Genomic DNA, 57,671 nt, shown 5'->3' with positions numbered 1-57,671 from the left:
CGCCCGGCGAGTCCGGCACGAGAACCGCGATGGACGCGTACACGGCCTTGGCGCCACCGTGCTTCCCGGGCAGTCGCCCCCGGCCGGTGTTGCCGTCGGACACCAGCCGAGCCACCGCGACCCGGGCGCCCTGGCTGGGCCCGCCCCGTTCCTTCTGACGCCCGCCGTTCCCGGTGTTCGCGCTGCCGTCCGGGTCGTCGCGAACCGCGGTGTCGTCGCGATCCGCGCCCGGCGGCTGCGCCTGCGCAGGCACCGGCGCGCCCTCGGTGGCCAGGGAACGCAGCGCCGCGATCACGTTGTCGAGGTCTCGGCGCAGCGGTTCGAGCACCTCGACGAGCGGTGCGGCGTTCGCGGAGAAGATCTGCGACCACAGCGCGGGATCGCTGCCGGCGAGGCGGGTCACGTCGGCCAGGCCCTGGCCGGCGACCGACAGCGCCTGCTCGGGTGCGTGGCTCAGCCGGGCCGCCACCAGGCTCGCCATGACCTGCGGCATGTGCGAGACCAGCGCGACCGCGTCGTCGTGCTCCTGCGCGGCCATGAGCAGGGAATGTGCTCCCAGGATGTATGCCAGCCACCGCACGGTCTCGACCCGGCCCGGGTCGCTTTCGGGGAACGGGCAGATGATCCAGGGCCGGCCGATGAAGAGGTCGCCCCTGGCCCCGATCGACCCGGAGCGCTCCCGGCCCGCCATCGGATGGCCCCCGACGTAGCGGGTCAGGTCGACGGATCGGGCGCGTAGCTCGGCCATCACCCGGGATTTGACGCTGGCGACGTCGGTCACCGTGGCCGTCGGATGTCTTCGCAGCTCGGCACTGATGACCTCGGAGGTCACATCCGGCGGGGTGGCGACGATGACGAGGCCGACGGCGCCCGCTGCCGGGGTGGCGGCGGGCTCACCGGCGCCGAGGTCGGCGGCGAGTGCCAGCGCGGTCGGCGAGGCGTCGTCCAGCAGCACCCGGATTCCGGCCGTGCGCAGGCCGAGGCCGATACTGGTCCCGAGCAGCCCGGTCCCGACCACGCGGACGGTTCCCAGCCCCGCGGTGATGGGGGTCGATGCCTGCCCTCGGGCCAGCGGCTTCTCGGCATTGGTCAGCGTCATGGCAGCTCCTTGCATCCGCGACGTGCTCCGTCGCGCGTTCCTGATGGGTCCGTGGCGCGAGTCCGCCGCGGCCCCGGATGGGTGGCCGCGGCGGACGGTTGGTTGTCGGTTGGCCGGCCGCCGTGGGACTGAACGGCACGCAGGCCTGGATGGCGCAGCAGGTCCGGATGGCGCAGCGGGTCCGGACGGCGCAGCAGATCCGGATGGCGCAGCAGGTCCGGAACCCTCGGCGGGGCCGGAAATCCTCAGCCGGACCTCGGCGGCGCGGCGGGCCCGGCGGCATGGGCGGCCACGAGGACAAGGGGGCCGCGGCCGTGTCGGGGAGCGGGCTCGCCGCGGAAGCCGCCGAGGCGGTCCACCACGGTCAGGCCGGCGGCGCCGATCAGACCCTCCAGCTCGGGCAGCGTGAGCACCGACTGGTCGAAGAAGTTCTCGTGCAGGGACACCCGGCCGTCCCGGTCCTGCACGAGCAGCGTTTCCTCGTGCCGCCAGACGGCTCGATGTGGTGAGACGGACTGCCGGGCCAGTTGGGTGATGAGGATGTCGTCGCGGTGGTGATGCTGGATCATCGCCGGCTGGAAGGTGTCGACGAAGTTGAGCAGGTGCGCCACGTCGAGGACGAGGCGCCCGCCCGGGCGCAGCCAGCGTGCCGCCGCGGTGAGAAGGTGGCCCAGATTCTCACGCGGCAGGAGGTTCAGCGTGGCGAAGACGCAGTAGACGAGATCGAAGCTTTCCTCGGTGTCGAAGCGGGCCAGGTCTTCACAGATATAGCTGATGCCGGGACCACCGGCGTTTTTGGCGTGATGGATGAAGGTCGTGCTGCGATCGACGCCGACCCCGGTATGGCCGAGAGCGGCCAAGGCCCGTAGGTTGGTACCGGTGCCGCAGCCCAGATCCAAGATACGGCCGCGCGCGGGAAGCAGCCCACCGAGAAATGTGGTCTCAGCGTCCAGATCCCGAAAGCTTCGCCGCATGACTTCGTAATAGCGGCCGGGGAACTCGAAGGTTGACACTCCCTGTCACCTTTCCGCGTGGTCCTGGGTGATGGATGGCAGTGATGAAGGGGCAGGGGCGGACGGCGGCGGTGGGCGGCCGGGCCGGGCCGCCACCCGTTCCTGGCCGCTATTCGTCGAGCAGGTCGGGTTGTTCGGCGGTGATCTCGTCCCAGAGCAGCTGGAAACTGAACCAGCCGAGCTGGGTGTCACCGAAGCCGGCGCGCGCGGCTGTGGCCTGCTCGTGGTCCATCGGTCGGGTCCGGCCGGCGGCGCGGGCCAGCAGCTGGACCCGCGCGCAGGCGTCATAGGTGAGGAACCAGTGGACGGCCTCGTCCACCGAGCCCCCGACGGTGATCAGTCCGTGGTGGCGAAGCAGGATCGCCCGGCGCGGACCGAGCTCGTCCGCGATCCGCTGGCCCTGCTCGACCGCGACGGACGGGCCGTCGTAGCCGTCGAAGTACACCTGGTCCTGATAGAAGGCCGCGGCCTCCTGGTTGATCGGTTCGAGCAGCTCACCGATGGCCCCGAGCGCGCGGGTGTGGGTGGTGTGGGCGTGCGCGGCCGCGACCGCGTCCGGCCGCAGCCGGTGGATGCGGGAGTGGATGGCGAACGCGCTCGGGTTGACCGGGTGGTCGCCGCGCACGACCCGGCCGGTCAGGTCGACGCAGATCAGGTCGCGCACCCGGACCTGGCTGAACGAGACCCCGAACGGATTGACCCAGAACAGGTCGTGATCACCCGGATCGCGTACCGAGATGTGGCCGGAGACTCCCTCTCCGAAGCCGTACCGACCGAACAGCCGCAGCGCGGCCGCCAGCCGCTGCCGGTGGTGTCGGCGGGCGTCGTCGACGGAGGCGAAGCTCGGTTCGGAGGGCATCGGCAGCCCGGTGGCGGTGTCGGCGAGGTAGCCGGGACGGGAGGCAACAGCGGCGGCGGGGTCGGCGGCGGTGCCGGCGTCGGGGCCGCGGTCGATCTCGGCGGTGGTCATGTGGATCCTCCGTGGATGTGTGGTCTGTCGTGGGCGGCCGCGGTCAGCGCAGGGCGAGGACACGCGGCGAGGCACGGTCGGCGAGCTCGGCGTGGGTGATCATGGCCTGGGTGATGTCGGCGCCGCGGTCGACCAGCGACGGGATGCCGAAGGTGAAGAACAGCGACCCGGCCGCGAGGTCGCCCAGCGCGTGCAGGCGGGTGCTGGGCCGGCCCTCGACGGTGAGCCGGCTGGTCGCGCGTTCGACGGCCAGCCCGCCGTGCGGGTGGGCCGCGGCGGCACCGGCCGCGACGAGCGAGGCGACCAGCGCGCGTGCCTGCACCGGGATGCGGTGGGCCGGCGGGCTGACCGCGTTGACCAGCGTGTCGCAGGAAAGGTCCTCGTGGGCGGTCGCAAGGGTGAAACCGCCGCCGGCGCGCTGCCGCACGCCGTGCAGCCCGGACCGGACCCGCAGCTGCCCGGCGTCCGCGAGGGCGAGCAGGGTGACGGCGGTGCTCGGCGGCATCGGGCAGCACAGGCTCATCAGCGCCCGGTAGTGATGAGTGAGAATGTGCGTCCGGTCGGCAGCTGACAGCAGCGGCCAGACGTCCGGGCCGGTCTCGGGTACCGCGCGCTGCAGGACGCGCAGGCCGAGGTCGGGGTCGTCGACCTCGGTGAGCTGGCGCCGCAGCCGGTCCACCGGACCCTGGCGGCCCAGGTCGAAGATCTCCTCGGCCAGCCTCGGCTCGTCGTGCCCGCCGTCGGCGAGCTCGCGCCGCATGAGATCGACGAGACGGGCCAGCGGGACGGGATCGCCACGCCGTGCCCAGGCCCGCAGCCGCTCCGGGGTGAAGTGCCGTAGCTCGACGTCCACCGGCCGCTGCCGGACCGCGGGCAGGACCCCGTGCCGGGACACCAGGCTGATCGGCCCCTGGTGGCCCTGCGCGGTCAGCCCGAGGACGGTGTCCACCGCGGTGAGGCCGCTGCCCAGGACGGCGACGTGCGCCTCCGGGTGGATGGCGGGGAGGCTGCGCGCGAGTGGGTACGGGTCGGCCACGAATCCCGGGCGGCCCCGCAGGGCGTAGGAGTCGTGCGGGCGCCCGACCCCGACGCACAGCACGGTGTAGTCCGCCGCGTGATGGCGGCCTTTCGCCGTCCGGAGCACCACCCGCTCGTCGGCCAGCACCGCGGCCGTGACGACGGTCCGCTCCAGGGCTACCTGCCAGCCGCGTTCCCGTAGCCGTGCGATGGCGGCCGCGGCGCTGTCGGCGAGGTAGTCCCCGTAGACGGCCCGGGCCACGAACGGTGTGCCGGTCCACGGGTCGGGCGCCACCAGGTGGCCGGACTGCCGCAGCCAGCGCGCGAAGTGATCCGGGTCGCCGTGCCGGATCGACATCTCCCGCGGGACCGCGTTGACACGGGCGGCGGGCACGTCGGTGGCATACGGGCGGCCGCGCCACGGCCGGGCCACCGGGTCGAACACGGTGACGCGGCCCACGGGGCTGTCCGCCTGGGACAGCGCGTCGAGCAGGCACACGGCGGCGGCGCCGGCACCCACGATCCCGATGTCCATGGTGCGCAGCAGCCGGGCACGGCGCCTGGTGGCGACCGTCCCGCCGGCGCTGCGCGACATGACGGCATCCATCACGCCTCCCGTCCGCGTGGCTGGTCCGAGCTGCGTGGCTGGTCTGATCCGGGTGGTCGGTCCGACGCCGTCAGGCGGGCGGCCACCAGACGGTCACGCAGCTCCGCGCGCCGCGGCTTGCCGATGCCGGTCTTCGGGATGGCCTCGCGCTCGACCGGGAGCACGTCCGCCTCGAGCCCGCCGAAGCGGCGGTGGATCAGCTCGCGGATCGCCCTGGTCGCGGTGTCGGCCTGGACGCCGTCGCGCAGCCGAACCGCCACGGTGAGCCGGTCGCGCCCGGCGGTGTGCGGAGCCGGCACGGAGCAGGCCACGACGTAGGACGGCTCGGCGAGACCGAGCTCCTCGACGGCGGACTCGATCTCATGCCCGTGGTAGGTGACGTCGCCGACCTCCACGAGGTCGTCGAGCCGTCCGGTCACGGTCAGCAGGCCGTCGACGATGTAGGCGAGGTCGCCGGTCCGGAACCAGCCGTCGTCGGTGAACGACTGCCGGTTCTGCGCCGGGTTGTTGAAGTACCCGGCGGTGATCGGTTCGCCGTCGACCTGCAGGCGCCCGATCCGTCCCTGCTCGACGATCTGCTGGCCCTCGTCGACGACGCGCAGCCGCACCCCGGGATGTGGCCTGCCGACGCTGACGAACCGCTCGTCGTGCTCGTCGGCGAGCGGGTCGAAGATCCGGTCGACGACTCCGGAGGAGGTCTCGGACATGCCCCAGCCGGGGTACATGGCGCTCGAGGGCAGGCCGTGCCGCGCCAGCAGGGACAGGAACCGGGCCGCGGTGCGCGGCTTCACCGGCTCACCGCCGTTCATGATGTAGCGCAGCGAGCTCAGATCCCACCGGCGGTCGCGCAGCTGTGCGGCGTGGTCGACCACCAGGCCGAAGGCGAAGTTGGGCGCCCAGGTGACGGTGCTGCGGTGGGTGTGCATGCCGTCCAGCCACCGGATGGGATCGGCGAGGATCCACCGCATCGGCGCGTGCACCTGGGTGCAGCGAAGGTAGACGTCCCGCACATGGAACATCACCAGGCCGCCGACGTGGTCCAGGGGCATCCAGTTGAACGACCGCTCGCCGGGGGTCAGGCCGTTCACGGCGGCGGTCGCCGCGCACCTGCTGAGAATGTTGCGGTGGGTGAGCATGACCGCCTTGGGCCGGCCGGTGCTGCCCGAGGTCAGCAGCAGCACGGCGAGGTCCTCGGGGGCGCTGTCGTGCCAGCGGCGGTCGGGCCGTGGCGCGGGGAGGTCCTCGACGTCGCCGAGCCAGCGGCCCGCCGGCGGTCTGCCCGTGCGCCCGCCGGTCCGGCCCGTGACGACCCAGGGATCGTCGAGCAGGTCGCAGACGGCGAGCAGGACCTGCTCGGTCTCGGGCCGGTCCCGCTCGCCGCCCACCGAACGGACCGGGACCGGCACGTAGCCGCCCAGGACACAGGCCCAGAACGCGGCGAGGAGGTCCGGCTCGTTGCTGATCTGCAGGACCACGGTGGCGCCTGGCACGAGCCCGGCACCCGAGCCCTCGCCGCGGGCCGCCTGCTCGGCCGCCTGCCGCAGGCCGCCGAGCAGCCGGCCGGCCTGATCGAGCAGCGCCGGGTAGTCCTGGCGCAGGCGGGTGCCGTCGGCGCGCAGGTACTCGATCCGGCCTGGCCCGGGGGTGCGTGCGGCCCTGGCGAGCGCCGCGCCGATGTTCCACAGGGTCGGTTCCACGGCCCGCCCGCCGTCGAGGACGGCCGGAAGAACAGTGACTGGAGGAGAGGGGGAAACAGTGTCGACGCCGGGTTGCATACTCATCGGGCGGTCTGCGACTTTCCTTGGTTTAGGGGCGGATGGGTAGCCGGTCGGTAACCGGCCACCCATCCGCGACCACGTCTGGAGCTGGGTGGACCTCTCGGTCGGTAACGGCGGAAGCACTCCAGCCTGACCGTGAGGTCATCGCGGTTCGCGCGATATCTCACGCGGTATATGTGGGGTTCTCGGCCGGGCTGCGGCCAGGCCGCCGGCCGGCTTATCGGAAGGCGGCCGCCGGTGTGCCCTTCTCCTGGCGAGTCGCCTTCCCGAGGCTGTGGTAGGTGCCGTGGACGAAGATGAGCGGTTCGGTGTTCGCGGTCGCGTCAACCGCGACTACCTCCCCGATGACCAGAACGTGATCGCCGACATCGAGGTGGCTGGTGTACACGCATTCGAGCCAGCTGGCGGAACCGACAACCGCCGCCCCGGTCCGCGGCCCCGTACCGGTGACCAGCGTCGTGACGTCGCCCTCCCGGGCGGCGCGCCCGCGGGCGAACTGCCGTGCCAGCTCCTCCTGCCCTTCGCCGAGAATCGACACCGCCCACACGTGGGAGGCCAGCAGATCGGCGAGGAACCGGGAGTCTCTGGCGAAGGACAGCGAGACCAGCGGCGGGTCCAGGGAAAGCGACTGCAGCGAGTTCGCCGTCATGGCGTCGTGACGGCGGCCGTCCGGGCCGTTGCGACAGGTGGTGATGACGCAGACACCGGTCGCGAACGAGCGCATCACCTGGCGCAGGTCGTTTCCGTTCATCAGTGCTCGCCGGACCAGCGGCCGCGCCGCCATCCGTCCAGGTCGTAGTCGTCCATGCACTGCTGGACGAAGGCGCCGTACTCGTCGAGCAGGCCCTTCCCCCGTGACCAGTCGAGGGTGTCCAGGCGCACCTGGTCCGGACCGCCGGCGTAGTTGCGCTCGTACAGCTCGTGCCGGCCGCCGAACTCGGAGCCGATCGCGTCCCAGGCGAGCTTGAAGAGCTTGACCCGCTCCTCGGCTGTGCCGGCGGACCCGCGGTAGTAGCGGTCGATGAGCGGCCGCAGCTCCTCGTTGCGCATGTCGTCGGCGCTGGCCGGCGTCATCAGCAGCGCCGCGGCCAGGTGCTCCTCGAAGAAGGCGTGGGTGCGGTCCCAGCTCAGCGGTGCCAACGCGCGGTAACCGGCCGAGTAGTCCATCCGGGGCAGGACCGTCCCGCCCGGGCCGGGCTCGGGATCCGTCGCCATGGCGGTGGTGACGGCCCAGGTGAGATGGCGCCAGGCGAGCAGTTCGCCGAGCCCGGCCCGCACTCCCCGGAACTCGTGCGTTCCGTTCAGGCGGGTGCCCCGGTCCAGCAGGCCGGCCATGAACTCCAGCTTGACGGCCATCCTGATGGCGCCCTGGAAGAAGCCGCGGCTGAGCAGTCCCGACCGGGGGAAATACTGGTGGATCTTCTCCGTGTCCCGGTAGATGAGGATGTTCTCCCAGGGGATGAACGCACGGTCGAAGACGAGCACCGAGTCGTTCTCGTCGAAGCGTGCCGACAGCGGGTTGTCGTAGGGGCTGTTCGCCTTCCGCTCGTAGGACGGGCGGCAGATGACCTTCATCCCCGGGGTGTTCAGCGGCGCGATGAAGGCGAGGGCCATGTCGTCGGCCTTGCCCGCCTCCAGGTTCGCCAGATGGATCTGGCCGACGAACGAGGCGTGGGTCAGGGCCGCGGCGGTGCCCATCAGCTTCGCGCCGCTGACCACGATGCCGCCGTCGCGTTCCTCGACGACCCGCAGGTAGACGTCGCGGATGTCGTGCGCCGGCCGGTTGCGGTCGACGGGCGGGTTCACGATGACATGGCTGATGGACAGGCCCCGGCGGGCGTATCGCTCGTACCAGCCGCGCGCGCTGGAGCTGAAGGGCTCATAGAAGTCCTGGGTGACGGCCAGGCCGGCCATGAACGACGCCTTGTAGTCCGGCGTGCGGTTCATGAATCCGTAGCTGAGCCGGGCCCAGTGCTCGATGGCGTCGCGCGCGGCCAGCAGTTCCTCGGCCGAGTGGCTCGGGGTGAAGAACCGGTGGACCCGCGCGCCGGTGTACCGGTCGACCGTCGTCATCAGGTCCTGGCTGCTCGGGTCATGCAGGGCGTCGTACAGATGCGCGGTGGACCGGGCGGCCTCCCGGAAAGCGGGATGCGCGGTGACGTCGGCGACCTTCTCGCCGTAGAGGTAGACCTCCCGGCCGTCGCGCAGGCTTTCCAGGTAGGCATCCCCGGTGAGCAGGTCGTTCGGCGGGTTGGTGGGCAGTGCGGTTCCGGCATGGCCGGCGGTGGCGGCGTTACCGGCGGTACCGGCGGTTTCGGTCGGCGTGACGGCGGGCCCGTCGATTTTTACCTCGGTGGTCATCGAGGTTGACCTCTTTCCTGTTCCTCGGCGAATCCACAGCAGATCTCACGCGGCCAACTGGGCGGTTGGTGTGATCAATGTAGTGGCGTGCCGAGGCCTCGTCCGCCGATAATGCGCACCGGATTTTGTCGATTCACGAACTGGGCCGATGGTAGCGGTAAACGAATGTTGATCTGTTATGTGAGTCACTTCTTGCGATGGTTGTCCGAACTACCGTTCCGGCTCCGATCACCGGCCACCGGCTGGTTCTTCCTGGTGGCCTCGGCCGCTTGCTCGGGCGCTGTTCATCGGAATCGTGCCATGTCCGCCGCGCGACACCGCGGCCTGGGGCTCGCGGGGTTGACTCGCCCGACGCCGCGCCACAAGAATTCTGCTGAGCTTACGTACCCGGCGACAGGTGCCCAGGACCTGCCGTAGCGCCTGGCGTGCGTTTTCGGGGCGGCCGTTTCGATCGATGGCCGTTCGTGTCCCATGGCAGCATTGCCGCCATCTCCGGGCCGCCGGGCTCGCGCGCGGTCAACCGGAAAGCAGCTTCTGGCCGGCTTTCTTCGGACGGGCTTCTCTGTTCCTCTCCAGGTGCAGAACATTTGGGTTTCGACCGAGATCGGCGAACGTGATGAATCTTCGGGAATCACAGTGGACCTGCTGAGAACCTGGGAGGGGTGGGGCGACGACGCGTTTGAGAACTGGCGTCATCACGTCCGTGCCGTCTGCGGGCCGGTGGCCGTGACGAACCGGACGTCGGGCCGGTACGTGGGCCGGATAGCGAGTGGCAGTTTCGGTGCGTTGGGTGCCGTGACGATGTCCGCCGACCCGCTTGAGATCACCTACGCGCCCCCGCCGGCGACGACCCGGGACCGTGGCTTCTACTTCTGTCAGGTGGGTTCCGGGCTCGTCGAGGTGCATCAGTATGGGCGGGTCGCCGTCGTGGGTGCCGGCGACCTGGTGGCGTTCGACGGGGCGAACCCGTACAGCCTGATCATGCCGGAGCGGTTCAGCCTGACCGCGATCGTGGTCAGCCGGGACCGGCTCGGTCTGCACCCGGCGACCGCGGCCCTGCTTGCCGCGCGGCACTGGGGCAGCGCGCCGGGCATGGCCGCGACGCCGGGCACGGTCGCGACGCTGTCGCGGCTGCTCACCATCCTCGGCTATCACATGGCCGGGGTGGTGGTCGCCGGTGCGCAGCCGCTCGTCGACGGTCTGGCCGCCCTCATCGAGCGGTTCGTCCTGGAGCTGACGGTCGGGCAGGTCGAGCGGAGCGTGCGCCACGACCTGCTGGAGCGCATACAGCTTTACGCCCGTGAGCATCTGGCCGAGGAGTCGCTCTCGCCCGCCGCACTCGCCCAGCGGCACCGGATCTCGGTGCGGTACCTCCAGAAGCTCTTCGCGGACGAGGGCGTCGGCCCGTCCACCTGGATCCGGCGCGAGCGGCTGGCCCGTGCCCGCGCGGATCTGGAGGACCCCCGGCTGGCCGCGGTCTCCGTCGCCCGGATCGGCGAACGGCACGGTCTGCGGGGAAGCTCGCATTTCAGCCGCGCCTTCCGGGATCACTACGGAATCACCCCCAGGCAGTGCCGCCACAACGCCGCGACAGGTTCCCAACCAACTTGTTAGTATGCAACCGGTCGCCCAGTGCCGCGACCGCACGGCCTTCCAGGCGTTGTCCCGACCACGACCCTCGGACGCACCCGCGCGGGGGCCAGACCGGCGAGAAGTGGGATCGAATGACGACAAAGATTGCGATCAACGGCTTCGGGCGGATCGGCCGGAGCTTTTCTCGGGCGGTCCTGGACCGGCAGGCCGACCTCGAGGTCGTCGCGGTCAACGACCTGACCGACCCCGAGACCCTGGCCCACCTCCTGCGCTACGACACCGTGCTGGGTCGGTTCCGGGGGGAGATCGAGGCCCTCGGCGACAGCCTCGTCGTCGACGGCAGGAAGATCCTGGTCCTGGCCGAACGCGACCCACGCGCACTGCCCTGGGGCGATCTCGGAGTCGAAATCGTCGTCGAGTCGACCGGTGCGTTCACCAAGGCGAGCGCTGCCCGCGGCCACCTCGAGGCGGGTGCACGGAAGGTGATCATTTCGGCCCCGGCCACCGGTGAGGACATCACCCTCGTCTACGGCGTCAACCACCACCAGTACGACCCGGACCGGCACGACATCATCTCCAACGCCTCCTGCACCACGAACTGCCTGGCGCCGATGGCAAAGGTGATAAACGAGGCGGTGGGCATCGACCACGGGGCCATGACCACCGTGCACGCCTTCACCCAGGACCAGAACCTGCAGGACGGCCCGCACCGTGACCTGCGCCGGGCCCGCGCGGCCACCCAGAACATCGTGCCGACCAGCAGCGGCGCGGCGACCGCGATCGGCCGGGTGCTCCCCGAGCTGGACGGGCGCCTCACCGGGTTCGCGCTGCGGGTGCCGGTCGTCACCGGCTCGGCGACCGATCTCACGGTCACGGTCAGCCGCCCGACGTCGGTCGAGGAGGTCAACAGCGCCCTGCGCGCCGCGGCCAAGGGCCCGCTCGCCGGAATCCTCGAGTACACCGAGGCGCCGATCGTCTCGAGTGACATCGTCACCAATCCGGCGTCCTGCATCATCGACGGCGGGCTCACCACACTGGTCGGCGGCACGCTCAAGGTCGTCGGCTGGTACGACAACGAGTGGGGCTTCTCCAACCGGCTGGTCGACACCGTCTCGCTCGTCGGCACCGCCGCAGGCACCGCTGTCGGCGCTGCTGCCGACGCCACCGCCCGCGCTACCGCCGGCTCGGCGGTCAGCGCCGCCAGCTGAGGACGTCCAGTGGAAGCTTCACGACCTGGCCAGGCCCATCGCGGCGAGCAGATGGTCCAGCGCCGCGCCGGCGAGGGCCATGAGGCCTGGGGCTCGCCCATGTTCGACGGCACGATCTCCTGGGCCTTCGCGGACTTCCTCCACCGGCAGCCGATGGTCTTCATCGGCGCCGGTGACCCCGACGGCGCGGTCTGGTCGACCATGATCGCCGGCGGGGTGGGCTTCGCCGAGGCCACCAGCGCCCAGTCGGTGGTGCTGCATGCCCTCCCGCCACCGGGTGACCCGCTGCGCGGTGCGTTCGAGAGCGAGACCAGCATCGGCATGCTCTCCATCGACTTCGCGCGGCGGCGCCGGATCCGGCTGAACGGTCGGGCGCGCCGAGCCGGAGACACCCTCGAGGTGCGGACCGACCAGGTGCTGGGCAACTGCCCCAAGTACATCAACCGGCGGGTCGTCGTCGACGTCGTCTCCGGGGAGGTGCGACCGCGTCCGGAGAACGCCCGCCGGACGGCCCTCGCCGTCGACGAGTGCCGCTGGATCCAGGAAGCCGACACCTTCTTCATCGCCAGCCGGACGGATGACCTCGGGGCCGACGCGTCACACCGGGGCGGCCCGCCCGGATTCGTCACGGTGGAGAGCCCGACCAGGCTGAGCTGGCCCGACTACCTCGGTAACTCCTTCTACATGACGCTCGGCAACGTCGTGCTGGACGACCGCGCCGGGCTGCTGTTCGTCCGCTGGGAGACCGGCGACACCCTGCACCTGACCGGCCACTGCGGCATCGACTGGGACCCCGAGCACGCGGCGGACCGGCCCGGTGCGTTGCGCGTGGTCTACTTCGAGATCGACCAGGTGACCCGCGTCGACGCTGCGACCCCGCTGCGGTGGCAGGCGCTCGACCACTGACGGCCGGCTGCCGACCAGCGCTGTCGCCGACCAGCGCTGTCGCCGACCGGCCCGGTCAGTTGAGGGCGGCCTCGAAGGCGAGGAACGTGGCCAGCGCCGCCGTGACGACCGCTTCCGCCCGTGTCTCGTCCGTGCCCACCCACTGGCGCAGGACCATGCGCAGGTCACGCCAGCGGCGGCCGACCTGGTCCCCGTACGGGGTGAAGTAGGAGTAGGCGCCGGCCAGGTCGGCCCGGGCGCCCAGGTAGCGCGCGATCAGCTGGCCGCCGAGGGTCGCGCCCTCGGTGACGTAAAGGGCGCCGAACCCGGCGGCCACGTCGTCCATGGCGGGGACCGCCGTCGCCGGGAGTGCCGTCAGCATGTCTGGTGCCACGCCGAGGGCGTGCAGGTCCTGGATCAGGCTGCCGAGCTTGTGGCGCCCCGGCCAGTCCAGCAGTGGATCTTCAAATTCGTGGAACAACGTGTCAAGGCGCGGTTCGAGCACCAGGTGGAGGCGGTAGAAGGCGATCATCACCTCGCGGTAACGTGCCTGCGGGATTTCTGGATCGTCCAGCCCGACGCAGGCCTCGACCCGTGCGTGCGCCATCGCCGTGGCACGGCGCAGGCGCAGCATGATGTCGCCGTCACCGAGTGAGCCGGTGGGATCGCTCGCGATCACGGAGTCGGAGTTCGCCGCCGAAGCGTCCACGTGCACCGCCTGAGTGTCCACCTGGTCAGCGTAGCGAGGCGGGCGGCCCGCGCAGCCGGATTCGGACTCTTGCCCGACGCTGGTGCGGCGGATGCCGTATCCCGGGGCCCGGTTCGTCTCCGGGTGGCACGCACCCGGTTGCTGCCCGCTATGTCACGATCCCGGGTGTGGCGTTGACCGGTCTTCGAGATGAGAGCATCCGCCCGTTCGCCCAGGGGCGAGTCTGGGGGCCACACGGCTCCTACGAGGCGGTGTCCGCCGTCGCCGACTTCGCCGTCGACCCGCATGCGGCCGCCAACCACGGGATCGTCGACCTCGAGCGGGCCGCCGATCCCGACGGCCTGGTGCGCTTCGACGCGGACCTGCGCCTGCTCCGTCCGAGCGGGCGGGCTGGCAACGGGCGGCTGCTGTTCGTCATCGCGAACCGCGGCCTGCTCGGCGGGGTGCCCTTCTCCGCGGGCACACCGCTGATGCAGATCGCCCCCTTGGACGCACTCGACCCGGGCGACGGCTTCCTGCTCGCCCAGGGCTGGACGATCGCCTGGTGCGGCTGGCAGTGGGACGTCACCCGCGGCGACGCCGGGACCACGGGCACCACAGGTGCCGCCGGTATCGCCGGCATCGGCCTGCGCGCGCCGACCGCGGCCGGCGTCGAGCCGGGATGGATCCGGGTGGAGTTCCGGCCCGACGCAGACCAGGGCACGCACGCCCTGTCTGACTCGTCGCTGTTCTTCACCTTCACCGAATACCCGACCGCCGACATCGACGACCCGCAGGCGGTCCTCACCGAGCAGCTGGCCCCGGACGCGCCGCCGCGTCCCGTCGAACGCGAGCGCTGGCGGTTCGTCGACGAGCGGACGGTGGCCCTCGACGGCGGCTTCCAGGCCTTCCACTGGTACACGCTGACCTACCGGACGTCGCTGTGCCCGGTCGTCGGCACCGGGCTGCTCGCGGTGCGCGACGCCGTGTCGTGGCTGCGCCGCGACGGCTCGTTCACCCACGCGTTCGGGTACGGCGTCTCGCAGTCGGGCCGGTTCCTGCGCCAGTTCCTGCACGAGGGCCGCAACGTCGACGAGGGCGGCGCGGCGGTCTTCGACGGCGTCCTCGCCCACATCGCCGGTGCCCGGCGGGGCGAGTTCAACCACCGATACGCCCAGCCGTCGCTGACCCATCCGCTCGGTTTCCCGAACCTGCCGCCGTACGACACCGCCGGCCTGCTCGAACCGCAGCGCGCACTCGGCGCCATCCCGAAACTGTTCCTGACCAACAGCTCGTGGGAGTACTGGCGGGGCGACGGCGCGCTGGTGCACGTCGACTCCGACACCGGCGACGACCTGCCCGACGACCCCGACGCGCGGGTCTACCTGCTCGCCGGCACCGACCACTTCGGCGCGATGCCGACCGCGCTGAAGGAGCTGATGCCGGCGGCGAACCCGGTCCACGACCACGACGTCGGACCGGTCCTGCGCGCGTTGTTCGTCGCGCTCGTGCAGTGGGCCTGCGACGGCGTCGAGCCCCCACCGAGCCAGGTGCCCCGCCACACCGACGGAACGGCCACCACCCGCGCAGAGGTTCTCGAACGTTTCGCCGCTGCCGGCGCGGCGGTGCCCGACCTGGACGCCCTCAACATCACCCGGGATGTCGACCTGGGCCCGCAGGCCGCGGCCGGCGTCGGGCGTTGGCCGTTGCGGCTCGGCGCCGCGAGACCCGCGATCGTTCCGGCGATCGACGCCGGCGGCAACGAGATCGCCGGGGTGGCGTTACCGGCCGTCGCGGTACCGGTGGCCGCCTACACCGGGTGGAATCCTCGCCGGCCGGTTCCCGGCCTCCCGACCCCGCTGTACGAGTTCCTCGGCAGCAGGCTGCCCCTGCTCACCGGCCCGCCCGCCTTCGCGGACCGAGACGACTACGAGACGGCCGTGCGCGCCGCGGCTAGGCGGCTCGTCGCCGCCCGGTTCCTGATGGCAGAGGACGTGGAGGCCACCGTGGGCGAGGCACTCGCCGCCTACGACCGGGCTGCTGATTCCTGATCGATCGGAGTCCTCTGGGAGCGGTGCGGATCTGCCGGCCCACGATCGCCGGCGAGGCGCGCTGCGGCGTGCACACGGGGGTGCAGGCTTCCACGGGCCGAGTGACGGGTATCGGGAACCGCGGTGCCATCCCGCTGGCATGCCCTGCCTCCGCACAATGCAACGGTGCGGTCAGGACTGCCGGCCGGTCAGCGGGGTCGGCGACGTCTCGCCAGCCGTGGGCCCCAGAAGCCGAACGACAGCAGCACCAGGCCGGCGACGACGAGGAGGGCCAGGCCGGCGCTGCTGTAGGCGAGACCGCTGAGCGCGTCGCCGACCCGCTCCAGCGCGCCCCGGCCCTTGCCCCGCACCGCGCCGCCGAGCCAGATCTCGTCGCCCTGGCCCGGCGCCGCCTGCGTCACCGACGCCTGCGCGGCCTCGGGCAGGCCGGGGGCGACCCGGTCCGACTCCGCCGCGTCGACAGCGCGCATCGGCACGTGGGAGAAGTCGACGCCGCCGTAGAAATACCTGTACGTCGTGACGACGCCGCCGCTCTCGACCTGCCGGGTGAGGTCGAACTCGCCCTCGCGGTAGGAGCGGACGTAGGCGTCGAAGGTGTCCCTCGGCTTCCAACCGGACTCAGTCGTCCACCGGTCGACGTCGCCGCTGTCGATCACGTCCGCGTAGGTGGCGTGATGACGCAGGGTGCGTGCCCGGTACCACTCGGCGGCGATCCGGGCCAGGTAGACGCGGCGCAGGTCGGCGTACTCGGGCGCGGTATTGATCTGTTCCTTCAGCTTCGGCAGGACGAGGGTCCGGTAGAGCTCCTCCTCGGCCGCGGTGACGGCCGGATCCTGCCCGGGGCAGGACCCGGCCGTCCCGGTACCACCGGGCAGCGTGTGCGTGGCCTCGGTCTGGACGTCGAGCGGGGCGTCGAGGATGTAGAGGCTGTCGCCGTCCTCGCGGACGCTCGCCGGCGCGGGGACGATCCAGTTCCGTTCGGTCAGGCAGCCACCCTGGGAGCGGGCCCAGTACTCCTGGCCGAGCGCCGTGTCCGGGTGGATCAGTTCGGCGCTCGTCTGCTTCATCCGTAGGTCCGCCTCGAGCAGGATCCGACCGACGTCGGTGCGGCCGAGTTCGGCGTCGACGATACGGTCCGGTTCGTTCGGGCTGAGGTTCACCCAGAACGTCGATGGGTCGAGCGCGAGCCAGACAAAGAACGCATCCGAGGTCTCCTGGGCGACCGTGAGCCCGGTGCTTGCCCGGGGGTCGCCCGCCAGCGGGTCCCGGCGGGCGTTGAACGCGTACTCGAGGCCGCTGCCGGAGTCGCTGAGATAGCGCAGTTCGAGAGTGGTGAAGTCGACGCCACCCGGGTCGAGGTCCGCGCCGGCCAGCGCGTCCGCCAGCCCGGTCGACTTCGTGCCCTGCCCGCCGCATCCGGCCGCGAGGACGGCGCGCACGACGAGCGGGCCGAGCCCTTGGGGCTTGCCCGGGCAGTCGCCGGAAAGGGTCGTGTGGAAGATCTCCTGGGCGGCCACGCCGCCGGCGCGCACGTCACGCTCGTAGTTGTCCCGGGCGGTGTCCAGGTGCACCTGCAGGTTCCCCCTCGCCTGCGCCGCGCGGGCCTCGTCGATGGCGTCGTACTCGGCGTTGATCGCCGCCTTCTTCGCCTTCTTGGTCTCCTCGCTGCCCGACGCGTGGTCGACTTTGGCGAGCTTGGCCTGCCGCTGGGCCGTCTCCTCGATCGTCAGACCGTAGGGCTCCAGGTATGACGTCGGCACGCTCGACGGGTAGATCGGCGCGCACCGCGGGCACTGCTGGCGTTCCGACCCCCCGTGGAGCACGGCCACGGCCTTTTTGGTCACGCCCGCCATGCGCACGCGGATCTGCTGGAGAGCCTCCTCCGAATGGGTGCTCGATCGCTCGTCGACGTTCGTCCGGCTGAGCGCGCTGGCGACATACACCCGGGAGTAGCCGGCCTTCGCGAGCTCGCGGTAAAGCGCGTCGCCGATGTACTTCCGGGCCGTGGCGAGATCCATCGTGTCGACCCGCAGCGCCGCCCCGATGCTGTTGTCAATCTTTGTGCCGACGGTCTGCCCGAAGATGCCCTTCAGAAAGCCTTCGTCGACCGTACGCGGATCCCAGATCTCGACGGCGACGTTCTTGATGGCGCTGAGCGCCTGGAACGACGTCTGGGCCCTGTTGGCCGCCAGACGCAGGAACAACGCCTGGCGGAAGATCGGCTCGTCGTAGTAAGTATCCAACCGGGTGCCGACGGCCGCGCCCGGGGGCTTGGTCGCCGAACTCGGCGGCGCCAGTCCGACCAGCAGGACGGCGAGAGTCGCCAGCAGGGCCGCCGCCGCGCGCCACCGCGCGCCGTCAGGCCGGCGTGCCCTGATCATCGACAGCCTCGGCCCGGTCAGGCTCGGTTCGCGCCTGAACAAGGTAGGCGGCCAGGGTGGCGTCCGCGTCGGGCCCGGCGCCGGCCCGGGCCCGACGGTAGACGAGCACGCTGGCCGAGGCGAGGGCGGCCAGCGCCAGCAGGTCGACGACAACGCTGGCGGTCACCGACGACGCAGTCGAACACGTTCGTCGGTTCGCCAGGTCGTCGAAGTCCAGCGTCGGCCGGTAGCCGTAGCTGACATCGCAGGCCGCCGCCGGCCGGGGGGGCGCCGCGACTAGCAGGAACGACGCCACCAGGACGGCCGCGGCCAGTCGGAACGCGGTTCTCATGACGCTCCAGGATCGAGTGCGTCGGCCAGTGCCTGCCGTAGGCGCGGCACCTTCGTCTCGTTCAGGCGTTCTGCCTCGCGCTGGCCCGGCTCCACGCCGGGAGGCCGCCATCGGCTGCCAACAAGCTCGAGCTGGGCCGCCTGCAGGCGGCCCAGCGCCACCGCAGCCGGCCGGCCCCGGGTTCGCCACGTGGTGACCAACGTCCATAGCCGCCGGCCGGGGTCGAGCAGAATCTTCGCCTCGATGTCGCCGACGATCCCGCTCGCACGCGCATCCTCCATGGCCCTGGCCCCGGCGGCGGCCCGGGTCCGCCGGGCTATCACCAGCAACACCGCGGCGAGGGCTATGAACGGTGTCTGCGTGACCAGCCACAGCCCCGGGGAGACGATCAGTGTGTCGAAGACCGTGCCGTTCGCCAGGTCCCGGTGCGCCAGCTTCGAGAACAGGGCCGCCAGGTTCTCCGTGCCCACGTAGCCACCGACCGCCGCCAGCAGCCCGGTGCCGGCCACCTGGAGTTGCTGGCGCCGGTCGCGCAGCTGGAAGGCGACCCCGAGGGCCGCCCCGGCGAGCGCGCCGAACGTGACCGGCCCGCCGAGCAGGCCGATCGACTGGTGGATCCAGTACTGGAATCCCGGGGTCGAGCCGTTGATGAAACCCAGCGACCCGAACAGCTTGATGAACAGGACGCTGTCGCTGAACGCGATCCCCAGGCCGACGGCCGCACCGAGGACGAGGCCTGTCGTCAGGTCAACGATCCGGCCGCGCAGCAGAATCAGCAGCACCAGCACGCCGGCGGCGGCGGTGAGTTGGTAGAGCACGCCGAAGTGCAGTGTGACGAAGTCGAGCGTGCGCATCTGGGACCGGAGCAACCCCTGGAGGTCGTCCTCGGTGCCCTTCGCCTGGTGCGCGTACACAAGCCCGAACAGCAGGCCGGTGCAGGCCCGGACGAATCCCGCCGCGACCAGCGCGCCCCAGCCGAAGGCGGCGAGCAGCACCCGCGCCGGCAGCCGGGCGAAACGCTGGCAGTTGTTGTGCAGCAGCCAGAGCACGAGGGCAGTGCTGGGAATGCAGGCCAGTGTCACCAGCGGATAGGTGAAGTAGACCGTCAGCGGGATCAGCGCGAACGGCCCGACCAGCGCCGCCACGGTCAGCCACAGCAGCTCCGTCGCGTCCCGGCCCGTCCTCGGCCGGAACAGGGCGACCGCCTGGAGCACCACCCCGACGACGATCCCGACGAGCACCAGCCAGAAGACGGCTCGGGGCATCGAGAGCAGCCGCCCGAATGAGCTGGAGTCGTCCGGCAGCTTTTCGAGGATCGTCAGCGACGCCTCGTTCGGCCCGAGCCGCGGCCTCGTCAGGTTCAGCAGTACCTCGAGAAGGTACAGACCAGTCGCCGCCCTGCAGACCAGCAGCGCCCGCGCGCCCGCGCGGGCGTAGACGTCGTCCGCCTCGCCCACCGCCGGTGCCACCGCCCCGGCGTCGCCCGCGGTCATCCGGCACCTCCCGGCAGCGCCGGCTGCGTTGGCAGCGTTGGCAGCGTCGGCAGTTCGAAGTCCGTCGGGAAGTCCGTCGGGAATTCAGGGAAGCCCGTGGGGAACAGGCCGGTGAATCCCGGCAGGGTTGGCACAGCCGGAGCCGTCGGAATGGTCAGTTCGGGGGTCTGGGGAGAGGTCGCGCCCGTCAGGATGACGACGAGCGCCACGACGAACAGCAACGCCCCAGCCACCCCGCCGCCGAACAGAAGCCGAAGCTGCACGGGTAACGAAGGGTCAGCGACGTCAACGGCCTCGTTTTGGTCTATCACCCTCACCACTCGGAGAAAGGGGGGAAGCCCCCGCCACGTCGGAGGACGTATCGAGGCCGGGCACGCACGCACCCTAAACCCTCACCGGCAGTACTGTGACACACTCCGGCCGAATGTGGGACATTTTTCCAGGAGCGGCTCACCGAATTCCCCACCCAGTTCCGGTCCTGTGGGGTGTCAGAACTCGTCCACCGGTGTTGAGCTGGGGTTTTAGGTGGCTCGTTCGTATTCGTTGGTCAGGCCGCCGAGGGCGGGCTTGCGTTGCTCCGTTCCTCGGCCAGATCCGCGACGGGATGGTCGGGCCGTGGTGGTTGAAGGCCGCGGCTGCGGTGGGGGCGTCCGCTAGCTGCGCAGCCTCTACCCGCCCGACGTCCGGATCGCGATCATCTGCGACATCTACGCGCCGCACCTGACGACCCGCGTCGACAGCCGGGTCGGGGACTGGGCCGCGGCGAACAACGTCGAGATCGCCTACACCCCGACGAACAGTTTCCAAGAACTTGACGCGGGACAACAGCGCTGGCGTCGATCATTGCGTTCGGCATGCCCGCGCGGAGGGCGTCCGCGGCGTCCGCGGAGTCCGCGGAGTCCGCGGAGTCCGCGGAGTCCGCGGTGTCGAGGCGGCCGGGGGGCCGGCGTGCGGTGGGCGCGTTATGCGCTGACGTCGACGAGCAGTTTGATGTCGGCGCCGGCGTCCAGCAGTTCGAATGCTCCGGCGACGTCGGGCAGGGGCACCTGACGCACCCAGCCGTCGACGGGGAAGGCGCCGGCGGCCATCAGGTCGACGACCGGTGGGAAGTCGCCGCGGTAGCCGAGGGAGGCCCGTACGTCGAGCTCGCTGAGCATCGTCAGCAGCGGGTGGAGACTTACCGGCTTCAGGTAGGTGGCCACGGTCACGAGGGTTCCGCCGGGGCGAAGTGCTGACAGGCCGGCCTGGAACGCTGGCTCGACGCCGGCCGCGTCCACCACACAGTCGACGCCCTCGCCCTTGGTCAGTTCCTTGGCCAGCTCCGCCGGATCGGTCTCGGCCGGGTCGACGACGCTGGCGGTGCCCGCGCCGACGGCGGCCAGCACGGTGGTGACCGCGGCGCGGCGGACTTTCGACGGCTCCGACACGATCAGCCGCTCGACACCCCGGGCGACCAGGTCGAGCGCGGCGGCGATACCCACCGGCCCGGCACCGAGCACCAGGGCGCTGCCGCCGGCGATGTCGCCGCACCGGCTGACCGCGTGGTGCGCCACCGCGAGCGGCTCGATGAGCGCGCCCTGGACGGCGTCCAGGCCCTCGGGCAGCACGTGCACCATGCCGGGCCGCACGACGGTCAGCTCGGCGAGCGCGCCGGCCCGGTCGGACAGCCCGTGCCAGACCATGTTGCGGCACAGGTTGTACGAACCGGCGCGGCACGGGCCGCAGTGACCGCACGTCCACATCGGCTCGACGGACACGAGCGCCCCGGGGCGCAGCTGCGCGGTGGCGACGCGGGGGTCGTCGACGTCCGGGCCGACCTCGACGACCTCGGCGGAGAACTCGTGGCCGAGTGTCAGCGGGCCGGCGGACATCCCGGTGCCGCCGTGCCACATGTGCAGGTCGGAGCCGCACAGCCCGGTGAACAGGGGCCGCAGCAGCACCTCACCGGGGCCGGCGGACGGGGCTGGGACGTCGTCGACCCGCAGGTCGCGGGGGCCGTGCAGGCGGGCAGCTCGCATCGCGGGTGGCACGTCCTTCCAGGGGTTGGTCCGGCTTTCCGGTGCTGGTCAGGCTCTGCGGTGTTGGTCAGGCTTTGCGGTGTTGGTCAGGCTCCCGAGCCGAGCAGGCGGGTGGCGGTGCCGATCACGTCCGGGTAGCGCCTGGTCCGGGCGCCGCCGTCCACGCCGTAGAGGCTCGCGGAGACGAAGCCCGCCTCGTCGGAGGCGAGGAACAGCACGACGCTCGCCACCTCGTCGGGTTCGGCGAACCGGCCGAGCGGGGTGTTGTCGATGTACTCGTCGACGAGCCCGGGCAGGCTCCACATCGGGCCGGTGGCCGAGGTACGCACCAGGCCCGGGGCGACGGAGTTGACGCGTACCCCGGCCGGGCCGAGCTCCATCGCCGCCACCTCGGTCAGCGCCACGACCCCGGCCTTGGCCGCGCAGTACGCCCCCATGCCGCGGCCGGGCTGCACGGCGTTGAGGCTGGCGATCGTCACGATCGAGCCGCCGCCGGAGCCGCTGTCGCCGCTGCCGCCGGCTCCGGCCGCGCGCATCGCCGCCCCGGCGTGCTTCACGGTGAGGAAGACCCCGTGCAGGCACAGGTCGACGACCCGGCGCCATTCCGCGAAGTCGTGGTCGACGATCTCCGCGTTGGTTCCGCCGCCGGCGTTGGCGACGGCGATGTCGAGCCCGCCGAAGCGGCTGGTGGCCAGCTCCACCAGCGCTGCGACGTCGGCCTCGACGGTGACGTCGCAGCGGGCGCCGGCGAAGGACTCGCCCAGCTCGGCGGCCAGCGCCGCCAGCCCCTCCTCGTTGACGTCTCCGCCGACCACCCGGGCACCCTCGGCGACGAACCGCCGGGTCACCGCGCGCCCGATCCCGCTCGCCGCTCCTGTGACGATGGCAACTTTTCCCGCAATCCGGTTCACCACGTCGGACAGCCTGACGGTACGCAGACGCCGAATCAAGAGTCGCATTATGCGAACGCTTCCGGTCGGCCCTGGCCGCCCGACGAGTTACATTCGCGGGCACCATGAGCCGACCATCGCCGCAGACCGAGCGGCTTCTCGACCTGTTCGACCTGCTGGCCAGCCGGCCCACCGACGGTTTCACCCTCGCCGAGATCGCCAGGGCGGCCGGTGTCAGCAAGGCCACCGTCCATCCCATGATCGTCGCTCTGGCTCGGCGTGGCTGGCTGTTGCGGCACCCGGAGCTGCGCACCTACCGCCTCGGCCCGGCACTGATCGCCGCCGGGCGGGCCGCCGCGCAGGGCGGCACCGCGATCGACGCCGCGCGCCCCTTTGTCCGCGACCTCGCCGCCGCGACCGGCATTCCCTGCGTCGCCCTGGTGGCCGGCGGCATCCCCGGCGAGGACGACGACCTGCTCGTCGGCGAGATCGGCCTGCCCTATGCCCCCGTCGGCGACACCGCGCCCGGCGGAGTCCGGCACGGTGCCTACTGGCTGCGTCTCGGTGACCGGATCCAGCCGCGTCCACCGCTCGGCGCGGTGTGCGTGGCATGGGCGGACGACGCGGCCGCCGAGGCGTGGCTCGCCCGGTTGGGGCCCGACCGGCCCGCCGACGCGCTGGCCCGGCTGGCACCGGGGCTCGCCGGCATCCGCTCCCGCGGCTGGGCGGTCGAGATCGAGGACCACCTCTACGAACGGCTCAGTTCCCTGGTCGCCGACCTGGACGGGGAGGAGCGGGCGGGCGCTGCCGCGCGCACCGGGGCGGCCGCGGCGTCGGCGACTGCGACCACGTCGGCGACTGCGACCACGTCGGCGACTGCGACCGCGCCGGCTACCACGCACACGCCCAGCCATACCGCCGCGCTGCGGCGGCTGATGGCGGATGTCGGGCGCGCCTTCGACCTTGCCGACACGCTGCCCGCGACCGTCGACCCGGACGCGCAGTACCGGCCGACGTCCATCAACGCCCCGGTCTTCGACGCGGGCGGGTCGGTCGCCGTCGTGCTGTGCCTGATCATCGGGCGGTCCGGCCGGGAAGGTCGGGACGGCAGGGAGGGGCGGGGGAACGGGACGACCGGACGTCTGTCCGGCGCCAGGGTCATCGAGCTCGGTGAACAGGTGAGAGCCGCGGCGGACGCCGTCACCGCTGCCACGCACGGCCGCCGCCGGGACGGGTGAGGCGTCCCGGCGGCACCGCCGCCCAGCGTTCGCATAATGCGACTCTTGATTCACTTCCTGCGAACTGAGAGCCTGCCGGCCAGTCGAAGTGAGCACAGGAGGACCACATGTCGTTAGCTCGGGAGATCTCCTCCAAGGTGGCCGCGGGCGAGCGGTGGCCGTTGAAGTTCGGTGTCTTCATGGCGCCGTTCCACCGCGCCGGGCGCAACCCCACCCTCCTGCTCGAGCAGGACGTCTCGCTGCTCGAGCACCTGGACCGGCTCGGTTTCGACGAGGCCTGGATCGGCGAGCACCACTCCGGCGGCTGGGAGATCATCGCCTCGCCGGAGGTGTTCATCGCCCACGCCGCCGCCCGCACCCGCCACCTGCGGCTCGGTACCGGCGTGGTCTCGCTTCCGTACCACCACCCGCTGAACGTGGCCGACCGGATCGTGCTGCTCGACCACCTGACCCGCGGGCGGATCATGTTCGGCGTCGGCCCCGGGCAGCTCGCCTCCGACGCGCACATGCTCGGTATCGACACCAACCGCCAGCGGGCCATGATGGAGGAGTCGCTCGAGGCGATCACCGCGCTGTTCGACGGCCGGGAACCGGTCACCCGCAAGACGGACTGGTTCACCCTGCAGGACGCGGTGCTGCAGCTCGCGCCCTACACCCGGCCCCGGCCCGAGATCGCCGTGGCGGCCACCTTCTCCCCGGCGGGCCCGCGCACCGCCGGGCGGTTCGGCGCCGGCATGCTGTCGATCGCCGCCAGCCAGGCCGGCGGCTTCGACGTGCTCGGCTCGCACTGGTCGGTGGCGAACGAGGTCGCCGAGAAGCACGGGCAGACCGTCGACCGGCGATCCTGGCGGCTGATGGGCCAGATGCACCTCGCCGAGACCGTGGAACAGGCCGCGAAGGACGTCGAGTACGGCCTCGTCGACGTGCAGACCTACCAGTCGAAGGTGCTGCCGATCCCCGGCGACCCGAGCACCCCGCTGGCCGACCGGATCAGGCGGGGCAACGAGACCGGCTCGTTCATCTGCGGCACCCCGGAGATGGCGATCGAACAGATCGAGCGGCTGTGGCAGCAGTCCGGCGGGTTCGGCACCTACCTGATCCTGGCCGCCGACCTCGCCGACCAGGAGGCGACCAGGCGCAGCTACGAGCTGTTCGCCCGCGAGGTCGTCCCGCACTTCACCGGTGCGTCCGCCGGGCCGCTCGGCTCCCAGGACTGGCAGGTCAGCCTCTCCCAGACCTGGAAGGACCAGACCGCGACCGCGATCGGCAAGGCCATCGAGGACCACGCCGCCTCCCAGACCTCCCAGACTTCCCAGACCTCCCAGGAACCGCGCCCGTGAGCCGGCCGTTGCGCGTGGTCGGCATCGGTGGCACCGGCCGGGCGGGCTCCACGACCGAGCGCCTGGTCGCCGCCGCGCTCGACCGGGCTGCCGCGGCCGGGGCGGAGACGACCCTTTTCGCCTCCGCCGACCTCGACCTGCCGATCTACGCGCCGGAGCGGCCGGAGCGGGCACCCGCGGCCCAGCGGCTGATCGCCGCGGTCGCCGCGTGCGACGCCGTCGTGGTGGCCTCGCCGGGCTACCACGGCGGGGTGTCCGGCCTGGTCAAGAACGCCCTGGACTACCTGGAGGACCTGCGCGGCGACACCCGCTCCTACCTGGACGGCCGGGCCGTCGGCCTCATCGTGTGCGCCCACGGCGCACAGGCTGGCGGGACGACCCTGACCTCGCTGCGCTCGATCGTCCACGCGCTGCGGGGCTGGCCGACCCCGCTGGGTCTCACGGTCAACTCGGCCGTGCCGGTGGAGCTCGACGCCCCAGGCCCGCCCGGCGAGCCGTCGCTGGGGGAGCGGCTGGACCTGATGGTCGACCAGCTCCTCACCTTCGCCCGGGTCTGGCCCCGGTAGAGCCGCCGACCGTGCCGACCCGATGGCCGGAAGGGCTATCCGTGCTACCGCCGAGCACGTTATATTCCCCATCGGGTCCAAGTGAGATATTTTATCCATTTTGGTAGGAGTCGGAGCGGCCTGCTTTGCCCGCTGGTGGCCGTTCGCCCAGCCTGCCGGTTCGTGGGGGCGCCATGCGTGCAGGTGGTTCGGTGAGGCGGTTGGCCGCCATCACCGCGGTTGTGGCGGTCGGTGTGGCTGGTGTGGCTGGCTGCTCGGCAGCGGATTCCAGGTCCGAGGCGTCGGCGGACTGTCACAGCCCCGGGGTCACCGCGAACCAGGTGAACCTCGGCTTCGTCGTGTCCGACTCGGGTATCGGCGCCGACGCGCTGGCCTCCGCTCGCTTCGGCGTGGACGCGCGGATCGGCCTGGCCAACGACGAGGGCGGCGTCCACGGCCGGCGGGTCACCTACGAGTTAGCCGACGACGGGGGCTCGCTCTCGCAGGGTGTCAGCGTCACCCAGGCTCTCGTTCAGGATGAGGCCGTCTTCGGTCTCATCACGGTCACGGTCGCCCTCAACGACGCGATGGACCAGCTGGACAAGCAACAGGTACCCGTGATCGGGCTGGCAGTCGAGTCCGGTTGGGCCGAACACCCGAACATGTTCTCCGACAGCTACGGAGCCTCCCCCCAGACCGTCAGCCGTTACATCCAGGCCGTCGGCGGCACCAGAGTCGCGATCTTCACCACCGGCACGGGACAGGCCACCCTGGACAACGCCGGCCAGTACGTGAACGCCATGCGATCGATCGGGCTCACGGTCGCCGGGTCCGTTCCCTTCAACGCGGCCACCGAGAGCGCCGCCTGGGCGGCGCAGCAGATCGCGGGCATGGACGCCGACGCGATTCTCGCGCTTTCGACGCCGGACGACCTCGCCGCCATCATGCAGGCCGTGCAGGCCGCCCACCTCGACATCACCGCGAGCGTCGCGTTGAGCGGATACGACCAGCGTCTGCTGACTGCCATGGGACCGCGCCTCGCCGGGGTGTCGTTCCCCGTGTACTTCCGCCCCTTCGAAGCCGGCGGCCCGGCCATGGACCGCTATCGCCGGGCCATGAACACCTTCGCTCCCGCGGCGGGTCAACCGGAACAGCAGTTCGCGATGTTCGCCTACCTCTACACGGACATGTTCCTGCGCGGCCTGGAACTCGCCGGTCCCTGCCCCACCCGCGAAGGCTTCATCGACGCACTACGTGACGTCACCCGCTACGACGCGGGTGGGCTCATCGCTCCGGTCAGTTTCCGCGACAACGTCGGAAAACCCACCACCTGCAATGCCTTCGTCCAGATCAACCCGGCCGGCACCGCGTTCCAGGTGGTCCGGGAAAGCCTCTGCGCGGACGGCTCCGGCACCTGAGCCGGTCCGGTGGCCGTGGCCGGCTCAGGCCGAAAGACGCAGCGGAAGCTCGCTCAGCCCGCGGACGACGATCTGGGGCCGGTAGGCGAGAGTCTCCGCGGCCAGCGCGAACGACCGGGTGCGGCTCAGCAGCACCCGGAAGGCGATCTCCGCCTCCATCCGGGCGAGCGGCGCGCCGAGACAGTAGTGGATGCCCACGCCGAGCCCGAGATGGCGCCGGGTCCGGGCCGACCCCGTGTAGCGCGCCGCGAGGAACCGATCGGGATCTTCGAAGGCCTCCGGGTCCCGGTTGGCGGCGCCGAGCATCAGGATCGCGCCGTCACCACGGGCGAACGACCGCCCGGCGATCTCGGCGTCGGTGAGGAACGTCCGCGCGACGAACTGCACCGGCGCCTCGTACCGGATCATCTCCTCCACCGCGGAACCGACCAGGCCGGGATCGGCACGCAGAGCCGCGAGCTGGTCGGGATTGCGCACCAGGGCGAGAACTCCGCTGGCGATGAGGTTCGCGGTCGTCTCATAGCCCGCCACCAGCAGCAGGGCGCACAGCTCCAGCAGCTCCCGCTCGGAGAGCACGTCGCCGTCGTCGTGCAGGGCGACGAGCCGGCTGAGCAGATCATCCTGGGGCGCCGCGCGGCGGCGGGCGATCAGATCGACGAAGTAGGCGTCGAACGCCTTCCCCGCCCGATGGCAGGTGGCCTGTTCCTCCTCGGTCAGGAGGTAGTAGGGGTCCAGCCCGCGGGTCAGCGCGTCGGCCCACCCACCGAACTCCTCCTCGTCCGCCGCCGGCACCCCGAGCAGCCGGCAGATCGTCCGCAACGGCAGCGGCCGGGCGAACGCCGTGACCGCGTCGATCTCGGCCCGCTCGAGCGCCTCGTCGAGCAGCTCGTTCGCCAGCGAGGTGACCTCCGCGGCCAGCGACTCGATGACCGCGGGGGTGAACGCCCGGCCCACCAGCCGCCGCAGCCGGGTGTGATCGGGCGGGTCGGCCCGCAGCAGCGACCCCAGACCGTCGCGCATCCCGGCCCGGTAGTTGATGCCGTCACTGAAGCCGTGCCCGGCGGCGGAATGGCTGAGCACGGCGGACGCCTCCGCGAGCCGGGTCACCAGCGTGGCACTGCGGCCACCGATCTCCCCGGTGATGAAGGCCCCGCGCTCCCGGATCTGCCGGTACCGCGGATACGGGTCGGGAAGCCGTGTCGCCGTCACCGCTTCCATGATCGCCGCGGTGCCCTCCTCGGATGTCCCCGCGACGCCCACCGTGGTCACAGACCTTCTCCTCCCGGACGACGTCACAGCAGAACCGCAGCGCCCACGGCGACCGGCCGGCGCCGCGGCACGATCCAGGAAAGCCCGCCCGGCCCGGCCGCGCACGCAAACCATGCAGGCACCGGCCCTGACGCGGCGAAGTCGAATCGCCCGATCGAGATCCATGGCATGTGCCCAGCTCTGGCCGCGGTGGCCGGGCCGGGATGATGGCCGTCGAGAGATCCGGGCACAGGGAGGTGTGGTGGCGCTGCGGCGAGCCGTGCCGGCTGGTGACGACGGGTTCTCGAGCATCCTGCGCCCGGAGAGTGGTCGCTTTGCCCGGCGGATGAGGAGGCGCGGCCCCTGGGTGGCGCTCGCGGCCCATCCGGTCCGGCTCGTGGTGCTGGGGTTCTCCGTCACGGTGGCGGTGACCACGATGCTCCTGCTCGTCCCGGCCGCCACCGAACCGGGCCGGACGACGTCCGTGCTGACGGCGCTGTTCACGGCGACCGGGGCCGCGAGCGGGGCGCTCTCGGTCGTCGACACCGGCACCCACTGGTCGACGTTCGGCGAGCTGGTGGTGATGGGATCCGTCCAGATGGGCGGGCTTGGGTTCATGACCTCGGCGTCGCTGCTGGGGCTGCTCGTGTCGCGCCGGCTGGGCGTGCGCATCCGGCTGCTGGCGGCGGTCGAGACCGGGTCGTTCGGTCTCGGTGACGTGCGCCGGCTGGTGCGCGCGGTGGCACTGGTGACGTTCACGGTCGAGGCCGTGGTCGCCGCGGTGCTGTTCCCACGGCTGTGGCTGAGCTACGACCGGTCCCCGGCCCGGGCCGCCTACGAGAGCGTGTTCCACGCGGTCACCGCGTTCAACAACGCCGGTTTCTCGCTGTACTCCGACAACCTGATGGGCTTCGCGAGCGACCCCGTCATCATCCTGGCGATCGCCGGCGGAGCGATTCTGGGCGGGCTGGGCTTTCCGGTGCTGTTCGAGCTGCGGCACGAGCTGCGCAGACCGCGGGCCTGGTCGCTGCACACCCGGGTGACGCTGCTCGGCTACGCGATGCTGACCGTCGTCGGACTGGCCGCCATCGCGGCGGTGGAATGGCGCAACAGCGCGACGCTCGGCGAGCACGGTGTCGGTGGCCGACTGCTCACGGCGTTCTTCGCCAGCGTCACCGCCCGCACCGCCGGCTTCAACTCGATCGACTACGCCCAGGCGGATCCGGCCACGCTGCTCATCACCGACGTGCTGATGTTCATCGGCGGTGGCAGCGCGAGCACCGCCGGTGGCATCAAGATCACAACCTTCATGATTCTCCTGTTCGCGATCCTGGCCGAGGCCCGCGGCGACGAGACGGCGGACGCGTTCGGCCGCCAGATCCCCTCGGCCGCGCTGCGCCAGGCACTCGCGGTCGCACTGCTCGGCGTCGCGCTGGTCGTCACCGCCACGCTGTGCCTGCTCCTGGCGACCGAGCACACCCTCGACGTGGTCCTGTTCGAGGTCATGTCCGCCTTCGGCGCGGTCGGCCTGTCGACGGGGATCACCGGTGAGCTCCCCGCGTTCGGGCAGTGTGTACTCATCGTGCTGATGTTCGTCGGACGGACCGGGCCGATCGCCGTGGCCTCCGCCCTGGCGCTGCGTGAACGGCGCAAGCTGTACCGCCTACCGGAGGAGAGGCCGATCGTTGGCTAGCAGGAACCGCGAGGACGCCGTCCTCGTCATCGGTCTCGGCAGGTTCGGCGGGACGCTGGCCCAGACCCTCCAGGAGCTCGGCCACCGGGTGGTCGCCGTCGACCGCAACCATGACCTGGTCCAGCAGTGGTCCGGCCAGATCACCCATGTGATCGAGGCGGATGCCACCAGCGAGGTGGTGATGCGCCAGCTCGGCGCGCACGAGTTCCGCCGGGCCGTCGTCGCGATCGGCACCGAGATCGAGGCCAGCGTGCTCGCCACCGGCGTGCTGCTCGATCTGGCCGTCCCCGAGGTGTGGTCGAAGGCGATCACCCGCGAGCACGGCCGCATCCTGGAGCGCATCGGCGCCAACCATGTCGTCTACCCCGAACGCGACGCCGGTGAGCGGGTCGCCCACCTGATGACCGGCCGGCTCATCGACTTCCTGGAGTTCGACGACAACTACGCGATCGCGAAGCTGCGCGCCCCCCGCGAGATCTGCGGCCGCGCGCTGGAGAAGACCGCCCTGCGCAGCCGGTTCGGGATCACCATCGTCGGTGTGAAGCATCCCGGCGGCCAGTTCACCCACGCCGAGGCCGGCACCGTCCTCGGGCCCGGCGACCTGATCATGATCGCCGGCGGCACCGACCGGGTCGAGGAGTTCGCGACCGCGGTCGGCACCGCGAACCCTCCGTGAATCCGAACGTGACGGTGTCCGGCCGCTGATTCCGGCTCCGGCTACCGGCTCCGGCTACCGGCTCCGCGTCCGGGCGTCGATTACGAACCGGGGACGGATGGCCCGTCGCGTGGGAGACAGCCGCGTTCCGTCGGTAGCTTCCGCCCGGAGCGGGTGTTCCGATTGCGGATCGCGGTTGCGGATCGCGGTCTGCGGACGACGGGAGATGGGCGTGACCGGGGCGGAGATCGGTGTGATCGGCGGGAGCGGCTTCTACTCGCTGCTCGACGGGATGACGGACGTCGCCGTGACCACACCGTACGGAGATCCCAGCGACGCGGTCGCGGTCGGTGAGATCGGTGGTCGGGCCGTGGCGTTCCTGCCCCGGCACGGCGGGGGTCATCGCCTGCCGGCGCACGAGGTCAACTACCGGGCGAACATGTGGGCGCTGCGCAGCCTCGGAGTCCGGCAGGTGATCGCCCCGGTCGCGGTGGGGAGCCTGCGCCCCGAGCTCGGGCCCGGCGCGGTCGTCGTGCCGGACCAGCTGGTGGACCGGACGTCGGGGCGTGCGCAGACCTACTACGACTCCGGTGCGGCGCATGTTCAGTTCGCCGACCCGTACTGTCCGGCCGGGCGTGCGGCGGTGCTGAAGGCCGGGGCCGAGGCCGGCCAGGCTCCGGTCGACGGCGCGACGATGGTCGTGGTGCAGGGGCCGCGCTTCTCCACCCGGGCCGAATCCCGCTGGTTCGCCGGGCAGGGCTGGTCGCTGGTCAACATGACCGGTCATCCGGAGGCTGTCCTGGCCCGGGAGCTCGCGATCTGCTACACGGCGCTTGCGCTGGTGACGGACTATGACGCAGGCGTGGACGCGGCCTCGGCCGTCAGCCAGGCCGAGGTCTTCGAGGTGTTCGCGCGCAACATCGAATCGCTGCGTGACCTGGTGTGCCGGGTCGTTCCGACCCTGCCGGTGCCGTCCGCGCGGTCATGCCCCTGCCCGGCCGCGCTGGACGGGATGACGCTCCCCTTCGACCTTCCCTGATCCGCGCCCCTGCCCGCTCTGGTCCTCCGTGGCCCAGGCGGAGCTGCTCCTGGCCGCGTTCCCGGAACCAACCGCGACCCGGACCACGGCGGCGACGATGACGATGACGGCACCGACGGCGTAACCGCCGGGGCGGGTGATCCGATCATCGAACGCGAGATGCTCGGTGAACAGCGCCATGTACAGGACGTAGGGCGCCGCGGCGACGGCCAGCCACTCGGGGCGCCGAGCGAGCACGGCGAGCGCCACCAGCGGTATCCCGTACCAGGGCTGGGCCGGAGTGGCGAGCAGGAATGCCGCCCCCAGCAGCCGGAGCGCGCCGAGCTCCGTGCTGATCCTGGCCGGATCGGCGCGCCAGACCGCCACCGCGACCCCGGCCAGGACGACACCTGCGGCGAGCTTGGCGGACGTCCCGGAAAAGCCCAGCAGCCCGAGCAGCAGGAACCGGTGGCCGTCCTGGTAGCCCTCGACGGAGAGATACTTCGGCAGGAAGCCGACCACGTCCGGGCCGACGGCGGCCACGTGCGGCAGGTACGACAGCGCGACGACGGCCGCGGCGGTGCCCACGACCGCCAGGACCCGGCGGCGGGCGGCGGCGACCAGCAGCAACGCCGGATAGAGCTTCACCGCGACGGCGGCCCCGAGCAGGGCACCGGCCGCGACCGCGACCCTGGTGGACGGGCGCGACCGCAGCCCGCCCGGCCCGGCTGGCCGGCCGCCCCGGCCCGACCAGTCCCACCGGCCCCACCGACCCGACCGGCACCCCCGGCCGCGCCGGTCGGGTCCGGGTTCGTCGCGGCCTGGCGCGGGCTCACGTCGGGTCAGCAACGCGCAGGCCCCGACGGTGAACAGCGCCGCCAGCACGTCGACATGGGCGTCCATGCCCGCGTCGAGGCCGGCGGCGGGCGCCCACGCGTAGGCGGCGGCGTACCCGATCGGCTGCCCGCGCGCGGCGAGGACCGAGGCCAGCAGGCCGGTCAGCGCCAACGAGGTCAGCGCCGCGTAGAGCTGGACCTTGTTCTCCCGCGGCGGCCCCGGCAGGAAGTGCACGGCGGTGAAGTACGCCTGCGCGACGGGCGGGTAGATCGTGTGCGCCTGCGGATAGTTGATCCTCGTGCAGCCCGGGCCGCGGTCACGTGCGGCGCAGCCGGCGTCGTCCGGCCAGAGCCAGCCGTCGCGCAGCTGTGCCAGCTCGGGGGAGCTGGTCGGGTAGCGGTACGGGTCGATGCCGGCTGCCTGGACGCGGCCATCCCAGAGGTAGCGGTAGAGGTCGTCGCTCATCCGGGGGCCCGTGCCGATCGCGAGCACGTGCACCGCGACGGCTCCTGTCAGCAGCAGCCAGACCGTGGCCCGCCGCGAGCCCGCGCGGATCAACAGCCACGTCCCGAGCGCGGCCACCGCCCACCAGCCGAGCACCAGGTAGAGCACCGCCGGCGGGCCGGGCAGCGGGCCCGGCTGCGCGATGACCGCGAACTCCAGACCGAGGACCCCGGCGAGGGCCCCGGCGGCGGCGACGAGAGCCCGTCGACGACCGCTGGCTCCCGGCGCGGTCCGCCGATCGGAGGTCGGTCGGGCGGGGCTCGTCGGCGTGGGCGCCCCGGAAGGCGGACGGATCACCATGACGCGACAGCCTGACGGCGCCCGCCGGGAATGGCACCCTGCCAGGCGGACGCTTCCGCGGACCGTAATGCGCCGGGCCGGCCATCACGGGCCCCGCGCTGCCTACGTTGCGGGCATGAAACTGCTCGACCGCGTCGTCGCGCCGCCACCCGGTCGGCTGCGGCGCGGTCCGCTGCGTGCTGACGCCTTCTCCAGCCGCCTGCACGACCCACGGGTCGCGTCGCTGCTGGGGCTCTGGCTGGGAGCCGCCTTCGCCACGGCGTTCCTGACCGGACTCGTGTCGCATTTCATGCAGCATCCGCCGGGCTGGTGGGCCTGGCCGTCCAGGCCGGTGTGGTTCTACCGGCTCACCCAGGGCGTTCACGTGGCGACCGGGCTCGCCTGCGTGCCGCTGCTGCTGGCGAAGCTGTGGACGGTCTACCCCCGGCTGTGGGAGTGGCCGCCGGTGCGGACGGTCGGGCACGCACTGGAGCGGATCTCGATCCTCCCGCTGATCGCCGGGGCGCTGTTCCAGCTCGCGACCGGGATCGCCAACATCGCCCAGTGGTACCGGTTCCGGTTCTTCTTCACGGTCACCCACTACTGGGTCGCCTGGGTCACCATCGGCGCGCTGGTGGTGCACGTGGCCGCCAAGCTGGCCGTCGTCCGGGCGAACGTGGGACGTCGCAGGGCCGACCGGTCGCAGCTGACCGAGCGGGTCAGCGTGCCCGAGCCGCCGGGCGGCGGACTGTCCCGGCGCGGCTTCGGCATCGCGGTCGGCACCGCCGCCGGTGTGATCACGGTGTCGACGGCGGGCCAGTTCGTGCCCGGACTCGCCGACACCGCGCTGCTCACGCCGCGCCAGCCGAACCTCGGGCCGCAGGGACTGCCGGTGAACCGCACCGCCGCCGCGGCCGGGGTCCTGCGGGTGGCCCGGGACGCCGGCTACCGACTCGAGGTCGTCGGCCCGCGCCCGTTCACCCTGACCCTGACCGAGCTGCACGACCTGGGCCGCGCGACGTCCCGGCTGCCGATCACCTGTGTCGAGGGCTGGTCGGCCGACGCCACCTGGACCGGGGTGCGGCTGCGCGATCTGCTGGACCGGGCCGGCATCCCGGCCGAGGCGACCGTCCGGGCGGAGTCGCTGGAGGCCCGTGGCGGTTACCGCACAAGCGAGGTCGCCCCGCCGCACGCCCGCGATCCGCTGACCCTGCTCGCGACCCGGCTGGACGGGGCTCTCCTCGACATCGAGCACGGCTACCCGGCCCGGCTGATCGCGCCGAACCGGCCGGGTGTCCTGCAGACCAAGTGGGTGCACCGGGTGGTGATGGTGTGACCGGCAACCATCCGCGGGTCGTGCGGGCCGTGCTCGTCGCCGCCGGCCTCGCGGCGCTCGGCTACGGGCTCGCCGGCCTGTTCACCCATCCGCGACCGACCAACCCGCCGAACTCGCTGTCGTGGCTGGCGGGTGGGGTCATCGTGCACGATCTCGTGCTGGTGCCGGCGACCGCGCTTGTCGGGTTCGCCCTCAGCCGGTTCGTCCCGGCGCCGTACCGGGCCGTGGTGCAGGGCGCTCTGATCATCTCGGCCTCGGTGGCGCTGATGTGCCTGCCGCTGTGGCTCGGCTACGGGGGCACGCCCGGGAACCCGACCACGAATCCGCTGCCCTACCGGCGCAACCTCGCCCTCGTGCTCGGGGCGGTGTGGGCCGGCGCCGTCGTCATCATGGCCACCCGGGCAGCGCGACGTCGCACCCCGCGCAGGCAGCGGGTGGTTGACGGGTAGCGGGCGGTGTGGCGGGTAGCGGGCGGTCGGTGGGAGGCGGCTGGTGGTCGCCGTCCGGCGCGCGGTGCGGATCTCAGGCGGCGAGCGGGAGCTCGACGACGAACCGGCAGCCACCGTCGACGTTGTGGACCGTCACACCGCCACCGTGGGCCTCGACGATGCCGCGCACGATCGCCAGGCCGAGTCCCGACTGGCTTCCCTCGGGGGCGGTGGCCGCGGGCGGGCTGTCGTCGCCCGAGCCAGCTGTGCTGGGTGTGCGCGCGGGCTCGCCGCGGAAACCGGTCTCGAAGATCCGGTCGATGTCCGCCTCGGGAATACCGCCGCAGGTGTCCGCGACGGACACCACGGCATGTGCCGCCGACACGTTCGCCGTCACCGCGACCGTTCCGTCGCTGGGGGTGTGCCGGATCGCGTTGGCCAGCAGGTTGCCCAGCACCCGGCCGACCTCGGCGACGTCGACGTCGACCTTCGCGGTGTCGTCGGCCTCGCCGCGCAGGAGCACGCCCTTCGCCCGGGCGAGCGGGTCCGCCGCGGCCACCGCGTCCGACACGACGTCGCGCAGCGCCACCGTCTCCAACGTGAGCTCCAACGAGCCGGCATGCAGCCTCGACAGCTCGAACAGGTCGTCGACGAGGCTGGACAGCCGTTCCGAGCTGCGCACCATGGCCCGGTGGTAGCGGGCGACGGTGGCGGCGTCGGTGACCACCCCGTCGTCGAGAGCCTCGGCGGTCGCACGGATGCCGGCGATCGGCGTCCGCAGGTCGTGGCTGACCCAGGAGACCAGTTCCCGGCGGCTCGCTTCCAGCGCCCGCTCCCGTTCCCGGGCGGCCACCAGCCGCCGGTGCGACTCGTCGAGAGCCCGGGTGATCGCCGCCAGCTCGGCTGTCGGCGGCGGCCGGCGGACCGGATCGTAGGTGGGTTCGCCCAGGTGCCCGGCCGCCTGGGTGACCATGATGGACGCCCGGGCGAGCGGGCGGCCGAGCCAGAGCGTCGTCGTGGTCGCGGCCACGGCGGACACCGCCAGCACGACGAGAACCACATCGAGGTCGTGGTCGGACAGGAACATCGCCTGGGCCGTTCCGGCGACGCCGGCCGCCATGGCGACGACCCCGGCGAGGACGAGCACCGCGCCCCAGACGCGGATCGAGGCGCGCCGCAGCCAGCGCAGCAACGGAGCGACGAGCAGCGGGGCGATCAGCGAGCAGGCCAGCGCGATCCCGACGATGTGCAGCAGGTCCGTCATGACGGGGCCACGCCCGTGCCGAGACCGAGACCAGCCCGGGCTCCAGCCCCGGTCTCGGCCCCGAAACCGGCCCCGGTCTCGACGCCGGCGTCGAACCGGTACCCGATGCCCCAGACCGTCAGCAGCAGCGCCGGGCTCGTCGGGTCGGCCTCGACCTTCTCGCGCAGCCGGCGGATGTGGACGGTCACGGTCGAGGCGTCGCCGTAGGTCCAGCCCCACACCCGCTCCAGCAGCGTCACGCGGGAGAACGCCTCACCCGGATGCGCCATCAGGAACGCGAGCAGGTCGAACTCGCGCACGGTCAGCGCGAGGGACCCGCCGTCGCGGGTCGCCACCCGGGCGGCGACGTCGACGACCAGGGAGCCGGCTCTCAGCACGCCGCGGCCGGCCGGCGGTGGCGCCAGCGTCCGGCGCAGCACCGACTGGACCCGCAGGACCAGCTCACGAGGGGAGAAGGGCTTGGTGATGTAGTCGTCGGCACCCGTCTCCAGCCCGGTGACCCGGTCGGACTCCTCACCGAGGGCCGTCAGCATCACGATCGGCACGGAGCTTCGTTCCCGCAACTGGCGGCACACCTGCAGCCCGCCCACGCCAGGCAGCATCAGGTCCAGGACGACGAGATCGGGACGGCGCTCGGCGGCGAGCGCCAACGCCGCGTTGCCGTCACCGGCCCTGTCCACCTGGAAACCGGCGTGGGAGAGGTAGCGGTCGACGACGTCCGCCACGGTCGGGTCATCATCGACGAGCAGCACCCGGGCCATCGGCCAACAGTAGACGGCCGGGTGGCTTCTGCCGCGTGCCGACGGAGCGTCTTCCGTGCTTCGTAACAACCAGGCGTCGCCGTCGGCGCCTTCTGCGTTCTGTAAGAATCAGCGTCGCGTTCCGTTACTAGCCTGCCGAGCATGGTCACTGAACGTCAGTCGCCGACGATTTCCGGCGCCGTCCACCCGGTGGACGTCGTGCTGCCATGCCTGGACGAGGCCGCCGCCCTGCCCTGGGTGCTGGAGCGGATCCCGGTCGGCTACCGGGCGATCGTCGCGGACAACGGCTCCACCGACGGCTCCGCCGAGCTGGCGCGGGCGTTGGGCGCGCAGGTCGTGGACGTGCCGGTGCGGGGCTATGGGGCGGCCGTGCACGCCGGCCTGCTCGCCGCCCGCGCCCCCGTCGTCTGCGTCTGCGACGCGGACGCCTCGCTCGACCCGACAGAACTACCGCGGCTGGTCGCGCCGGTCGCCGCCGGCGAGGCGGATCTCGTCGTCGGCCGGCGCCGGGCGGTGCGCCGCGAGGTATGGCCGCTGCACGCACGAACCGGCAACGCGATCGTCGCCCACCAGCTCCGCCGGCGCGGCGGAGTACCGGTCCGCGACATCGGCCCGATGCGCGCCGCCCGCCGGGAGGCACTGCTGGCGCTGGGCGTGGTCGACCGCCGATTCGGCTACCCGCTGGAACTGCTCGCCCGAGCCGCGGCGGCCGACTGGCGTATCGCCGAGGTCGACGTCGCCTACCTGCCCCGCCGGGGCCGGTCGAAGGTCACCGGGACCGCCCTGGGCACCGCCCGCGCGGTGCGGGACATGTCGGCCGTGCTGCGGAGCATGCCGTGAGACTGATCGTCATCGCCAAGCAGCCGCGGCCGGGCCGGGTGAAGACCCGGCTGACGCCGCCCTACCGGCCCGAACAGGCATCGGCATTGGCGGCGGCCGCGCTTGCCGACACCCTGGACACCGTCGTGTCCGCCTGTGCGAGCCGCGACCTCGCCTGGCCCGTGCGGCCCCTGGTGGTGCTCGACGGAGCACCCGGTGACTGGCTGCCTGCGGGTGTGCCGGTCGTCGCCCAGGCGAGCGGGCCGTTCGACGAGCGGCTCGCCGCCGCCTTCGACGCCGTCCGCGGCGAACCGGCCCTGCTGATCGGGATGGACACCCCCCAGGTTGGCGTCCACACCCTGGTCGAGGCCTGCCGGGCGCTGCGACGGACGGACGCGGTTCTCGGCGCGGCGCTCGACGGCGGCTGGTGGGCGCTCGGCCTGCGCTCGGCCGACGGCGCCCTGGTTCGCGGGGTCGAGACCTCACGCCCCGACACCGGCGCCGTGCAGCACGCCCGGCTCGAGGCGGCCGATCTGAGGGTGGCGGACCTGCCCATGCTGCGGGACGTCGACACGGCCGCCGACGTCGAGCCGGTCGCGGACCAGGCACCGGGCGGAAGGTTTGCCGCCCTGGCCCGCTCCTTCCGGGGCGTGGGCGAGACGCGTCTGACGCAGCCGCGATGAGGCCTGACACCGACAGCCCGGGCACCGGGGCCGCCCGGGCCGCGGCGGTGGGCGTCCCGTCGCCGCGCGCCGTCTACGACGCCGCGCTGCGCACGCCGGGCAGCCCGCTGCTGGCAAGGCGGAACGGGCAGTGGCGGGCTCTTCGCGTCGACCGGTGGCTGGGCCCGGCCTCGGACGCCGACGAGTCTCTCCTCTCCCGCTGCCGCGGCCCGGCCCTCGACGTGGGCTGCGGTCCCGGACGCCTCGCGGCCGCCCTCGCCGCCCGCGGGATAACCGTCCTCGGCATCGACATCGCCCCCTTCGCCGTCGTGCTGGCGCGGCAGTCGGGTGCCTCGGCTCTGTGCCGCGACGTCTTCGGCCCGCTGCCGGGTGCCGGGCGGTGGCGCGAGACGCTGCTCGTCGACGGCAACATCGGGATCGGCGGCGATCCCGGCCGGCTGCTGCGCCGGATCGCCCTGCTGCTCGCCCCGGACGGAACCGTGCTGGTCGAACTCGACCCGCCCGGAGCGCCGACCGGCTCCTACTGGACACGCCTCGCGGTGGCGGGCCTGGTGAGCGCCCCGCTGCGCTGGGCCGGCGTCGGAGTCGACGGGATCGCCGGCCTCGCCGCCGTCAGCGGGTTCGAGGTGGCGGAGACCTGGCAGAGTGCTGGCCGGCACTTCGCCCGTCTCCTCTCCTCGACTCGTCTTTCCTCGTCCTGTAAGGAGCCGTGAGGTGCCGCGGCACCTCACGGGCGCCTAGCGTCGCCACCGTGCGAATCCTCGTCACCGGCGGTGCCGGTTTCATCGGGTCCCATCTCGTCGAGGCGCTGGTGGCGGCAGGGGAGCAGGTCCGGGTGCTGGACGCGCTGGATCCCGCCGTCCACCGGGCCCGGCCCAGCCGGGAGGACCTGCCGGCCGACCTCGTCGTCGGAGATGTCCGCAGCGCGGCCACCGTCGAGTCCGCTCTCGACGGTGTGGACGCGGTGTGCCATCTCGCCGCGATGGTCGGGCACGGTGTCGACCTCGATGACCTGCCCGCCTACACCGGTCACAACGATCTCGGCACGGCCGTGCTGCTCGCCGCGATGGCCCGCCGCGGTGTGCGCCGGCTGGTGCTGGCGAGCTCGATGGTCGTCTACGGCGAGGGTGCGTACCGATGTGAGGCCCATGGCCCGGTCAGACCGGAGCCCCGCGACGACGCCGACCTGCGGGCCGGGCGCTACGAGCCGGCCTGCCCCGGCTGCGGGCTGCCGCTGGAGCCGACGCTTGTGCACGAGGACGCGCCGCTGGACCCGCGCAGCGTCTACGCCGCCACCAAGGTCGCGCAGGAACATCTCGCCGCGGTCTGGGCGGCCGCCAGCGGCGGATCCGTGGTCGCTCTGCGCTACCACAACGTCTACGGCCCGCGGATGCCGAGGGACACCCCCTACGCGGGGGTCGCCTCGATCTTCCGCAGCGCCCTGGAGCGGGGAGAGGCCCCGCGGGTCTACGAGGACGGAGCCCAGCTTCGCGACTTCGTGCACGTCGGGGACGTCGCCCGGGCCACCGCCCTGGCGCTGTCCCCGCGGGCCGGCGAGCCCGGGCGGCTGCGGGCGCTCAACATCGGCAGCGGCGAGCCGCGCACCGTCGGTGAGATGGCCTGGGCACTGTCCCGCGCGTACGGCGGCCCTGATCCCGTCGTCACCGGCCGCTACCGGGCGGCCGACGTCCGCCACGTGACCGCCTCCTCGGGCCTCGCCCGCGATGTTCTCGGCTACCAGCCGACGGTCGGCTTCACCGACGGCCTGACGGACTTCGCCCGGGCTCCGCTGCGGGTGTGAGGACATGGTCAGGCTCCGGCCAGTGTTCGCATGGTCCGGCGGTGCACCCGGCGGGCGAGGCCCGCGACGAGCGGCCGGGCGACCGACGGCAGCTCGGAGGTGATCCGTGCCAGGCCCTGCGGCCCGGCACCGTCCTCGATCATCCCGAGCGAGAGCAGCAGCTGGCGCGGGGACAGCTTCAACGAGCCGTCCCGGCCGAGCGCCGCCCACTCGGTCGCGGTGAGCAGGGTGGCCGCCAGCGGGACGATCTCGCGCTCCTCGGCGTCGAGGTGGTCCTCCAGGGCCACGCCGAGATCCTCCAGCAGGCCGGCCAGCCGGTCTCGCTCCGCCAGGGCGGCGCCGCGGCGCCAGGCCTGCGCTGCCTGGCGGACCACGTCGGCCAGCTGGTCGACATCGTCATGCTGGCGCCCGACCAGGACGAGCGTCGCCGCCGCCGTGAGCGTCGGCGCCCGTTCGACCAGCAGGGGCCACAGCACCCTGTCCTCGCCGCTGTGGTGCTCGCGCAGCAGGGCCAGCAGCAGGTCCAGATGGTCCGCGACCGCTGTCGCCTGGCCGCTGACCCCTGGCCGGCTGGCACGGACGAGATCGGGCAGGAGGCCGAACTGCCGGCGGAACATGGCATGCACGACCAACATGTCCGAGGTGTCGATGGGCTCGCCGGCCCGTGCCGGGGCTGCCTGCTTCGGCGTGGCCTGCGTCGAGGCGGCCGACGGGGTTGCCGTGATGTCCGCGGCGTTCGCGATGTCCGCGGCGTTCGCGATGTCCACGGCGTTCGCGATGTCCGCGACGACCGTGCCGGCGGCGGTGGGGCGCAGTGGCGCGCGGCGCGACCAGCAGACCGCCGCGACGACCGAGGCCACCGCGAGCAGCAGGCCGGTCTCCGTTCCGAACCAGCCGGTGTGGGCCCGGTCCGTCGTGGCCGGCTCGACGACCGTGTAGAGCGTCGCGTTCACCGCGGCATGGGTGACCACCGCCGGCCACAGGCCGTGGCGCAGCCGCTGCCAGGCCAGCGTCGCACCCAGCGCGGTCAGCGCGACCGTGAAGCAGACGGCGGCGACCGGCGTCGGCACGCCATCCGGAGTCCCGCCCAGGGCGACGATGATCGGAAGGTGGAACGCCGACCAGATCAGGCCGCCGAGCAGCACGACCCTGGCCGGCGAGTTCCCTTCCGCCAGGTGTGGGACGAGCACGCCGCGCCAGCCGACCTCCTCCCCGATCGCCAGCAGGACGTAGGGCAGGCAGCCCACGGTCAGACCCAGTACCACGGCCAGCGCCGCGCCGACGGCGGTGGGTAGGCCGCCGAGCGCGACGGTGTCGGCGAGCCCGGCACCGTCGAAGCCGCCGAGCCCGGTCATCCACAACACGAGTCCGGCCAGCAGCGGGTAGCTCACCCCGTAGAGCCAGGCCAGGCCCAGAACCCGCGCGGACGGCCGCCGCCACCCCCATCCGTCCCGGGCGGCAGCGCCGTCGGCACCGCCGGGGGCGGCGGCTGCGCTGGCGGCGGCAGGACCAGCCTGGGTGGCGCCAGCACCTGAAGTACCGGGAGCACCGGAAGCACCGGGACGACGGGGGCGCCGCACCGCCAGTCGGGCTGCCACCGCGCCGAGCAGCGGCCAGAGCGCCTGCGCGTACATGGCGGTCTGCCCGAGGCCGGAGGCGTCGCCGATCTGGCGGACATCGACGGACTGGCCCAGTGCCACCGCCGTGCTCAGAGCCGTCAGCCCGAAGGTCACGGCGAGGAACACCACGAGTTCGCGACGCGGCCGCCGCTCGGCAGCGGTCCGGGTCCGAGTCCGGGCGGCCGAGTGTCCGGGTTGGGGTGAGCGAGATCTGCTGGGGGCGGAGATTTCCGTGGAGGTCATGGGACGACCATCGCCACGGCGCCTGGTACGGCACTGGTGACCACCTGGTACAGGCGCTGGTACGGGGATCATCGCTACCGTCAACGGCTGTACGGATCCTGCCGGTCTCACGGTTCCCGCCCTAAACGATCAAGGTTCGCGCGCGCGGCGGCCCGCCCGTCCACCGAACATGCCGTTGGGTGTGACCGAGGGTGAGGGAAGCGGCGGGCGGGAATCCGCCTTCCGGCGGTCAATATCCGCTGACCAGCGTCGACGCTCGGCGCGAATTTCACGGGTCCCGACTCTTTCGCCCCGCGCCCTTTCACATTCCGTTACCGACCCTCGGCTGCTGCGGGTCAATCTCGCATGCCGGTCAACCCGATACGGAAAACGTCCTCCGATGTCCGGCACCATCGTGCTACCCTTCCCTCTGGAAGAAACAAGGCGCGACACAAAGATTCAGCAATGGTCGTGCGGACCTTGTTCCCGTTCACATTCCCACACTGCGCGGAGGAACCGTGAAGACGGTCAATGTTCTCGTTGTCGTCGACGTCGAGGGTGCGCTCGCCGGCTCGCTGGGCGACAATGTCTACCTCGTCGACACGAACAAGCACTTCGGTTCCAGCGGTGAAGGCCAGGAGGGCCTGAGCACCGCCTGTCGCGACGGGCAGCTCGTCGCCTGGAACGTTGTGCCCGTGTCGCCGTCGAGCGACGTGCAGATCGCCGAGTTCACCGGGCAGATCATCAACGACGGCACCTGCGTGCCGAAACTGGTCAGCACCCCTGACGGCGACTACTGGGAAGGCCGCGTCGAGGCCCGCGGAACGACCGGATACCAGCAGTACTCGCTGGTTCTCACGATGGATGGCACCCGCGCCACCTTCGACCCCTGGCTTCTCATCAAGGAGTAGTAACCCCGGTTTCTTCGACCGGTGAACAGCTGGTGAAATATCCTCGATCCACCGATCGGGAGCTCCCGATCGGTGGATCGAGGGCCCGTTTCGAGAGATTTTTTGGTGGTGCCGAAAATCTGCTTGGCCATGCCGTCGTGGAGCTCCTGACGTCGAGAGGCCATGCCTGGCGAAAGTCAGAACTCGCAAGCCTGTGATGTCGTGACATGTTCTTTTTGCGTTACTCCGAGCCGTTCCGGGCCGCCGCCGGCCCCGGCGGCCACCAGCGGCGCGGCGTCTGCCGCCACATCACCGCGGACGCCTGTACCGACTGGAAGGCGAACCCTGTCCCAGCTTCCTGAAGACTGACCCCCTGCATTCCCTGCACCAGGGACGGGCGAAGATGACTCCCGAGGGGCGGTCGTGCGCGGAGTGGACAAGAGCGGCCCCGATCTCCCGAACGACCTCCCAGGTATGTTCACGACCGTGTCCGCCGGCCTCGTGGCCGTGCTCGTCGGGCTGCTGATTGCCGCCCTCTCCCTCATCGCCGGCCTGATCGCTGGCATCCTGCACCGCGCCGACGGCGCCACCTGGCCCGCGGCGATCCGCGCGGGCGGCCGGGGCGGTTTCGTGGTCGCCGGGGTGCTGCTGGCCTCGGTCGGGGTGGTGATCGCAGCGTGGGTGCGGTAGCCGGCACCATTCGGTCCGCGACGTTGGCTTGCTGGCAACGATGGGTGTGATGCCCGACATGAGGAGACGCGCGGGGAGAGTCTGGTAGCTGGGCCTCATCAGCACCCGCGCAGATCCGCCCCCGTGCCGCAGCCTGGTTCCGGTCGGCGATCAGAACCAGGCTGCGGATACAGAGCTGATCGGCCGCTCGGCAAGGTGGCGGCGGGCACCGTCCCGCTCGAGTCGGAGGGTGTTCCCTCAGGTCCTGTTGACGGTGTCTCTTTCCAGCTCGTCCAGCAGTTCTCGTAGTTGGGCGATGACTGTGCGGGCCTGCTCGAGGTTGTTGCGTGTGGCTGTCCCGGCGGTCAGGTGCAGACGGCCCGATGGCCGCCCTATTGTGGCCCGATGCGTCTCGGGGTGTTGGGCGCGGTGACGGCGTGGGACGTCCAGGGGCGCGATCTTGATATCGGAGTGGGGCGGGCCGCCACCCTGCTCGCGCTGCTGGTGGCCCAGTGCCAGGCACCGCTGTCACCGGCCCGGCTGGCCGACCAGCTGTGGTCGGGGCAGCCGCCGGCCACAGCCGCCACCACCCTGCAGGGGTGGATCTCCCGGCTGCGGCGCCGCCTCGAGCCGGACGTTCCGGCGGCCCAGGCACGTCTGCTGGTCACCAGGGCCACCGGCTACCAGCTGATCCTCACCGACCCGGTCCGCCAGCTGGACTCCGCCGCCTTCCGCCACGACGCGGCGCGGCTCGAGGCGCATCTCCGTGACGGCCATCCGGAGCTGGCCGCCGCGGCCGGGCAGGCAGCCCTGGGGCGCTGGCGCGGCGACGAGCCCTACGGAGGCCTGCTTGACGACGCCCTTCCCGAGCAGCCCAGCCGGCTGCGGGAGGAGCGGCTGCTCGCCGTCGAGCGCCACGCGCTGGCCCGCCTCGACCTGGGCGACCATCGGGGACTGCTGGGGGAGCTCGCGGCCCTCGTCGCCGCCCAGCCGACCCGGGAGAGCCTGGTGGCGATGCGGGCGCTTGCCCTCTACCGCGCCGACCGCCAGGTCGAGGCACTGTCCGAGCTCGCCCGGGCACGCGCCCTGCTGCGTGACGAGCTGGGCCTGGACCCGGGCCCGACGCTGCGCGCGGTCGAGACCGCCGTGCACCAGGCGGACCCGGCTGCGGCACGTCCCGGCTGGTGGCCTGGACGCCGCTCCACACTGTCCGCGCCCTCGGCCCGGACCGATGCCTCGCCCCGGTCGCAGCCGGCACCGCCTGCACCTTCGCCGTCGCTGGTACTGTCGCCGCCTCCGCCTCCGCCTCCGCCTCCGCCTCCGCCCCCGCCTCCGCCGCTGGCGTCGGCGCGACAGCCAGCCCTCGCAGCGCCACCGGCTGCCCTGACACGGGCGACGTCGCCGTTCGTCGGCCGTGCCGCCGAGCTGGAACGGGCGCGGGCCGTCGTCGAACTACCGGCAGGCGGCGCCCGGGCGCTGGTGGTGTCCGGCCCCGCCGGAGTCGGCAAGACGCGCCTGGTCACGGAGGTCCTGGCGACGCTTCCCGCTGCCGGCGGGCCGGTTCGGGGCGCAGCGCCGCGCGCAGTGCACGGCCGGGCGCGCTGCCTTCCAGGCGACGACGCCGCCCCGTACGACCTGTGCCGGGCACTGTTCCCGGCGCTGGCACCGCCGGCGGAGGCATCCGTTCGTTCGTGGGCGCTCCTGCTCGCGGCGGCGCTCGGTGCCGAGCCGGTGCCCGTCCCTGCAGCCGGTCAGGTCCTCGGGCAGGCCCCCGGTCAGCGCCCGGACCCGGCGGCCGGCGCCGGGCTGTCCGAGATCGTGGTCGACGACCTGCAGTGGGCTGACGCGGCGTCACTTCGGGTGCTGGCCGCTCTCGTCCGGGGCCGCACCGACGCCGACCGGCCCCTGCTGATCAGCGTCACGGTCCGCGACGAGCATCTGGGCGGCACCGCCGATGCCGGTGATGGCAGCGGCGGTGATCGCGGTGATCCGGCCGCCCCCGCGGACTCAGCGGGGGCCTCGGATGCCCTGGAGGCGTTGCTGGCCGAACTCGGTCGGCTGCCGGGCGACCACCTTCGGCTCCGGCCGCTTGCCGCCACAGCGGTCGCCGAATACGTCGCCGCGATCACGCCGCGGGTGGGCGCGATTCCCGCCCAAGGGCCCGGGTCATCCGTCGCGACAGGGACCACCACGGCTACGGACATCACAGCCTCGGAGGTCGCGGCGGCGGATGTCGCCGCGGTCGCCGCGGTGGTGGCCGAGCGCAGCGCCGGCAACGCGTTCTTCATGACCGAGCTCACCCGGCTGGTCGCCGCCGGGCGTCCCGCGCGTGACCTGCCCGACCGGGTCATCGACGTGATCAGCTCTCGGGTCGCCGCGCTCGGCGAGCCCGCGCGCGGACTGCTGCGTGTGGCCGCCGTGCTCGGCGACGATGTCGCCTGGGATGTCATCGCTCAGGTCGCGGACGACGGAGCGTCGAGCGGTTCGTCTCGCGGTGGTCGTGATCCGGGAACGACGTCCGCCGCCCACGACGAGGCGTTCGACAACGCCGTGCGCGCGGGACTGATCGCCGATGAGCCGGGCGTCGTGCGGTTCGCGCATGCGCTGGTCCGGGAGAGCCTGGTCGCCCGCACGACCCGGCGGCTGCAGGCCGAGTGGCATCGACGCTGCGCCGACGTGCTGCTGGCGGGCAGCGCCGGGGTGCAGGCGGTCGCGGACCATCTGCTGCGCGGCGGTGATCCGCGGGCCGCGGGCGCCGCTCTCGCCGCGGCCGAGGAGGCCCTCGCCGTCGCGGACTTCGACGGCGCGGTCAGCTGGGCCCGCCGCGGCCTGGACCGGACTCCCACCACGGCAGGTCCACAACCGCCGCGGTTCTCACGGCCGCAGACGCCACCACCGACACAGCTGTCACCGACACAGCTGTCACCGACCCGGCAGCGGGCGCGGCTGGGCCTGGCTGCCGGTCGGGCCCTGTACCGCGCCGGGCGCCTGTCCGAGTCCGCCGAGCTGCTGGCGACCACCTACGACGAGGCGACGCTTGCCGGCGAGTCCGATCTCGCGGCCCAGGCCGCGCTCGAAGCCGCGGGCGGTCCCGTCACCGGCTACTGGTCGATGGCCGGCGAGACCGCACCGGACGTTCTCGCCCGCCTCCTCGAAGCACGCCGCCTGCCCGGGCTGACCCCGGCCACGGCGGGAGCCGTCGAGGCAGCCTGCGCGGCACGCTTCGCGCTCGCCGGCGATCTCCGGCGCGCCGAACAACACCTGACCGCGGCGCAGGCGGTGTTCGAGACGGCCGAGGACGCCTCGGCCGACCTGGAGCGGATGGTGCTGCTGGCCCGCTTCGTGACCTGGTGGCGCCCCGACCTGGCAGCCCGGCGGCTGGCCGTGCTCGACCGCCTCGGCGCACTGGCCGCCGGTGACGTCGGCGCCCGCCTCACCGTGGCGCAGCTGCGCGCCCTGACCCTGCTCGAACTGGGTGAGCTCGCCGAGGCGGACGGGCAGGCCCAGCTGCTCGCCGCCACCGCCCGCCGGCTGCGCTACGACGACTTCACCCTCGTCGCCTGCTGGTGGACGGCGATGCGTGACCTGATGTCGGGACGTCTCGACGAGGCCCGCCGGCAGGCGGAGTCGGTCTTCTCCCCGCTGCTCACCGCCTCCGCCCAGGCCGCCGCGGTCGCGCGGGCGTCCGTCGAGGCGATCGGTGGCATGGTCGCCTGGGAGCTCGGGGCGCTGGCGGCGGCGCTGCCCGAAGCGGCGGCTCCGGCACCGACCGACCATCCCGGCTGGCTGATCGTGCGGGCCCTCGGCCTGGCACAGGCCGGTGACGCGGACGCCTCCCTCGACGTCCTGGCGCCGCTGCTGCGCCCGGGGCTGCCCGCGATCGGCTCCGGCCCGCCGGCGACCGTCTCGCTGATCCTGCTGACCGAGTGGTGCTGGCATGCCCGCACCCGAGCCGACGCCCGCGACTGGGCCCGGCCACTGTTGGAACGGGTGGAACCCTGGGCCGACACGGTGATCGTGTTCGCCCCGGGCGGCGTCTGCATGGGCTCCGGGCAGCTGTACGTGGGCACGCTCGCCGCCATCCTCGGCGACCACGAGCGGGCCCGCCGCGCACTCGACGCCGCACAGGCGGTCAACGAACGCCTCGGCATGCCTCTCTTCGCCGCCCGCGCCGCCGCCCGCCGCCTGTCGCCCGGCACCTGAGCCGGCCTGTCGACGACTGGCACGCCGGCTCACTTCTGGGTCGGGGGAGGGGTGGCGTCTCGGATGCAGGCGAAGTCCGACCACGCTCCTTCGACGCCGCGCTCCTTGGTCACTCGCAGAATGGCGCCGACGGTGAAGCAGTACGGCGTCTCGGGATCCACGTTCTTCAGCTCGTACACGGTCGCGTCGGCGGGCAGGGCGAAAGCGGCGATCGCGGTGGCCGGGTCGAACACTCGTAGCACCAGGTCCCCAGGAGCGGATCCGTTCGTCCAGGTCAGCCTGATGACGGTGCCGTTGTCGACGGCCCGCAGCCCGGAGGGCCGGGCGGAGCCGGGATCCGTTGGGTCCGGGGCCCCGGAGGCAGTCAGCGTCGAGGACGCCGACCCGGGTCCTGGCGGACTGTTGCCGTCCGGCACGAGCAGCCCGATCACCAGCAGCATCGCCACGGCCAGCCCCACGGCCACCGGCACGGTGGTCCGGATCCACCGGCGCCAGGCGGACATCGGGCGGTCGTCGTCCGGGTCCGGATCCCGCTGCCCGGACACCTCGTCGGCGGGTGGTCCCGGCGGGCGCGCTCCGGCGCGCCCCGCGGCACTCAGATCCTCCAGACCCTGATGAGCCTGGTGACCGGGTTGGTGGGCCGGTGCTCCCGCGTCTTCCTCCGGATCCGCCGGAACACGCGCGGGCACCGCCGCGGGGGCGGGGCCTGGTGCGGTCGTGTGCTCCGACAGCGGGGCGGACGCCGCGGCGGCGCGGTCGGGCGTGTCGGAGCGCACTGCCGGGGGAGCGTCGTCCGAAGTGCCGGAGCGTTCGGGGGCGCCGGGGTCGCCGGGGCCGAGGGTGCTCGGCGGAACGACCTCTTCCGGAGCGGGGGCCGGGCGTGCGGTCCCGGGTGATGGATCGGCTGGAGCAGGTGGCGGGTCGGCGGGAGGGCGCGGGGCGGGTCGCCGGGTCAGCCCCTCGAGCGCGTGCAGCCGGCGCAGCTCGTCCGCGGCCGTGGCGGCGTCACGCGGCCGCGCCGATGGATCGCGGGCGAGCAGCGCGCGCAGCAGGCCGTCGACATCGGAGTGGACGTCGCCTCGACGGATCGGGGCGAGCTCCTCGGTGAGTGCCCGCAGCATCATCGTGGCCAGGTTGTCGCCGGGGCGGACCCCGAACGGCGGGGTTCCGGCCAGCATCGCGTACATCGTCGCGCCCAGGCCGTACAGATCGGAGGCGACGCTGGGCTCGTCACCGCGCAGGACCTCCGGCGCCGCGAACGACGGGGTGAACGCGTCCTGGCTGGCCGACATGTCGGCGCCGAACCCGCGGCTGGCGATCCCGAAGTCGCTCAGCACCGGGTCGCCGCGTTCGGACAGCAGGATGTTGCCGGGTTTCACATCGCGGTGAAGGATCTTCGCCTTGTGCGCAGCCTGCAGGGCGTCCGCGATGGCGGCCCCGATGCGCAGGGTGTCGGCGACACCGAGCGGCCCGTTCCGCCGCAGCAGGTCGGCGACGGAACCGCCGGGCAGGTACTGCATCGCGATGAACGGGCGGCGGTCGGCCGTGGAACCGGCCTCGAAGACCGTGATGATGTTCGGGTGCCCGGTGAGCTTGCCGACGACCCGGCACTCGCGGGTGAACCGGCGTGCCGCCGCGGAGTCCCGCAGGTCCGAGCTGATGACCTTGACGGCCACGGTGCGGTCGAACCTGTCCTGGTAGGCGGTGTAGACGATGCTGAAACCGCCCTGCCCGATCGGTGTGAAGGACCGGTAGCCGTTGATGAGCGGATCATGTCCGCCGGTGGCTGACAGGCCTCCGTCGATCGCCCCCTGCCCCGGCGGGTCAGGCTCCGGGGAGGGGTCGGTCGCGCCCTCCCCGCGGCTTCCAGTCATCGGCCGCTCCCCCTTTCACCCGATTGCGCGGCATTCGACCGGTGGGATGAACCCGGCGGGCGGGACAGCTCCGACCGGCGGCGAGCCAGCCGGCCGGGTGCCAGCGCCCGGCGGACGCGCCCGGTCCGCGAGGTCGACGCCCGCAGCTCGGCACGCACCCGGTCGGCGTGGCGCCAGGCGGCGTCGGCATCGGCCTCATGCACCTCGCCGCCGGCGAACAGTGCCGCCGTCACGAGCACCGCGAGGTCCGCAATCGCCGCGGAACCGGCCTGAGCCTCGGAGCCCATCCCGGCATCGGAGCCAATCCCGGCCGCGGAACCGGCCGGGGCCGTCCGGCCGGTCCTGACCGCGGAACCGGTCTCGATGCCGGCCCCGACCCGGACTCCGGCCCCGGCCATCGTGACGATCTCGGTCGACGTCGCCGAGGCCGGCACGGGGACTCCCGCAAGGTCGAGCGCGTCCAGAGTGTCCTGCCAGGCACCGACAACTCGCTCCCGGGCGCGCGCCGCCCGTGCACGGCGCCGCCGTCGCAGTCTCGGCGCCGCCGCCGCGGCGGCGAGGTAGCCCACCGCGGCGATGACGAGCAGTGCGGCGGCGCCCAGGCCGGCGAGGAGGAGCACGGACCGGTTCGAGTCCGTCCTGGCCGGGGGCACCTCGTTCGGCGCCGTCGGTGGCGCCGGCACCGCGGCGGCCTCCGCGACCCGCTGCGCGCGCTCCGACGGCTCGCCCTGGGCCGTGGTGGCGACCTGGCCGCGGTTGTCCGTCGCCGCGGCCGGAGTCGGGTAGAACGGCACCCAGCCGAGCCCTTCGAACCTGATCTCCGGCCAGACCAGGACGTCACCCGCCCTGACATCACCCGCCCTGACATCGCCGGTGGCGGTGTCGCCGCCGGCCCGGTCCGGCTTCGGGCTGAACCCGACGACCACCCGGCTGGGCAGCCCGACGACCCGGGCGAACACGGCGTAGGCGGCGGCGAACTGCTCGGAGGTTCCGGCGCGGCTGGTGCCGAGGAAGTACGCGAGGTGTCCGTAGGTGTGCCCGGCCGGAGCGGACGGATCGTAGACGAGGGTCCGCAGATACTGCTCGAGCTGGCGGGCCTGCTGGAACGGGGTGATCGCCCCGCCGGTGGCAGCCCGGGCCGCGTCGCGCACGACCTTCGGCAGGCCCGGTGGGAGAGCCAGTGTCTCGCTGACATCCGCGCCGGTCGGCACCTGCGCGGACGCCAGTTCCGCCGGGGTCGGTTCACGGGGGGCGACGGACACGACGGTGTAACGGCGGTCAGCCGGGTCCGTCTCGCCTTCCGTGTCACCTCCCGTGTGGTCTTCCGCCGCGGTCAGCGTCCCGTCCCGGACGTCAACGGCCAGGCCGGATCCGGAGAGTGCGGTCGGTCTGTCGAGATGCGGCAGGAACGGTCCGTCCAGGGCGACGATCTGCAGCCGCGACGTCACCGAAGGCACGTCGCCTGCGGGCTTTCGCGCACCGTCCGCGGCGGTTCCCGGTGGTACCCGGCCACCCGCCGGCAGGTAGCGCGCCGACGACGTCCACCGCTGGCCGTCGAAGCGATCCAGCACCGCCAGCCGGATGTTGCCCGCGACCGGCGGGCTGACCCGGAACAGCACGTCGTCGGGATGCCCGAGCCAGGCCGAGACGTGGTCGAGGGGGCTCTGCGCCGCCTGCTGATCGAGCGTCACCTGCCGCAGATCCCGGACGTCGTACCGCTCGCCGTCACCCGGGCCGGCGGCGGCGAGCAGCGGGCCGGCCAGAGGCGCGATTCCCGCGGTCACCACCAGCACGGCGACAGCGGGCACCGCCGCCGTCACCCGCGTCCGGCCCGTCCGCCGGCCTCGACCGGCACCGGTGCTGGCACGGGTGGCCGAGGTGCCGGTGAGCTCCGCGGTGCCGGTGAGCTCCGCACGGCGGCACATCACCAGTACCAGCACGGCGGCCACCAGACCGGCCGCGACGCCGAGATTCGACCCGGCACCCGGCACGGTGAGCAGCACGCCTGCGACGAACACCGCGATCGCCGGCAGCACCGGGACGAGCGGCGCCCGGGTCCTGGCCACCAGCTCCGCGCCGGCGAGGGCGGCGAGCCAGGTGAGGGCCTGCGGGACGACCAGCAGGTCGGGCGATCCCTGGACGGGCAGCGTCGTCTCGAGCAGGCGGGCGCCCCCGTTGAGCACTCCGTCCCACACCGCCGGCAGCGCGCCTTCCGCCTGCGGAGAACCATTCCGGAACAGGGTGAACCGGACGACGGCGAGCCAGATCAGCGCCGACACCCCCACCGACACCGACACCGGGCGCGGCCGCGGCGGCCGTGGCGAGGAGCCGGCCCCGCGGCGGAGCGGGCGCAGCGGGGGGAGGAAGACGACCAACGCGGTGACGACGACCGGCACGACGGCCGCCACGACGAGCGGGGGAAACAGATCGGAGGCCGGGAAGCCGCGGTGGAACGCGGCACCGGCGAGGCCCGCCGCGAGCGCCACCGCGACGAGGCTGGCGAGCGGCACTCCACGACCTGGGCCGCCTGCGCGCTGGGAGCTCATGAGAACCGCCTCGTGCCGGCGGTCTGTGCCCCCGCCACGCTCGGCCACACCGAGGTCAGCTGCGCCGTGTCGGTGATGTCCAGGACGCGAAGCCGGCCGTCGGCGACCGACTCGAACCGCTGGGACGCGCCGGGTGATGTCTGGTCCGGCCCGGGTCCGGCTGGTGCGCCCGGCACACTCACGTCCACGCTCACGCCGCCGTCCACGCTCACACCGCCGTCCACGCTCACACCGCCGACTCGCAGCACCACGACCTGCTCGAACTGGCCGGCCAGTGCGCCGGCCACGGCCAGCTGGCCGATCTCACGGCGGCCGGTGACGATCACCAGCGAGCCCACCCCGCGGCGGCCCCGGCTCCGTGCGGCCTCGGCCAGGGGATCGCCCGGCCCAGCGGCGCCCGTCGCGCCCGTGGCGTCCGTCCAGGCGGCTCCGGCCAGTGCGTCGAGCGCCGCGGTGCCGTCGGCACGACGGTCCCGGCAGTCCAGCCGCAGGCCGCCGGTGGTGTGCAACCGCACCGGGAACCTGCTCCGGGTCGACGCGAGCACGACGGAGGCCGCGGCGTCGACCGCGGTGTCGAACGCCCGTGCTGCCTGCCCCTGCCCCTGCCCCTGTGCGGTGCCGCCACCGCCCACGTCGGGGGCCACAGCGGCGTCCGGGTAGGCCTGCCGCCGGATGTCGAGCACGACGGTCGTGACGGGCTCACTCGGGTCGACGTGCCGGCGGACGAGCAGCGTTCCGGCCCGGGCGCTGCTGCGCCAGTGCACATGCCGCAGGTCGTCACCGGGCGTGTACTCGCGCAGCGCGTGGAACGTCACCCCGCCCTCGACACGGCTGTCCACCGGCAGACCGTCCGGGCTGCTGGAGCGGGCGGAGGGCAGCGGCGCCAGCGGCACCGCCGCCGGATGGACGGGAAGCTGCGCCTGCCCACCGAGCGACTCGTACCGGGAGAACAGTCCGAGCGGGTCGGTGGTGACCAGGCCCACCGGCCCGATCCGCAGCACGCCGCGGCGGTCCGTCGGCAGCGGGACGGCGATGGTTCGGCGGCTGCCCGCCGGCAGCGGACGCAGCACGACTCGCGAACCCTGACCGCTGCGGCCCCGACCGCCGTGAGCCGAGCGGCCTGCGGGCGGGCCGTCGGGGGGCGCGCCACCGTCAGCCCGGTCGCTGTAGGGGACCACCAGCCGGGCTGACGAGCTGGCCCGCCGCCCGGCGTTGCGGACCGTCACGCTGGCGACCGCCGGCTCGCCGCGGGCGACCCGGGAGGGGGCGACCTCGATACCGACCTCGATGCGGGCCGGGCGTGCCATGAACACCGCGCCGACGCCGAACGCGGTGAGGCAGCCGACCGCCAGCATCCCGATCTCCGGGGCCCGCAGCGCGACCGCGGCCACGCCGAACCCGAGCGCGCCGGTGAGAGCACCCCAACCCGTCCGGGTGACCTGGCCGAGTACCCGCGATAACGGCCCGCCGCCGGCCCGCGGACCCGGCCCCGCCTCCGACCCCGACCCTGCTGCAGTGCCCGCCTTCGGCATGGTGCCCGGCCCCGGCACCGCGTCAGACCCCGGCAAGTGTTCGGGGCACCGGGACGCTTTCCAGGACCTCGGCGACGGCACGCTCAGCCGTGTAGCCACGGAGCTCGGCGTCCGGTGCCAGCAGCAGACGGTGCGCGAGGGTCGGCTCGGCGAGCGCCTTGACGTCCTCCGGGCTGACGAACCGCCGGCCGGTGGCCGCCGCCCGCACCTGGGCCGCCCGCAGCAGCGCGATGCTGCCCCGCGGGCTCGCCCCGAGCCGCAGCCCCGGCAGCTCCCGGGTCGCCGCGACCAGATCGACGACATATTCGTGGATGGTGTCCGCGACATGGACGCTGGCCGTCTGGGCGGTCATCGCGAGAATGTCGTCGGTGCCGAGTACCGGCTGGAGGTCCTCGACGCGCAGGCCACCGCGGCGGTCACGCAGAATCGCCACCTCGGCGGCGCGGCTCGGGTAACCGACCCGCAGCCGCATCAGGAACCGGTCGAGCTGCGCCTCCGGCAGCGGGTAGGTGCCGTCCATGTCGACCGGGTTCTGCGTCGCGACGACGAGAAACGGCCGCGGCACCGGATGTGTCACGCCGTCGACGGTGACCCGTCCCTCCTCCATCACCTCCAGCAGTGCCGACTGCGTCTTCGGTGACGCCCGGTTGACCTCGTCGGCGACCACGACATGGGCGAACACCGGCCCCTGATGGAACCGGAACTCTCCGCTGCCCTGGTGGTAGACGGTCACACCGGTGACGTCCGAGGGCAGCAGGTCCGGGGTGAACTGGATGCGGTGGCACGTCGCCTCCACCGAGGCCGCCAGACACCGCGCCAGGGACGTCTTGCCGAGGCCGGGGACATCCTCGACCAGCAGGTGGCCGCCGGCAAGCAGGCAGGTCAGCGCCTGCCGCACCACCTCGGTCTTGCCCCGGACCACCAGCTCGACATTGTCGACCACACGCTGGAAGGCCGCGGCGAACTCCCGCCCAGCGCCCTCATCCTGACTGTCGGACACGTTCCTCCCATTCATCTTCGCCTACCGGATTCCCTGTGGATGGGCTGGTCACGGCGGAACATATGAACTGCGGTAGGGATATGAGGTGAAGTTGTTCTCGTCGATGGTCGTGCTCGGCCCGAGTCCAGCCTCGTTCCTGGGTGTGATGACAACTGTCCGATAGCCCGGCTGCGCCATGAAGCCGGTCACGACCCGAGTGGTCGTCGTATAGGTGCGAGGCGCCGAGTTGCCCGCAGAGGAATTCGACTCCGTAACCACGTATTCGACTGTGCCGCCGGCGTCTGCGGGCGGCTCCCAGCTGATGTTCACGGAGTGGTTACTGCCACCGGGCCCGATCCCGGTGAGCAGGACGTCCTGGATCGGGCCCGGTGGAACACAACTGAGCGCCTGCGAGGACGCGGAGACCACCGATGTACCGCCCGGGCCGGTGGCGGTGGCAGTCGCCACAACCTGCTGGCAGCCGGCCGCCTCGACCGTCGTCGTGGCCGGGCCGGGACCAGGGAGAACGCTTGTACCACCGGCACTGGTCGTCACTGTGAACTGGGTCACGGAATCGCCGGCCCCCGCCATCACGGTGACGACGACCGCGCCTGACCCGGAGACGAGGCTCACCGACGGCGCGCCCGGAGGTGCCGGAAGCGATGTCGTCGTCCTGGCTGGAGGCGGAAGCACAGGCGGTGTTGTCACTGGCCGCTGCGGTCGCGGCGGCTGCGTGCCTGTTGGGTCCGGCACTGGTCGCGGAGCTGCCTGCTGGTCGGGAACAGCCGGCGAATCGGGACCTGGTGGCTGGCTCCTCCGCTCGGGCGGTGGAAGCTGACGCTGTGTCGCGGACGGCACGGTGACCGGCGGAGGCGGGGCCTTGGCGCTGGCGTCGACCACGGGCACCATCGCCTCCGGCGCGTACTTGTCGACGCGGCGGCGCTGGCCGTCGGGATCCACCGCGACGGCGTTCGTTCCGTCCGCGTCGTTCACCCACACCGTGCCGTTGCGAACGGAAAGCGTCAGCATCCCGGGGCCGCCGGAGAGGTGGATCGGCTCGTCGAACCGCCCGGCCACCTGGTCATAGACGAGTACCTGGCCAGACCCGTTGTCAGGCACGTACACCCGTCCCGCCGCGATCAGCGGTGCGCCCAGCTCGGTGGACGGCCGCTGACCGGCCAGCTCGATCGGCCGCACCGAGCCACGGCCGTCGTCCGCCGCCAGGTCGATGAGCAGCACCGTCGAGGTCCCGGCGACCAGTACGGGCACGACCCGGCCTTCGACCGCCGGTGCGACGACCAGCAGGCGGCCCGGTCCGGCTGGCGGCGGGAGAGCCACGGGTCGCTCCGCCGCCAGGCCCTCGTCCGCCTGGCCCGAGGTCCTGCCCAGGCCCTGCGACGCGACCGGTACCAGCGCGGGCCTGTCGGCATCCACGGCGACCGGGCGCCCGGCAGCCACCGTCATCGTCAGCCCGGCGCCCGGTGCGGCCACCGAAACAGTCGTCGTCACCCGCCCGTCCCGGATCGCGACGAGGTCCCCGCGGCTGGCGAGGGCAACCCACAGAACTCCGTCGGCGTCGAGACCGGCACCGGTGACCGGCGTGCCGAGCAGGACCTGCTCACCGATGATGTCGAGCGTCCGCGGATCGATCCGGGTAACCGTGCCGGTAGCGGTCTCGATGACATAGGCGAGCTCGCCCAGCGCCACCACCCGCACCGGCCCGGACTGCCCGAACGATCTCGACACCAGCTCCATCGTCGCCGGGTCGATGCGGTTCACCACGCCCGTCTCCAGGTCGGTGACCAGCACGGAAACGCCGTCCTGCGTGAGCTCGACCCGATGGCCCCGGGAAGCTGCCAGCTCCACATTGAAATCAGGTGCGCCGGCGGGACCGTTGATGTGGGTTACCCAGCCCTTCGCCGTGCTCCACAGCCAGGAGCCACCGTCGGTGAGCTGTACGACCGCCGTGCCCGGGCTCGCTCCAAGAAAGCCGAGCAACGTCACTGCCACGACCGACGCGGCCACTGCGGCTGACAGGGCACGAAGCGAGCGCCCCCGCCGAAGACTGCGCATTCCCCCACACCCCCGTGCCGGGCCCGGGCCTCATCCGTTCACGGCACCTGTGGAGAAGAGGCTAGCGACAGCGCATCCGACCCGAATGGCACCCTATCGGGCCGGTGATGTCGCCTTACCGACAGAGATCGTGGATGGGGAGACCCCGTGTGGTCGCGTGTTGGCCTCGTTTCGTGCAATGGTCCTGGTCGGAGGCCTCGCGGATCTCTCATGGCGGTCACCTTCGGAGGCTCGACGGCGGAGTCCGCGGCCGACGCCGGATGCCAGCACTCACATGCATCGGCATTCCCTCTCCAACCATGGTGCGGGCGGTCACACGTTGGACGCACCGCGCTGGGTCGATCGGCTGCGTGGCTGCGGGCCCGGTCGTCGGGAGTGAGTAACGAGATCGAAAGGTCGAGTACGGAGAAGCTCGGCATCCCACCGGTGGCGGCCTGCTACCGGTGGTGGCCTGTGTAGAGCCGGACGTGACGCTCATCGCCATATAACGCTGAATCTCCGCGCGAGGTCGCTGACCAAGGTGACGCCTGAGTCGGTGTACGCGGGCGCCCCCTCCGATCGTCCGCAGTGCCTGCGACCGGAGCCCGACCGGCAAGCCCGACAGCCGTCCCCGGCTCTCCTCAGTCCTCAGTAGTCCTCCGTCAGCGGCGCGTGGCCCGAGACCGGAGACAGGTCGTGGACCCTGGCTGCCGCGCCCGATCCAGGGCGCGGGCAGCGTCGATGCGACCTGGTCGACGGGGCCGGCTGTGCCAGTGGCCCCTCCTCCCAGGTGGCGTCGGCGGCGCGCGCCAGGACGAGGGCAGTGGACGAGGGC

44 protein-coding genes (1 of these 44 only partly in view) are annotated in these 57,671 nt (G+C 72.6%); 20 read left to right on the top strand and 24 right to left on the bottom strand.

What is annotated here, in order from left to right; genetic code table 11:
* From ACG83_RS32025 to ACG83_RS31995, 7 genes are all read right to left on the bottom strand, one after another.
* On the bottom strand, positions 1 to 1,099 hold the 5' portion of the coding sequence (locus tag ACG83_RS32025) for a prephenate dehydrogenase (RefSeq protein ID WP_083473756.1). 173 nt of this gene lie to the left of the window's left edge; the window shows 1,099 of its 1,272 coding nt (coding positions 1–1,099); it begins with the start codon at positions 1,097 to 1,099; the stop codon falls past the left edge of the window.
* 245 nt (positions 1,100 to 1,344) lie between these two features.
* Positions 1,345 to 2,112 (bottom strand): bifunctional 2-polyprenyl-6-hydroxyphenol methylase/3-demethylubiquinol 3-O-methyltransferase UbiG, encoded by a 768-nt coding sequence (locus tag ACG83_RS32020; protein WP_054569966.1) that lies wholly within the window; start codon positions 2,110 to 2,112, stop codon positions 1,345 to 1,347.
* 109 nt (positions 2,113 to 2,221) lie between these two features.
* Positions 2,222 to 3,082 (bottom strand): class II aldolase/adducin family protein, encoded by an 861-nt coding sequence (locus ACG83_RS32015; protein WP_083473755.1) that lies wholly within the window; start codon positions 3,080 to 3,082, stop codon positions 2,222 to 2,224.
* Positions 3,083 to 3,125: 43 nt separating this feature from the next.
* Positions 3,126 to 4,694: an FAD/NAD(P)-binding protein gene (locus ACG83_RS32010; protein WP_161934819.1), complete on the bottom strand. Its 1,569-nt coding sequence runs from the start codon at positions 4,692 to 4,694 to the stop codon at positions 3,126 to 3,128.
* A gap of 11 nt (positions 4,695 to 4,705) precedes the next feature.
* Entirely contained in the window at positions 4,706 to 6,487 is a 1,782-nt protein-coding gene (locus ACG83_RS32005) for an AMP-binding protein (protein WP_161934818.1), read from the bottom strand.
* Positions 6,488 to 6,701: 214 nt separating this feature from the next.
* A complete protein-coding gene (locus ACG83_RS32000) occupies positions 6,702 to 7,235 on the bottom strand; it encodes a flavin reductase family protein (RefSeq protein ID WP_054570025.1) in 534 nt (177 codons plus the stop codon).
* Positions 7,235 to 8,746, bottom strand: coding sequence for a 4-hydroxyphenylacetate 3-hydroxylase family protein (locus ACG83_RS31995; RefSeq protein ID WP_054570024.1), 1,512 nt, complete (start codon positions 8,744 to 8,746; stop codon positions 7,235 to 7,237). The genes ACG83_RS32000 and ACG83_RS31995 overlap by 1 nt, the downstream gene beginning before the upstream one ends.
* A 735-nt stretch (positions 8,747 to 9,481) precedes the next feature.
* On the opposite strand from ACG83_RS31995, the gene ACG83_RS31990 reads away from it, so the two are divergent.
* From ACG83_RS31990 to ACG83_RS31980, 3 genes are all read left to right on the top strand, one after another.
* On the top strand, positions 9,482 to 10,459 hold the full coding sequence (locus tag ACG83_RS31990) for a helix-turn-helix domain-containing protein (RefSeq protein WP_054569963.1): 978 nt from the start codon (positions 9,482 to 9,484) through the stop codon (positions 10,457 to 10,459).
* A 110-nt stretch (positions 10,460 to 10,569) separates the two neighbouring features.
* Positions 10,570 to 11,646 carry a type I glyceraldehyde-3-phosphate dehydrogenase gene (gene gap, locus ACG83_RS31985; RefSeq protein ID WP_083473751.1) on the top strand — a complete coding sequence of 359 codons (1,077 nt, stop codon included), beginning with the start codon at positions 10,570 to 10,572 and terminating at the stop codon, positions 11,644 to 11,646.
* Positions 11,647 to 11,655: 9 nt separating this feature from the next.
* Positions 11,656 to 12,552 carry a pyridoxamine 5'-phosphate oxidase family protein gene (locus tag ACG83_RS31980; RefSeq protein ID WP_131831275.1) on the top strand — a complete coding sequence of 299 codons (897 nt, stop codon included), beginning with the start codon at positions 11,656 to 11,658 and terminating at the stop codon, positions 12,550 to 12,552.
* Positions 12,553 to 12,607: 55 nt separating this feature from the next.
* Here the strand turns inward: ACG83_RS31980 and ACG83_RS31975 are convergent, their stop codons facing one another.
* Positions 12,608 to 13,240: a biliverdin-producing heme oxygenase gene (locus ACG83_RS31975; protein WP_054570023.1), complete on the bottom strand. Its 633-nt coding sequence runs from the start codon at positions 13,238 to 13,240 to the stop codon at positions 12,608 to 12,610.
* Positions 13,241 to 13,407: 167 nt separating this feature from the next.
* Between ACG83_RS31975 and ACG83_RS31970 the strand changes: the two genes are divergently transcribed.
* Positions 13,408 to 15,270, top strand: a complete 1,863-nt coding sequence (locus tag ACG83_RS31970; protein ID WP_054569961.1) for an alpha/beta hydrolase domain-containing protein — start codon at positions 13,408 to 13,410, stop codon at positions 15,268 to 15,270.
* 188 nt (positions 15,271 to 15,458) lie between these two features.
* On the opposite strand, the gene ACG83_RS31965 is transcribed toward ACG83_RS31970, so the two are convergent.
* From ACG83_RS31965 to ACG83_RS31940, 6 genes are all read right to left on the bottom strand, one after another.
* On the bottom strand, positions 15,459 to 17,651 hold the full coding sequence (locus ACG83_RS31965; protein ID WP_054569960.1) for a hypothetical protein: 2,193 nt from the start codon (positions 17,649 to 17,651) through the stop codon (positions 15,459 to 15,461).
* Positions 17,629 to 17,982 (bottom strand): hypothetical protein, encoded by a 354-nt coding sequence (locus ACG83_RS31960; RefSeq protein WP_054569959.1) that lies wholly within the window; start codon positions 17,980 to 17,982, stop codon positions 17,629 to 17,631. The genes ACG83_RS31965 and ACG83_RS31960 overlap by 23 nt, the downstream gene beginning before the upstream one ends.
* A complete protein-coding gene (locus ACG83_RS31955; RefSeq protein WP_054569958.1) occupies positions 17,979 to 19,475 on the bottom strand; it encodes a PrsW family glutamic-type intramembrane protease in 1,497 nt (498 codons plus the stop codon). Before ACG83_RS31955 ends, ACG83_RS31960 begins: the two co-directional genes overlap by 4 nt.
* Positions 19,472 to 19,696, bottom strand: a complete 225-nt coding sequence (locus ACG83_RS31950) for a hypothetical protein (RefSeq protein WP_131831276.1) — start codon at positions 19,694 to 19,696, stop codon at positions 19,472 to 19,474. The genes ACG83_RS31955 and ACG83_RS31950 overlap by 4 nt, the downstream gene beginning before the upstream one ends.
* 741 nt (positions 19,697 to 20,437) lie before the next feature.
* On the bottom strand, positions 20,438 to 21,493 hold the full coding sequence (locus ACG83_RS31945; RefSeq protein WP_054569956.1) for an alcohol dehydrogenase catalytic domain-containing protein: 1,056 nt from the start codon (positions 21,491 to 21,493) through the stop codon (positions 20,438 to 20,440).
* Between the two features lie 86 nt (positions 21,494 to 21,579).
* Positions 21,580 to 22,452, bottom strand: coding sequence for an SDR family NAD(P)-dependent oxidoreductase (locus tag ACG83_RS31940; RefSeq protein ID WP_235498319.1), 873 nt, complete (start codon positions 22,450 to 22,452; stop codon positions 21,580 to 21,582).
* 56 nt (positions 22,453 to 22,508) lie between these two features.
* Between ACG83_RS31940 and ACG83_RS31935 the strand changes: the two genes are divergently transcribed.
* The 4 genes from ACG83_RS31935 to ACG83_RS31920 all read left to right on the top strand — a co-directional run bounded on the left by ACG83_RS31935 (position 22,509) and on the right by ACG83_RS31920 (position 26,924).
* Positions 22,509 to 23,621, top strand: a complete 1,113-nt coding sequence (locus ACG83_RS31935; RefSeq protein WP_054569955.1) for a helix-turn-helix domain-containing protein — start codon at positions 22,509 to 22,511, stop codon at positions 23,619 to 23,621.
* A gap of 107 nt (positions 23,622 to 23,728) precedes the next feature.
* A complete protein-coding gene (locus ACG83_RS31930) occupies positions 23,729 to 24,961 on the top strand; it encodes an LLM class flavin-dependent oxidoreductase (RefSeq protein WP_083473750.1) in 1,233 nt (410 codons plus the stop codon).
* Positions 24,958 to 25,527, top strand: a complete 570-nt coding sequence (locus tag ACG83_RS31925; protein ID WP_054569954.1) for an NADPH-dependent FMN reductase — start codon at positions 24,958 to 24,960, stop codon at positions 25,525 to 25,527. The genes ACG83_RS31930 and ACG83_RS31925 overlap by 4 nt, the downstream gene beginning before the upstream one ends.
* Positions 25,528 to 25,718: 191 nt before the next feature.
* A complete protein-coding gene (locus ACG83_RS31920; RefSeq protein ID WP_347280169.1) occupies positions 25,719 to 26,924 on the top strand; it encodes an ABC transporter substrate-binding protein in 1,206 nt (401 codons plus the stop codon).
* Positions 26,925 to 26,948: 24 nt separating this feature from the next.
* Here the strand turns inward: ACG83_RS31920 and ACG83_RS31915 are convergent, their stop codons facing one another.
* On the bottom strand, positions 26,949 to 28,193 hold the full coding sequence (locus ACG83_RS31915; protein ID WP_054569952.1) for a cytochrome P450: 1,245 nt from the start codon (positions 28,191 to 28,193) through the stop codon (positions 26,949 to 26,951).
* A 325-nt stretch (positions 28,194 to 28,518) separates the two neighbouring features.
* On the opposite strand from ACG83_RS31915, the gene ACG83_RS31910 reads away from it, so the two are divergent.
* The 3 genes from ACG83_RS31910 to ACG83_RS31900 all read left to right on the top strand — a co-directional run bounded on the left by ACG83_RS31910 (position 28,519) and on the right by ACG83_RS31900 (position 31,559).
* On the top strand, positions 28,519 to 29,865 hold the full coding sequence (locus tag ACG83_RS31910) for a TrkH family potassium uptake protein (RefSeq protein ID WP_054570020.1): 1,347 nt from the start codon (positions 28,519 to 28,521) through the stop codon (positions 29,863 to 29,865).
* A complete protein-coding gene (locus ACG83_RS31905) occupies positions 29,858 to 30,541 on the top strand; it encodes a TrkA family potassium uptake protein (RefSeq protein WP_054569951.1) in 684 nt (227 codons plus the stop codon). The genes ACG83_RS31910 and ACG83_RS31905 overlap by 8 nt, the downstream gene beginning before the upstream one ends.
* Before the next feature lie 205 nt (positions 30,542 to 30,746).
* On the top strand, positions 30,747 to 31,559 hold the full coding sequence (locus ACG83_RS31900; protein ID WP_054569950.1) for an S-methyl-5'-thioadenosine phosphorylase: 813 nt from the start codon (positions 30,747 to 30,749) through the stop codon (positions 31,557 to 31,559).
* Here ACG83_RS31900 and ACG83_RS31895 read toward each other — a convergent pair.
* Positions 31,503 to 33,179, bottom strand: coding sequence for a glycosyltransferase 87 family protein (locus ACG83_RS31895; protein WP_054569949.1), 1,677 nt, complete (start codon positions 33,177 to 33,179; stop codon positions 31,503 to 31,505). The genes ACG83_RS31900 and ACG83_RS31895 overlap by 57 nt on opposite strands.
* Positions 33,180 to 33,294: 115 nt before the next feature.
* On the opposite strand from ACG83_RS31895, the gene ACG83_RS31890 reads away from it, so the two are divergent.
* The gene (locus ACG83_RS31890) at positions 33,295 to 34,494 is read left to right on the top strand and encodes a molybdopterin-dependent oxidoreductase (protein WP_054570019.1); all 1,200 of its coding nucleotides are present in this window, start codon (positions 33,295 to 33,297) and stop codon (positions 34,492 to 34,494) included.
* Positions 34,491 to 34,943, top strand: a complete 453-nt coding sequence (locus tag ACG83_RS31885; protein WP_054569948.1) for a hypothetical protein — start codon at positions 34,491 to 34,493, stop codon at positions 34,941 to 34,943. The genes ACG83_RS31890 and ACG83_RS31885 overlap by 4 nt, the downstream gene beginning before the upstream one ends.
* Before the next feature lie 73 nt (positions 34,944 to 35,016).
* Here the strand turns inward: ACG83_RS31885 and ACG83_RS31880 are convergent, their stop codons facing one another.
* Together ACG83_RS31880 and ACG83_RS31875 are read right to left on the bottom strand one after the other, a co-directional pair.
* Complete coding sequence (locus ACG83_RS31880; RefSeq protein WP_054569947.1) at positions 35,017 to 36,186, bottom strand: cell wall metabolism sensor histidine kinase WalK; 1,170 nt, start codon at positions 36,184 to 36,186, stop codon at positions 35,017 to 35,019.
* Positions 36,183 to 36,947, bottom strand: coding sequence for a response regulator transcription factor (locus ACG83_RS31875; protein ID WP_054569946.1), 765 nt, complete (start codon positions 36,945 to 36,947; stop codon positions 36,183 to 36,185). The genes ACG83_RS31880 and ACG83_RS31875 overlap by 4 nt, the downstream gene beginning before the upstream one ends.
* A gap of 141 nt (positions 36,948 to 37,088) precedes the next feature.
* On the opposite strand from ACG83_RS31875, the gene ACG83_RS31870 reads away from it, so the two are divergent.
* From ACG83_RS31870 to ACG83_RS31855, 4 genes are read left to right on the top strand one after another with little or no spacing between them, the layout of a single operon-like run.
* Complete coding sequence (locus ACG83_RS31870) at positions 37,089 to 37,787, top strand: glycosyltransferase family 2 protein (protein WP_054569945.1); 699 nt, start codon at positions 37,089 to 37,091, stop codon at positions 37,785 to 37,787.
* Positions 37,784 to 38,449: a DUF2064 domain-containing protein gene (locus ACG83_RS31865; RefSeq protein WP_235498316.1), complete on the top strand. Its 666-nt coding sequence runs from the start codon at positions 37,784 to 37,786 to the stop codon at positions 38,447 to 38,449. The genes ACG83_RS31870 and ACG83_RS31865 overlap by 4 nt, the downstream gene beginning before the upstream one ends.
* Positions 38,446 to 39,162 (top strand): methyltransferase domain-containing protein, encoded by a 717-nt coding sequence (locus ACG83_RS31860; RefSeq protein WP_054569944.1) that lies wholly within the window; start codon positions 38,446 to 38,448, stop codon positions 39,160 to 39,162. Before ACG83_RS31865 ends, ACG83_RS31860 begins: the two co-directional genes overlap by 4 nt.
* Before the next feature lie 38 nt (positions 39,163 to 39,200).
* Positions 39,201 to 40,250, top strand: coding sequence for an NAD-dependent epimerase/dehydratase family protein (locus ACG83_RS31855; RefSeq protein ID WP_054570017.1), 1,050 nt, complete (start codon positions 39,201 to 39,203; stop codon positions 40,248 to 40,250).
* Positions 40,251 to 40,258: 8 nt separating this feature from the next.
* On the opposite strand, the gene ACG83_RS31850 is transcribed toward ACG83_RS31855, so the two are convergent.
* Entirely contained in the window at positions 40,259 to 41,983 is a 1,725-nt protein-coding gene (locus tag ACG83_RS31850; protein ID WP_235498315.1) for a hemerythrin domain-containing protein, read from the bottom strand.
* A gap of 626 nt (positions 41,984 to 42,609) precedes the next feature.
* Between ACG83_RS31850 and ACG83_RS31845 the strand changes: the two genes are divergently transcribed.
* From ACG83_RS31845 to ACG83_RS31835, 3 genes are all read left to right on the top strand, one after another.
* Positions 42,610 to 43,002 (top strand): hypothetical protein, encoded by a 393-nt coding sequence (locus ACG83_RS31845; protein WP_054569942.1) that lies wholly within the window; start codon positions 42,610 to 42,612, stop codon positions 43,000 to 43,002.
* A gap of 402 nt (positions 43,003 to 43,404) precedes the next feature.
* The gene (locus tag ACG83_RS31840) at positions 43,405 to 43,671 is read left to right on the top strand and encodes a hypothetical protein (protein WP_131831277.1); all 267 of its coding nucleotides are present in this window, start codon (positions 43,405 to 43,407) and stop codon (positions 43,669 to 43,671) included.
* A gap of 384 nt (positions 43,672 to 44,055) precedes the next feature.
* Entirely contained in the window at positions 44,056 to 47,853 is a 3,798-nt protein-coding gene (locus ACG83_RS31835; protein ID WP_054569940.1) for a BTAD domain-containing putative transcriptional regulator, read from the top strand.
* Between the two features lie 29 nt (positions 47,854 to 47,882).
* On the opposite strand, the gene ACG83_RS31830 is transcribed toward ACG83_RS31835, so the two are convergent.
* The 5 genes from ACG83_RS31830 to ACG83_RS31810 are packed head-to-tail and all read right to left on the bottom strand — an operon-like array spanning position 47,883 to position 56,857.
* Positions 47,883 to 49,727 carry a serine/threonine-protein kinase gene (locus ACG83_RS31830; RefSeq protein ID WP_054569939.1) on the bottom strand — a complete coding sequence of 615 codons (1,845 nt, stop codon included), beginning with the start codon at positions 49,725 to 49,727 and terminating at the stop codon, positions 47,883 to 47,885.
* Entirely contained in the window at positions 49,724 to 52,273 is a 2,550-nt protein-coding gene (locus ACG83_RS31825; RefSeq protein ID WP_152991583.1) for a transglutaminase domain-containing protein, read from the bottom strand. The genes ACG83_RS31830 and ACG83_RS31825 overlap by 4 nt, the downstream gene beginning before the upstream one ends.
* Positions 52,270 to 53,841: a DUF58 domain-containing protein gene (locus tag ACG83_RS31820; RefSeq protein WP_152991582.1), complete on the bottom strand. Its 1,572-nt coding sequence runs from the start codon at positions 53,839 to 53,841 to the stop codon at positions 52,270 to 52,272. The genes ACG83_RS31825 and ACG83_RS31820 overlap by 4 nt, the downstream gene beginning before the upstream one ends.
* A complete protein-coding gene (locus ACG83_RS31815) occupies positions 53,828 to 54,820 on the bottom strand; it encodes a MoxR family ATPase (RefSeq protein WP_054569936.1) in 993 nt (330 codons plus the stop codon). The genes ACG83_RS31820 and ACG83_RS31815 overlap by 14 nt, the downstream gene beginning before the upstream one ends.
* Before the next feature lie 33 nt (positions 54,821 to 54,853).
* Positions 54,854 to 56,857 (bottom strand): hypothetical protein, encoded by a 2,004-nt coding sequence (locus ACG83_RS31810; RefSeq protein ID WP_083473748.1) that lies wholly within the window; start codon positions 56,855 to 56,857, stop codon positions 54,854 to 54,856.
* Positions 56,858 to 57,671 lie beyond the last annotated feature (814 nt).

The sequence above is a fragment of the Frankia sp. R43 genome (assembly GCF_001306465.1).
Taxonomy (GTDB): Bacteria; Actinomycetota; Actinomycetes; order Frankiales; family Frankiaceae; genus Parafrankia; species Parafrankia irregularis.
This window is presented reverse-complemented; position numbering and strand designations above follow the sequence as displayed.

Bases quoted from the DNA above. Each gene is read 5' to 3' on its own strand.
- ACG83_RS31935 (WP_054569955.1), top strand. From the start codon at position 22,509: ATGAGCCGACCATCGCCGCAGACCGAGCGGCTTCTCGACCTGTTCGAC.
- ACG83_RS31875 (WP_054569946.1), bottom strand. From the start codon at position 36,947: ATGGCCCGGGTGCTGCTCGTCGATGATGACCCGACCGTGGCGGACGTC.
- ACG83_RS31825 (WP_152991583.1), bottom strand. From the start codon at position 52,273: ATGAGCTCCCAGCGCGCAGGCGGCCCAGGTCGTGGAGTGCCGCTCGCC.
- ACG83_RS32010 (WP_161934819.1), bottom strand. From the start codon at position 4,694: ATGTCGCGCAGCGCCGGCGGGACGGTCGCCACCAGGCGCCGTGCCCGG.
- ACG83_RS31870 (WP_054569945.1), top strand. From the start codon at position 37,089: ATGGTCACTGAACGTCAGTCGCCGACGATTTCCGGCGCCGTCCACCCG.
- ACG83_RS31960 (WP_054569959.1), bottom strand. From the start codon at position 17,982: ATGAGAACCGCGTTCCGACTGGCCGCGGCCGTCCTGGTGGCGTCGTTC.
- ACG83_RS31815 (WP_054569936.1), bottom strand. From the start codon at position 54,820: ATGAATGGGAGGAACGTGTCCGACAGTCAGGATGAGGGCGCTGGGCGG.
- ACG83_RS31965 (WP_054569960.1), bottom strand. From the start codon at position 17,651: ATGATCAGGGCACGCCGGCCTGACGGCGCGCGGTGGCGCGCGGCGGCG.
- ACG83_RS32000 (WP_054570025.1), bottom strand. From the start codon at position 7,235: ATGAACGGAAACGACCTGCGCCAGGTGATGCGCTCGTTCGCGACCGGT.
- ACG83_RS31900 (WP_054569950.1), top strand. From the start codon at position 30,747: ATGGGCGTGACCGGGGCGGAGATCGGTGTGATCGGCGGGAGCGGCTTC.
- ACG83_RS31835 (WP_054569940.1), top strand. From the start codon at position 44,056: ATGCGTCTCGGGGTGTTGGGCGCGGTGACGGCGTGGGACGTCCAGGGG.
- ACG83_RS31930 (WP_083473750.1), top strand. From the start codon at position 23,729: ATGTCGTTAGCTCGGGAGATCTCCTCCAAGGTGGCCGCGGGCGAGCGG.
- ACG83_RS31880 (WP_054569947.1), bottom strand. From the start codon at position 36,186: ATGACGGACCTGCTGCACATCGTCGGGATCGCGCTGGCCTGCTCGCTG.
- ACG83_RS32005 (WP_161934818.1), bottom strand. From the start codon at position 6,487: ATGAGTATGCAACCCGGCGTCGACACTGTTTCCCCCTCTCCTCCAGTC.
- ACG83_RS31810 (WP_083473748.1), bottom strand. From the start codon at position 56,857: ATGCGCAGTCTTCGGCGGGGGCGCTCGCTTCGTGCCCTGTCAGCCGCA.
- ACG83_RS31830 (WP_054569939.1), bottom strand. From the start codon at position 49,727: ATGACTGGAAGCCGCGGGGAGGGCGCGACCGACCCCTCCCCGGAGCCT.
- ACG83_RS31955 (WP_054569958.1), bottom strand. From the start codon at position 19,475: ATGACCGCGGGCGACGCCGGGGCGGTGGCACCGGCGGTGGGCGAGGCG.
- ACG83_RS31940 (WP_235498319.1), bottom strand. From the start codon at position 22,452: ATGCGACTCTTGATTCGGCGTCTGCGTACCGTCAGGCTGTCCGACGTG.
- ACG83_RS31890 (WP_054570019.1), top strand. From the start codon at position 33,295: ATGAAACTGCTCGACCGCGTCGTCGCGCCGCCACCCGGTCGGCTGCGG.
- gap (WP_083473751.1), top strand. From the start codon at position 10,570: ATGACGACAAAGATTGCGATCAACGGCTTCGGGCGGATCGGCCGGAGC.
- ACG83_RS32015 (WP_083473755.1), bottom strand. From the start codon at position 3,082: ATGACCACCGCCGAGATCGACCGCGGCCCCGACGCCGGCACCGCCGCC.
- ACG83_RS31895 (WP_054569949.1), bottom strand. From the start codon at position 33,179: ATGGTGATCCGTCCGCCTTCCGGGGCGCCCACGCCGACGAGCCCCGCC.
- ACG83_RS31910 (WP_054570020.1), top strand. From the start codon at position 28,519: ATGAGGAGGCGCGGCCCCTGGGTGGCGCTCGCGGCCCATCCGGTCCGG.
- ACG83_RS31860 (WP_054569944.1), top strand. From the start codon at position 38,446: ATGAGGCCTGACACCGACAGCCCGGGCACCGGGGCCGCCCGGGCCGCG.
- ACG83_RS31945 (WP_054569956.1), bottom strand. From the start codon at position 21,493: ATGCGAGCTGCCCGCCTGCACGGCCCCCGCGACCTGCGGGTCGACGAC.